This is a genomic window from Desulfosarcina widdelii (assembly GCF_009688965.1).
Taxonomy (GTDB): domain Bacteria; phylum Desulfobacterota; class Desulfobacteria; order Desulfobacterales; family Desulfosarcinaceae; genus Desulfosarcina; species Desulfosarcina widdelii.
On record NZ_AP021875.1, the window covers coordinates 4,893,748 to 4,951,418 of the forward strand.

52 protein-coding genes and 1 pseudogene (2 of these 53 only partly in view) are annotated in these 57,671 nt (G+C 55.7%); 21 read left to right on the top strand and 32 right to left on the bottom strand.

The window, feature by feature from the left end; translation table 11 throughout:
- The 5 genes and pseudogenes from GN111_RS22485 to GN111_RS34475 all read right to left on the bottom strand — a co-directional run.
- Positions 1 to 702: the start of an IS1380 family transposase gene (locus GN111_RS22485; protein ID WP_155305905.1), read on the bottom strand. The gene continues 702 nt to the left of window position 1, outside the view; 702 of the gene's 1,404 nt are visible here — the first part of the coding sequence; the start codon lies at positions 700 to 702; the stop codon falls past the left edge of the window.
- 970 nt (positions 703 to 1,672) lie between these two features.
- On the bottom strand, positions 1,673 to 2,188 hold the full coding sequence (locus GN111_RS22490) for a DUF6650 family protein (protein WP_155305906.1): 516 nt from the start codon (positions 2,186 to 2,188) through the stop codon (positions 1,673 to 1,675).
- Between the two features lie 321 nt (positions 2,189 to 2,509).
- Positions 2,510 to 2,749, bottom strand: coding sequence for a site-specific integrase (locus tag GN111_RS22495; protein ID WP_155305907.1), 240 nt, complete (start codon positions 2,747 to 2,749; stop codon positions 2,510 to 2,512).
- Positions 2,746 to 4,056, bottom strand: a complete 1,311-nt coding sequence (locus GN111_RS22500; RefSeq protein WP_155305908.1) for a site-specific integrase — start codon at positions 4,054 to 4,056, stop codon at positions 2,746 to 2,748. Before GN111_RS22500 ends, GN111_RS22495 begins: the two co-directional genes overlap by 4 nt.
- Positions 4,057 to 4,086: 30 nt before the next feature.
- Positions 4,087 to 4,275 (bottom strand): annotated as a pseudogene (locus GN111_RS34475) (DUF6538 domain-containing protein); the annotation flags it as partial.
- A 136-nt stretch (positions 4,276 to 4,411) separates the two neighbouring features.
- Here GN111_RS34475 and GN111_RS22505 point away from each other — a divergent pair.
- Positions 4,412 to 5,221 (top strand): hypothetical protein, encoded by an 810-nt coding sequence (locus GN111_RS22505; RefSeq protein WP_155305909.1) that lies wholly within the window; start codon positions 4,412 to 4,414, stop codon positions 5,219 to 5,221.
- 81 nt (positions 5,222 to 5,302) lie between these two features.
- On the opposite strand, the gene GN111_RS22510 is transcribed toward GN111_RS22505, so the two are convergent.
- Positions 5,303 to 5,497, bottom strand: coding sequence for a hypothetical protein (locus GN111_RS22510; RefSeq protein ID WP_231715533.1), 195 nt, complete (start codon positions 5,495 to 5,497; stop codon positions 5,303 to 5,305).
- A gap of 185 nt (positions 5,498 to 5,682) precedes the next feature.
- Between GN111_RS22510 and queF the strand changes: the two genes are divergently transcribed.
- The gene (gene queF, locus GN111_RS22515) at positions 5,683 to 6,087 is read left to right on the top strand and encodes a preQ(1) synthase (RefSeq protein WP_155305910.1); all 405 of its coding nucleotides are present in this window, start codon (positions 5,683 to 5,685) and stop codon (positions 6,085 to 6,087) included.
- Positions 6,084 to 7,022, top strand: a complete 939-nt coding sequence (locus GN111_RS22520) for a hypothetical protein (protein WP_155305911.1) — start codon at positions 6,084 to 6,086, stop codon at positions 7,020 to 7,022. The genes queF and GN111_RS22520 overlap by 4 nt, the downstream gene beginning before the upstream one ends.
- A gap of 22 nt (positions 7,023 to 7,044) precedes the next feature.
- Here the strand turns inward: GN111_RS22520 and dusB are convergent, their stop codons facing one another.
- The 3 genes from dusB to GN111_RS22535 form a co-directional block, all read right to left on the bottom strand.
- Complete coding sequence (gene dusB / locus GN111_RS22525; protein ID WP_155305912.1) at positions 7,045 to 8,016, bottom strand: tRNA dihydrouridine synthase DusB; 972 nt, start codon at positions 8,014 to 8,016, stop codon at positions 7,045 to 7,047.
- Complete coding sequence (locus GN111_RS22530; RefSeq protein WP_155305913.1) at positions 8,013 to 8,897, bottom strand: DUF1848 family protein; 885 nt, start codon at positions 8,895 to 8,897, stop codon at positions 8,013 to 8,015. Before GN111_RS22530 ends, dusB begins: the two co-directional genes overlap by 4 nt.
- Before the next feature lie 99 nt (positions 8,898 to 8,996).
- The gene (locus GN111_RS22535; RefSeq protein WP_155305914.1) at positions 8,997 to 9,338 is read right to left on the bottom strand and encodes a hypothetical protein; all 342 of its coding nucleotides are present in this window, start codon (positions 9,336 to 9,338) and stop codon (positions 8,997 to 8,999) included.
- A gap of 234 nt (positions 9,339 to 9,572) precedes the next feature.
- On the opposite strand from GN111_RS22535, the gene GN111_RS22540 reads away from it, so the two are divergent.
- The 4 genes from GN111_RS22540 (at position 9,573) to GN111_RS22555 (ending at position 16,045) form a co-directional block, all read left to right on the top strand.
- Complete coding sequence (locus GN111_RS22540; protein WP_155305915.1) at positions 9,573 to 10,319, top strand: N-acyl homoserine lactonase family protein; 747 nt, start codon at positions 9,573 to 9,575, stop codon at positions 10,317 to 10,319.
- A 699-nt stretch (positions 10,320 to 11,018) separates the two neighbouring features.
- The gene (locus GN111_RS22545) at positions 11,019 to 13,424 is read left to right on the top strand and encodes a 3-hydroxyacyl-CoA dehydrogenase/enoyl-CoA hydratase family protein (protein ID WP_155305916.1); all 2,406 of its coding nucleotides are present in this window, start codon (positions 11,019 to 11,021) and stop codon (positions 13,422 to 13,424) included.
- A gap of 15 nt (positions 13,425 to 13,439) precedes the next feature.
- Positions 13,440 to 14,624 carry a thiolase family protein gene (locus tag GN111_RS22550; protein ID WP_155305917.1) on the top strand — a complete coding sequence of 395 codons (1,185 nt, stop codon included), beginning with the start codon at positions 13,440 to 13,442 and terminating at the stop codon, positions 14,622 to 14,624.
- Between the two features lie 329 nt (positions 14,625 to 14,953).
- Complete coding sequence (locus GN111_RS22555; protein WP_155305918.1) at positions 14,954 to 16,045, top strand: 3-deoxy-7-phosphoheptulonate synthase; 1,092 nt, start codon at positions 14,954 to 14,956, stop codon at positions 16,043 to 16,045.
- On the opposite strand, the gene GN111_RS22560 is transcribed toward GN111_RS22555, so the two are convergent.
- The 6 genes from GN111_RS22560 to GN111_RS22585 form a co-directional block, all read right to left on the bottom strand.
- Positions 16,042 to 16,479, bottom strand: a complete 438-nt coding sequence (locus GN111_RS22560) for a hypothetical protein (RefSeq protein WP_155305919.1) — start codon at positions 16,477 to 16,479, stop codon at positions 16,042 to 16,044. The two genes, GN111_RS22555 and GN111_RS22560, sit on opposite strands and share 4 nt — an antisense overlap.
- 332 nt (positions 16,480 to 16,811) lie before the next feature.
- Positions 16,812 to 17,447 (bottom strand): LysE family transporter, encoded by a 636-nt coding sequence (locus tag GN111_RS22565; RefSeq protein WP_155305920.1) that lies wholly within the window; start codon positions 17,445 to 17,447, stop codon positions 16,812 to 16,814.
- 14 nt (positions 17,448 to 17,461) lie between these two features.
- A complete protein-coding gene (locus tag GN111_RS22570) occupies positions 17,462 to 18,091 on the bottom strand; it encodes a DUF4126 domain-containing protein (RefSeq protein WP_155305921.1) in 630 nt (209 codons plus the stop codon).
- A 49-nt stretch (positions 18,092 to 18,140) separates the two neighbouring features.
- Positions 18,141 to 19,475, bottom strand: a complete 1,335-nt coding sequence (locus GN111_RS22575) for a YihY/virulence factor BrkB family protein (protein WP_155305922.1) — start codon at positions 19,473 to 19,475, stop codon at positions 18,141 to 18,143.
- A 15-nt stretch (positions 19,476 to 19,490) separates the two neighbouring features.
- Positions 19,491 to 21,173, bottom strand: coding sequence for an energy-dependent translational throttle protein EttA (ettA, locus tag GN111_RS22580; RefSeq protein ID WP_155305923.1), 1,683 nt, complete (start codon positions 21,171 to 21,173; stop codon positions 19,491 to 19,493).
- Between the two features lie 352 nt (positions 21,174 to 21,525).
- Entirely contained in the window at positions 21,526 to 22,554 is a 1,029-nt protein-coding gene (locus tag GN111_RS22585; RefSeq protein WP_197740401.1) for a 3-oxoacyl-ACP synthase III, read from the bottom strand.
- Positions 22,555 to 22,853: 299 nt separating this feature from the next.
- Here GN111_RS22585 and GN111_RS22590 point away from each other — a divergent pair, with 299 nt between their 5' ends.
- The 3 genes from GN111_RS22590 to GN111_RS22600 are packed head-to-tail and all read left to right on the top strand — an operon-like array spanning position 22,854 to position 26,048.
- On the top strand, positions 22,854 to 23,735 hold the full coding sequence (locus GN111_RS22590) for a MaoC family dehydratase (RefSeq protein WP_155305924.1): 882 nt from the start codon (positions 22,854 to 22,856) through the stop codon (positions 23,733 to 23,735).
- 5 nt (positions 23,736 to 23,740) lie between these two features.
- A complete protein-coding gene (locus GN111_RS22595; protein WP_197740603.1) occupies positions 23,741 to 25,441 on the top strand; it encodes a class I adenylate-forming enzyme family protein in 1,701 nt (566 codons plus the stop codon).
- Positions 25,442 to 25,460: 19 nt separating this feature from the next.
- A complete protein-coding gene (locus tag GN111_RS22600) occupies positions 25,461 to 26,048 on the top strand; it encodes a TetR/AcrR family transcriptional regulator (protein WP_170302416.1) in 588 nt (195 codons plus the stop codon).
- A 96-nt stretch (positions 26,049 to 26,144) separates the two neighbouring features.
- Here the strand turns inward: GN111_RS22600 and GN111_RS22605 are convergent, their stop codons facing one another.
- The 10 genes from GN111_RS22605 to GN111_RS22650 form a co-directional block, all read right to left on the bottom strand.
- A complete protein-coding gene (locus GN111_RS22605) occupies positions 26,145 to 28,028 on the bottom strand; it encodes a GNAT family N-acetyltransferase (protein WP_155305927.1) in 1,884 nt (627 codons plus the stop codon).
- Between the two features lie 185 nt (positions 28,029 to 28,213).
- A complete protein-coding gene (locus tag GN111_RS22610; RefSeq protein WP_155305928.1) occupies positions 28,214 to 29,740 on the bottom strand; it encodes an AMP-binding protein in 1,527 nt (508 codons plus the stop codon).
- A gap of 242 nt (positions 29,741 to 29,982) precedes the next feature.
- Complete coding sequence (locus GN111_RS22615; RefSeq protein WP_155305929.1) at positions 29,983 to 30,579, bottom strand: hypothetical protein; 597 nt, start codon at positions 30,577 to 30,579, stop codon at positions 29,983 to 29,985.
- 47 nt (positions 30,580 to 30,626) lie between these two features.
- A complete protein-coding gene (locus GN111_RS22620; RefSeq protein WP_231715534.1) occupies positions 30,627 to 31,439 on the bottom strand; it encodes an ABC transporter ATP-binding protein in 813 nt (270 codons plus the stop codon).
- A 28-nt stretch (positions 31,440 to 31,467) separates the two neighbouring features.
- Positions 31,468 to 32,715, bottom strand: coding sequence for an ABC transporter substrate-binding protein (locus GN111_RS22625; RefSeq protein ID WP_155305930.1), 1,248 nt, complete (start codon positions 32,713 to 32,715; stop codon positions 31,468 to 31,470).
- 114 nt (positions 32,716 to 32,829) lie between these two features.
- The gene (locus tag GN111_RS22630; protein WP_155305931.1) at positions 32,830 to 33,930 is read right to left on the bottom strand and encodes a branched-chain amino acid ABC transporter permease; all 1,101 of its coding nucleotides are present in this window, start codon (positions 33,928 to 33,930) and stop codon (positions 32,830 to 32,832) included.
- 320 nt (positions 33,931 to 34,250) lie between these two features.
- Positions 34,251 to 35,135, bottom strand: a complete 885-nt coding sequence (locus tag GN111_RS22635) for a branched-chain amino acid ABC transporter permease (RefSeq protein ID WP_155305932.1) — start codon at positions 35,133 to 35,135, stop codon at positions 34,251 to 34,253.
- A gap of 5 nt (positions 35,136 to 35,140) precedes the next feature.
- Entirely contained in the window at positions 35,141 to 37,081 is a 1,941-nt protein-coding gene (locus GN111_RS22640; protein WP_155305933.1) for an AMP-binding protein, read from the bottom strand.
- A complete protein-coding gene (locus tag GN111_RS22645; protein ID WP_197740402.1) occupies positions 37,065 to 37,886 on the bottom strand; it encodes an ABC transporter ATP-binding protein in 822 nt (273 codons plus the stop codon). The genes GN111_RS22640 and GN111_RS22645 overlap by 17 nt, the downstream gene beginning before the upstream one ends.
- Before the next feature lie 165 nt (positions 37,887 to 38,051).
- A complete protein-coding gene (locus GN111_RS22650; protein ID WP_155305934.1) occupies positions 38,052 to 39,569 on the bottom strand; it encodes a PAS domain S-box protein in 1,518 nt (505 codons plus the stop codon).
- A 381-nt stretch (positions 39,570 to 39,950) separates the two neighbouring features.
- On the opposite strand from GN111_RS22650, the gene GN111_RS22655 reads away from it, so the two are divergent.
- The 6 genes from GN111_RS22655 (at position 39,951) to GN111_RS22680 (ending at position 44,510) form a co-directional block, all read left to right on the top strand.
- Positions 39,951 to 40,229 carry an HPr family phosphocarrier protein gene (locus GN111_RS22655; RefSeq protein ID WP_155305935.1) on the top strand — a complete coding sequence of 93 codons (279 nt, stop codon included), beginning with the start codon at positions 39,951 to 39,953 and terminating at the stop codon, positions 40,227 to 40,229.
- Positions 40,230 to 42,008, top strand: coding sequence for a phosphoenolpyruvate--protein phosphotransferase (gene ptsP, locus GN111_RS22660; protein WP_155305936.1), 1,779 nt, complete (start codon positions 40,230 to 40,232; stop codon positions 42,006 to 42,008).
- 2 nt (positions 42,009 to 42,010) lie between these two features.
- Entirely contained in the window at positions 42,011 to 42,472 is a 462-nt protein-coding gene (smpB, locus tag GN111_RS22665) for an SsrA-binding protein SmpB (protein ID WP_155305937.1), read from the top strand.
- Between the two features lie 73 nt (positions 42,473 to 42,545).
- Complete coding sequence (locus tag GN111_RS22670) at positions 42,546 to 43,070, top strand: DUF2062 domain-containing protein (protein WP_170302417.1); 525 nt, start codon at positions 42,546 to 42,548, stop codon at positions 43,068 to 43,070.
- Entirely contained in the window at positions 43,067 to 43,933 is an 867-nt protein-coding gene (gene rsmA / locus GN111_RS22675) for a 16S rRNA (adenine(1518)-N(6)/adenine(1519)-N(6))-dimethyltransferase RsmA (protein ID WP_155305939.1), read from the top strand. Before GN111_RS22670 ends, rsmA begins: the two co-directional genes overlap by 4 nt.
- 1 nt (position 43,934) lies before the next feature.
- A complete protein-coding gene (locus GN111_RS22680) occupies positions 43,935 to 44,510 on the top strand; it encodes a response regulator (protein ID WP_155305940.1) in 576 nt (191 codons plus the stop codon).
- A gap of 60 nt (positions 44,511 to 44,570) precedes the next feature.
- Here GN111_RS22680 and tsaA read toward each other — a convergent pair whose 3' ends face one another.
- Positions 44,571 to 45,290, bottom strand: a complete 720-nt coding sequence (gene tsaA / locus GN111_RS22685) for a tRNA (N6-threonylcarbamoyladenosine(37)-N6)-methyltransferase TrmO (protein WP_155305941.1) — start codon at positions 45,288 to 45,290, stop codon at positions 44,571 to 44,573.
- A gap of 250 nt (positions 45,291 to 45,540) precedes the next feature.
- Between tsaA and GN111_RS22690 the strand changes: the two genes are divergently transcribed.
- Positions 45,541 to 46,212, top strand: a complete 672-nt coding sequence (locus GN111_RS22690; protein ID WP_155305942.1) for a tellurite resistance TerB family protein — start codon at positions 45,541 to 45,543, stop codon at positions 46,210 to 46,212.
- A gap of 13 nt (positions 46,213 to 46,225) precedes the next feature.
- On the top strand, positions 46,226 to 47,236 hold the full coding sequence (locus GN111_RS22695) for a TIGR00266 family protein (protein ID WP_155305943.1): 1,011 nt from the start codon (positions 46,226 to 46,228) through the stop codon (positions 47,234 to 47,236).
- Between the two features lie 141 nt (positions 47,237 to 47,377).
- Here GN111_RS22695 and GN111_RS22700 read toward each other — a convergent pair whose 3' ends face one another.
- Genes GN111_RS22700 through GN111_RS22710 form a run of 3 tightly spaced genes read right to left on the bottom strand, consistent with a single transcriptional unit; the run spans position 47,378 to position 50,363 of the window.
- Positions 47,378 to 49,033 carry an acyl-CoA synthetase gene (locus tag GN111_RS22700; protein ID WP_155305944.1) on the bottom strand — a complete coding sequence of 552 codons (1,656 nt, stop codon included), beginning with the start codon at positions 49,031 to 49,033 and terminating at the stop codon, positions 47,378 to 47,380.
- Positions 49,034 to 49,077: 44 nt separating this feature from the next.
- The gene (locus tag GN111_RS22705; RefSeq protein WP_170302418.1) at positions 49,078 to 50,097 is read right to left on the bottom strand and encodes a YheT family hydrolase; all 1,020 of its coding nucleotides are present in this window, start codon (positions 50,095 to 50,097) and stop codon (positions 49,078 to 49,080) included.
- Positions 50,094 to 50,363 carry a TFIIB-type zinc ribbon-containing protein gene (locus GN111_RS22710; RefSeq protein WP_155305946.1) on the bottom strand — a complete coding sequence of 90 codons (270 nt, stop codon included), beginning with the start codon at positions 50,361 to 50,363 and terminating at the stop codon, positions 50,094 to 50,096. Before GN111_RS22710 ends, GN111_RS22705 begins: the two co-directional genes overlap by 4 nt.
- Before the next feature lie 235 nt (positions 50,364 to 50,598).
- On the opposite strand from GN111_RS22710, the gene GN111_RS22715 reads away from it, so the two are divergent.
- Together GN111_RS22715 and GN111_RS22720 are read left to right on the top strand one after the other, a co-directional pair.
- A complete protein-coding gene (locus GN111_RS22715; RefSeq protein WP_155305947.1) occupies positions 50,599 to 51,975 on the top strand; it encodes a TrpB-like pyridoxal phosphate-dependent enzyme in 1,377 nt (458 codons plus the stop codon).
- Positions 51,975 to 52,241, top strand: a complete 267-nt coding sequence (locus GN111_RS22720; RefSeq protein WP_155305948.1) for a hypothetical protein — start codon at positions 51,975 to 51,977, stop codon at positions 52,239 to 52,241. Before GN111_RS22715 ends, GN111_RS22720 begins: the two co-directional genes overlap by 1 nt.
- 191 nt (positions 52,242 to 52,432) lie before the next feature.
- Here the strand turns inward: GN111_RS22720 and GN111_RS22725 are convergent, their stop codons facing one another.
- Entirely contained in the window at positions 52,433 to 53,077 is a 645-nt protein-coding gene (locus GN111_RS22725; RefSeq protein WP_155305949.1) for a TetR/AcrR family transcriptional regulator, read from the bottom strand.
- 170 nt (positions 53,078 to 53,247) lie between these two features.
- Between GN111_RS22725 and GN111_RS22730 the strand changes: the two genes are divergently transcribed.
- Positions 53,248 to 54,495 carry an aldo/keto reductase gene (locus GN111_RS22730; RefSeq protein ID WP_155305950.1) on the top strand — a complete coding sequence of 416 codons (1,248 nt, stop codon included), beginning with the start codon at positions 53,248 to 53,250 and terminating at the stop codon, positions 54,493 to 54,495.
- Positions 54,496 to 54,659: 164 nt separating this feature from the next.
- On the opposite strand, the gene GN111_RS22735 is transcribed toward GN111_RS22730, so the two are convergent.
- Both GN111_RS22735 and GN111_RS22740 read right to left on the bottom strand, forming a co-directional pair.
- The gene (locus GN111_RS22735) at positions 54,660 to 56,015 is read right to left on the bottom strand and encodes a solute carrier family 23 protein (RefSeq protein ID WP_197740403.1); all 1,356 of its coding nucleotides are present in this window, start codon (positions 56,013 to 56,015) and stop codon (positions 54,660 to 54,662) included.
- A 102-nt stretch (positions 56,016 to 56,117) separates the two neighbouring features.
- Positions 56,118 to 57,671 carry the 3' portion of a long-chain-fatty-acid--CoA ligase gene (locus GN111_RS22740; RefSeq protein ID WP_155305951.1) on the bottom strand. 57 nt of this gene lie beyond the right edge of the window, so only the last 1,554 of its 1,611 coding nucleotides appear in the window; the start codon falls outside the window, past its right edge; its stop codon occupies positions 56,118 to 56,120.

Sequence of the window (57,671 nt, forward strand, 5' to 3'; positions counted from 1 at the left end):
AAAACCGCTGTCCATTCGGATGATAATCGGCACATCCCCACGGTATTCACATCTGATTTTAAGAACCATGTGCCGGATCATATTCAGGACCGTATCGCCATGATTGGAATGTTTATCCCCGCTGCGAAACACCGCATCTACAATCAAGCGCCCCCAATTCATCTGCAGGGGTTGAAAGCCCTTTTTCTTCTTGTAGGTGGGCTTCACGCCATGCCGGCATTTTGCATCGTCATTGTCCATGACCATCGTATCGATACCCAACTCGATCACATCGGGTTGCGTATTTCGCAGACGCCAGATGAAAAGGGTCTGCAAAAGGCGCCGGAACAAAAACACGCGAGTCCAGGCAAATGCTTTAAAAAAGCGTTTGATTTGATGAGAAGAGGCCATGTCTTCGATTGGCGTCTCAATGCTGCCGGCATAGCCTTCATCACGGGAAATCTGATCGAAGTATGCATGGCGCCGACTGGTTCCATCGGCAAAAAAGCAGAGCACTTGTTTGAAAAGCTCTGCGATATCAATGCCTTTTCTGCTTTTTCGGATGGTTCCAAACCATCGGTCGAACCAGCCAAAAACTTGAATGCCGTGCATATAGGCCACGAAAAGGGCCAGCCCGGCTCTTCCGGTCAACCGGTCGGCAGTCGTTTCGATGCGTCGAATTTTGAGTTCATTTTGTCTGTAGTTTTTGCTATGCTTGCTCATAGAGTCCTTTACCTATTGGGTGTGTTTACGCTTGTTGTAAACTTGGCGGTTTTTAACAAGCATTATAACACGTTATCCAATTTTAGAGGACTCTTTTTTTATGGTAATCGCGTATTTTAGGTATATATATAAGAGTCCCTATAAGGGTTCTTATAAGGGACTCCCTTATAGGCACCGGCTTTGCCGGTGAATAGCCCCGCCCAATCAATGGGCGTGTGTGGCCGGTGCCGTCATCATAAAGTTACACTGTGAGCACCGCCGCAGCCCACTCAGTGGCAAGCGAAGGCGGCGTGTATGCCAAGAGAACCCACCTGCTCTTGCCACAGCTGTTCCCTGCCCCTTTACCAGCATCACGCATACCAACACACACACCTCCAGCACCAAAGTGCTGGTGGAACATCTCCTGCAAGGATACAGACATGTGTTTGGGGGTAGGGGTGCCAAACTGAGAGAACGATGAAGCTCCCTCACCGAGTAGAGGTAGGCCATCCTATTCTCCAGACAATGAAGTCCTCACCAGAGGACTGTCAGTTTGAAACACGGATATTCCCGTGGTTGGTTATCCGTGTCGTGAGACACCACCAGATTCCCAACCCATGCACTGGTATTCACCACGGCACAAAGTGCCAGTGACGACTCTGGTAACAGGTCCAGTAGCGCATCACCCAGTAGCGCAGCTACGCTGCTGATGGGTCAGCAGGATGCTGATTGACATTCTTTCATTAGGCGGGTAAGCCAGCATCCTGTGGCATGTCGGATGGATTGAAAATTGAAGGTGGGGCGGGGTACCCCCAGTACCCCCATGGGCGTCCTGACGTATACTGGCACCCACCTCATAGAGGTGGACACACAAATTTTTCGCAAAATTTGCTGGATTGTCTACACGTAGACAGAATGGTTACCGGTGTCAATGTGGGTGGAGTTGAGGTAAGTGGGAAACCTTGGTAGTTGAGGGCTTACGGGGTCGAAATCACTCACGATTGCCATTAGGCTTTTCGTAGGACTCAAGCTGCCATGCATCCTCATAACACATGCTTTTAGGCACAGCTGGTTTTTCCATCCCTGCTATTACGGCTATTTGATTTCGGCATTGGTACATGTGCCCACGGAGCATTGTTAATGCGTCAAAGTATGGCTGAAGATCCCTACGATCCCGTCTTCCCCCTTGTCTTGACGACTGTAATCTTTCTACAAATGTAAAGAACTGACGAATACCCTCCAGCATCAATTCCAACAATAAAAACAGTCCACCATCGGCATGTCCTGAAAGTTCAACCTGCTTGTTTACAAGCATTGATCGTATTTCCATCAGCGATGCAATTGCCCGTTCAACACAATCATCACAACATTCGAAAGCAGTGAGAACTCGTTTGTCCGCAAGACGAACAATGACCTCTCTCGCCACTTTCTGTTCCAAATCCTCCGGTTCAACTGCGAAGCTGATGAAAGGGAGGTTGATCGTAGCGCCAGTAACACGTCTGTTCACGTGTTTCCGAGCTTTTTTGATGATGTTTCCGATCTTAAAAATGAATGGTGGACGAAATGAGGTCATTATCTGATCTTATGCGCTAATGGTACTCTTGGTCAATGAATTCGTAAGTGCTTCGCACAGAGCACTCAAGGATGCGTGTACGCTGAAAACGGTAGGGATACCGTTTACCGTGAATGGAAGGACGCACCGGAGAATGCAAAGGAATTGATCGACCAAGGCAACGCCTTGTTTGATCGAATAGCCAACCAGATTGTGGATCGGTAGGTGTGGTAGCCAGCGGCCCCGTGTACGATTATAGGGGCCGCTGGTAGGTTGTCATTGGTTGATCACGAACTTGCTCTCCCGCAGGAAGTCCAGCTTCAGTGTCTTGTGGAAGTCGATCACTGAAATCACTTCCTCAAAAAGTTGCCTTACTGGTAGATCCACGACATAAACCTGTGAGTCAACGCCGCTACCGAGGGTATGCCCTGTTACCATTCTACGTTTCTCAATTGGTGCATTTTTTTGGGATGCCAGATTGATGAAGTTTTTTCGAAAGCTGTGGAAATCCTTCAAGGGTGCTTTCTTTGGAGGATTAATGCCGTATGATCTCTTGTATTCCTTGAACCACCGCTCACCTTGGTTCCATAGCTTCCCTTAACGAAAGGTAGTTCAGGAAACAGCCGGTCCTCACCCTCGCTCTTCAACTGTTCGACGTATTTCATAAACTTCAGATCGTGCAGGATGAAAGGATGAATAGGTACGTGTCTCCGGCTTGTTGCATTCTTCACTCGCTTATCTTCCTCGTCCTGTACTACGCTGAATACTGGGATACCCTCCTTCATCTCAATATCAGCAATGTACAGCTGGGCAATCTCTTTTTGACGCATCCCATGGAACAGAGCAATCAAGGGAGTCCAAAACTGAAATGGCTTGTCGAAAAGGTTGTCCTTGTATTCTTTGGACTTTAACAGTGTTTCCAGTTCAGCTTTGCTGAACCGAGATCGTTTTTCAGCATCGCTTCGGCTATCAGAAAGTCTGTAGTCAGCAAACGGATTAACCTGCTTGTAATGACCACGTTTTATGGCGTACTTGAACAGGAGCTTTACCCGATTCATGTACAGATTGATGGTAGGGATCATCAGGGTGTCTTCAATGTCCATTCCCTGTATTTCCTTGAGGGTCATCTCTCTGTAAGGACTACCCAAACGAAATCGACCTGTAGGATATTCACAGAGCATGTCTTGGAACTCAAAAACATGCTGTACCTCGATTCGACGGATTGGAATATCACCATAAAACTCAACGAACAGCTTAAGCGCAGCAATATGGTTTGCCTTTGCACTTGGGTCATTCACTTTTGCCTTATCATCCTTTGGTAGCTTTTCCTGCCATGCCAGATATTTTTCGATCACCTCTGACAGCAATGGACCCTCATCTACCGGTTCAGCAACTGCCGCTGTTGGGGATGTCAAAGGCCCAGCAACTGCATCCATAGCGGCATCAAGGTCATCCCTTGGTCCCTTACCCTCAAGCCTGTCCATGTATAGGCTAATGGCCCTCTCCTTGGCACGTAGCACAGACGAGCACAGTTTGGTAAACGAGGGGTCATCCTGATCAACCTCGTCTATGTTAAGTCCATAACCCTCAAGGATCTCTGGTAATTCCCTCACAATGTCACGATAATTCCCCGTTTCCAGATCCGCACGGATACTGACCCTGTCACCTTCAAAAGTTTCGATCTGTTTCTTGAGCGCCATGTGAGCGAGGAACGGATCAACATCATCGCCAAGTGGTGTTCTTGCCGCTTCAAAAGAGTCTTTCCACTTCTGTAGGTGATCGACTGCAATTTCCTGAATCTGTGTGTCAGTAAGCTTACCCATCCGCATTTGATTCCTTGTCCACCTGAATAGCTTTTTGTATCGATTTGCCCAGACCAACGCCGATGTTCTTGCGGACAAAAAAATATCGGTACGAAGGGTAAACTTCAACACCTTTCGGCCGATACATTGATTAAGATCGTTCGGAACACGAATCCGAAAACAGTAAGTGTAGCCATTGGTGGTCAGGTAGGACGGCAGTTTGCCACTTGTGGAAATCATGCTTCCCCGTTCCTTTTTGGTCCCAGATGTGTACCAGTCTGTGACCCAGTTGGTGGAACTGGGGAGATTTACCGATCTCGACCACCAAAAAACATAATGGAAACAGAAGTTTCCCGATTAGAAAGGACGGTTCAGAATGAACCCGATTACCCATTCGCAGTCCTTTTTCCCGTTTCAATACGGAAATTTTTCGGAAAGTACAAGCTTCCAGGCGGAACAGACCCGGGCGGGGTTTATTTCTCAGAGTCAGAGCACCGATTTGACCATAACCACCGATGAGGGCGACACGGTGACCCTCAGCCTGGCATTGGCCACGGAAATCAACGCGGGCCTCCATCGCAGCGCATCCTACGAGAACGGCCGGGCCGAATCCACTCAGACGGCATTTTTAGAGTTCTCCGACAGCCAGAGCCTGTCCGTTGAAATCGACGGCAATTTGAGTGCTGAGGAGCAGGAAGACATCCGTGCGGCCATTGAGGTCATCGGTGGCATGATCGACGATTTCCTTTCCGGGGACCTTCAGGAAATGGCTGCCGGCGGTGAACTTCTGAAGGAACTGGATACCGTCGCCAGTCTGGAGGCGGCCTTTTCCTATGAACGGCAGGTGAAGTACGGCGAGCAGCAACGGGTGGAGATCAGCCAGTCCGCCCTTGAGGAAAATCGCGGCAACCATCGTCGCGGGCATGGCCGCCTCCAGCGGTTGATGCAACGGATCGATAAGGTTACGGACGATATGGCCGACCAGGTTCGGGAATTTCGCGGCCGGCGCGATCACTTGGCGGGTTCGATCCGAAACCTTTTCAACCATTATCGCAATGACGAAATGGAAAATGCTCCCGAATCCAGGCTGCGCCAGGAAGTCGTCCAGACCATGCAGTCTGCCTTCGTTCAGAAGATCCAAACGCTTACGGAATCGGCCAGTTTCGAACTCAGCTACACGGCTTGATCGCCTGCCTGACAGGCACGAAAAAATAAGTTTCCGATTTTCGGGAAAAACCTTGATCCGATTGCCGGTGGAGGCTGGCCGTCAGGCCGCCTCCCCGCTGCCTCCATCCGTTGGCGCAGGTCCTGCCGACTGCTTCACGGTTTCATTCACCGCCCGGTAGATGGCCTTGAAGGCATCCGGAAAACCCGTGGGGGAAATCCGCCCAGTTTCAATGAACTTGACCACAATTTCCTTGCTGGCCCTCAGAATCTGTTCGTCCTGATCCATCTTTCTCATCGATATCCGCCCTCTAAATCAAAAAAGTAAATATTTCGAACTGTTAACAGGAAGCACATCGGAAGTCAACCAGAGCCTTCAAGCCGGCTGCGGTCCGGATAAACGCAGCGCCAACCATAGAACGTTTGACACGCCCGTTGCCATCATTTAATAAAAAGCTCCAACAAAAAACCATTGGAGCACCGATGAAATCCTACGACCATACCATCCGCTACACCATAGACACACCGAATGTCGTCACCACCGATATGCTCGACCCCATCGACTATCATTACAGAGGCAAGCGGGATGTGGTGATTACCATCTCCCAGCCGGAATTTACATCGGTCTGCCCCATGACCGGTCTGCCCGATTTCGGCACCATCGAGATCCGATACACACCAGATCGTTTCATTGTCGAACTCAAATCGCTGAAATACTATCTCCTGCAGTTTCGCAGTGTGGGCATGTTCTACGAGCATGTATCCAACCGGATTCTCGATGACCTGGTTCAGGTACTGAAGCCCAAGATGATGGAGGTGACCGGTAAATTCACCTCCCGAGGCGGTTTGACCACCCAGGTTTGTGCAACATACGAGGCTGAACCATGATTGCCGCGAGCCGTCTGAAAACCATTCTGCCGGCCCTGTTGGCAGCGGCCCTGCTGATCGCCGGCTGCGGGATCGCTTCATCTTACAGGCCTGCGCCGCAAAAGACCATCCGTGATTTCTCCGGCAGCGGCAAGTATCTCAAAAAGGTCGGTGTCGTTGCCCTGCTCAACAATGCCACCCTTGGCGGCCAGCAGGTTCCGGTTTCCTATATGAGGGCTTTTCTGGAAAGCATCAACGCGGAAGCTTCCCATGCCGTTCTGGTTATTCCGGGCCGGAACGAAGCGTCGCCTTTTTTGATGAATCCACCACGGGCCGCCAACGGGCACCTGAATGTGTTCACGCTCTCCGGTCTGGCACGGCAGGAAGGCATGAATTTTTTGGTGAGCCCCCTGCTGATGGACGTCCGTTTGCGCACCCGCGATACGGGCTTCTGGTTTTTTAAAGATGTGGCCTACAGCCTCCAGGTCCAGACCGCCGCAGCCATTTATGACACCATCACCGGAACCCGCCTGGCGCTGGGCACGCTCATCGATGAAGTGGATATCGACGAATACGAAGCCCAAAGAATTCGCAATGGAGAGAACGTCATCGTCGATTCACTGGAAGAGGTGGTCGAAGAGATGGGACAATCGCTGGGAGAACGCATGGCCGAGGCCATCAATGAGGGCAAGTGGCTGGCCTCGGTCGTTGCCCTAAAGGATGGGGCCTGCGTTATCGGTGCCGGAAGCGACGTCGGCGTCGAAACGGGCGACCGGTTTGCCGTGCTGGACGCCAGCGAGATGCTGACAGGCCTGGATGGGCAGCGCTACGTCGTCCCGGGGGTGAAAATCGGCGAAATCGCCATTGACGGGGTAACCCCCGGCCAGGCGTCGGGATCACCGGTTTCCGGTGGAACTGTTCCTCCGGTAGGAAGCATTCTGGTCCCGCAAAGTTGACAGTGCCGTAAAAAGTTCATCTTTACAGACCCGCCCCGATTGATTCAGCGTATTGACCAATCAGATCCATCGCCTCTTGCTCCGAGGCGATGAACCGAATGCTGCTGCGAAACAGCCCGGCGTTGCGCATACCCTTCACGAACCAGCACAGTCGGCTGCGCATCATGCGGCAGGCCCGATCTTCCCCGAGATATCGGACCGAATCCCTGAGATAATCCAACATCATGCCGATTCGTTGACCATCGGTCGGCGCCTCTGCCGGACAGCCTTGGGCTGCGGCCAGAATCTGCTCGAAAATCATGGGATTGCCGATGGCCGCCCGGCCCACCATGACGCCATTGCATCCGGTTTCGGCCAACATCCGCAATGCATCGGCCGGTTCGGTTACGTCCCCGTTGCCGATCACCGGTATGGCAAGGGCTTTTTTGACCGCCGCGATGATCGACCAGTCGGCCTGCCCCCGAAATCCCTGGGTGGCCGTCCGCGGATGAACGGTAACGGCATCCACCCCGCAATCTTCGGCGAGCCCGGCAATTTCCAGGGCCTGCTGCCCGGATGGATCCCATCCTGAACGGATTTTGATGGTCAAGGGGATGTCGATGGCCTGGCGCACCGCATCCAGAATGCGTCGGGTCAGTTGCGGCTCCTTCATCAGAGCCGATCCCGAGTTGCTTTTCAGTATTTTTTTCACTGAACATCCGAAATTGATATCCAGAATGTCCGCGCCGGAGTCCTGAACAATCCGGGCTGCGTCGGCCATGATCGATGGTTTGGACCCAAAAATCTGTACAGACAGGGGTTTTTCGGCCGGTGCGCTTTCCAGAAGCTGCTCTGTCTTGCCGGATTTGTAAACCAGGCCGTGGGAACTGATCATCTCCGAGCAGACCAGACCGCAGCCGGCCCGTTTGGCCATCAATCGCAGCGGCAGATTGGTGATGCCGGCCAGTGGTGCCAGCACGGTGAAGTTGTCCGTTTCGACGGTCCCGATTTTCATCGCCCGGTCCTCCGGTCACATGCAGGGCTGGCATAGCAGAACAGGCAGTTGTGGTGGCAGGGGTGCAGGCTGTATGATCCGATGTCTACGGAAACGGTGCATTGGCATCCTGCGGTTTTGCGCTGGCCCAGATCCCTGCGAAGGGATAGGCTGCCGCCATGCACGGCCATGATCCGTTTTGCCGAAATACAGGTGGCCGGACCGATGGCACAGTCCGGAGGAAGCGCCTCCAGAATCTCATTTTCGCAGCACAGGGCAAGCCGAATGCCCAAAGGGGAGAGGGTCGCCGCCATGTCGGCAGCGATTTTCACTTTTTCGGCCATGGACGGGTTCAGGAAGGTCAGCCGCCGCCCCGTTCGCCGAGCGATTTTCCGGTAATGGTCCATGAAGCTGCTGATACAGATATCGATGCCGCATTTGCCGGCTGCTGCGGCAATTATTTGGAAATCTTGAAGATTGTCCCGGATGTCGCCGTCGTTTGTGCGGTAGTGGCAGATGGGATCGAAACGCCACTGGACCGTTGCCGCGCCGAACCGTTTGCAAAGTTGCCGAAGCTGGTCGAGCCGCTCATCCAGGCTGGGCACTGCCGGTTCGAGGAGCCTTGAGCGCGAGTTGACGGTGAAGTTGAAAAACAGGTGGTACCCCATGGCCCGAAGCTTTTCTCCGTATCCGTGTTCCAGGAACAGGCCGAAGTTTTTGGACCAGAACACCATGGTATGGATCCGCTCAGGGGAGACATCCACTGTTCGAACCTGCTGGTTGAAGGGGTTGACCACCTCGATGGCGCCCCGCTTCACCCGGTCCATGAACCAGGGCATGTAGAACGCGGGAATGTCCGTCCGCCTGGATATGGACAGGATCTGTTTCAACTCCGGTTTCATGGTCGAACCACCTGCGAGAGGTGACGTCACCCCGAAAAAAGGACAACCTTCCGGGGATGCCGTGGATATCGGACCTGTCGGCCCATTATTAGCCGAGCGCTAACGTTTGCGTTTGTCCTTCAATGAGATCACCGTGGCCTTTTCGTCGTGCGGTGGAGACGATGGCTCGACGCCGTCTTCGTCGGAATCGGCCTCTTCCGGCAGGGCGTCGGGACAGACCACTTTTTCCAGACGCATGCGTTTGCCGTTCATGGTAAATTCGTCTCCCATGATATAGCGATCCCGCAGAATCCAGGTGACCACCTGGAGGGGAAGTTGGAGCATCAGCAGCTTGACATGGTACCAGTCTGGCTTGCTGTCCGGAAGAATTTCTTCGATGCGGGCGAAACTCAGGGGCTGATCCTCGAAATAGATCAATACGATATCGTTTTCTGCGGCCATACAAGATTCCTTTGTCATTGTTATCATTGGGCTCCTGTATAGGTGGCAACGGGGATGGTGTCAACAGGGTAACGTGAAGCCGGCGAACGCATTGACGTGCAGGAGCATATGTCCTAAATTGATGAGTATCAACGGAGTACGCTCTCGATTTTAGTCGATGCCATGATCGATCCGTTTTCGTATTCGGCAACGAATCGATTTTGCCGTCTCACCTTTGAAAAAGGAACTCGAACGATGACCCAATATCGCATTCACCCCATCGTCATGGGCACCAAGCAGTTCGACAAGGGCATGATGACCTACCAGCACGATTACGGCAAGCCCTATACCATTCCGATTTACTGCTGGTATCTGGAAGGCGGCCCGCGCAACATCATCGTCGATACGGGCGAAATGAATCCGGTTTGCTCCGCGGACCGGGAACAGGCCATTGGCGGGAAAATCTTCCCCTTTGAAGAGGGGCTGGCGCAATTCGGACTGACGCCGGAGCGCATCGATACGGTGATTCACACCCATCTGCACAACGACCATTGCGAGAACGACTACAAATGCAGCAACGCGGAAATTTTTGTTCACCCCAAAGAACTGGACCATATCCACAACCCGCACCCGCTGGATTTCAGATATGTGGAAGACTATATCGAAGATGTGGAGGAGAACGGACAGATTCGACTCGTCGAGACCGATGGTGAGATCGCCGATGGAATCCGGGTGATGCACACGCCGGTCCATACCGAAGGCGGCCTGACCGTGCTGGTGGAAACGGCCGGCGGTACGGCAGCCATCACCGGCTTTTGCGTGATCAACGAAAACTTTTTTCCGCCCAAACAGATTCGGGCCATGGAAATGGAGGTGATCCCTCCCGGCACTCATGTGAATGCCTATGACGCATACGACATCATGCAAAAGGTAAAGACTTGCGCCGATATCCTGCTGCCGCTTCACGAACCTTCCTTCGCCGATGGCCGAACGATTCCCTGACTGAATATTCATTCATCATTATTCAAAAGTTGAATCTCGCGATTCGGATGACATCCGGCTGTTTTGCACCGGCTCATTTTATCCGAACAATCGTCAATCATTAATTTTTTAAAAAGCTTGTGGCCTGAGAGCAGTAGCAGGAATTTTTTTCCGGCAGACGAATGCGTTCCGAAAGATGTGAATTTAAATTCATTCAATTGCTTGGGGATCATACTTATGGGTACCCTGGATGTTCCGGATAGGGGGTTTTCCCGCATGATCCCGTTTTAAAAGGGTAATATAAATATAGGCACCGCAATACGCCGTGGCGGTCTTTTAAGGCTTGACAGGGGGGTGCTTCCTTGATAAATGAATGAGCGTTCATTCATAAAGGGTTTCATTTTCGCTCAACCTTGTCCGGTTCCATCGAGGCCTTGGTTATCAACAAAGTCCATAACTGTATCCAGAATCCAGCATTGTGTCCGGGATCTTGTGTGGGCCGGGCAGGGTAGAGCGAATCCAAATCCTTTTTCGGTTCCGGCCTCAGCGTTGGCCATCCCGGTATCGGGGAGCGCTGGAAGCGAATTGCCCGACGGAACCCGCATAGAGATGGGTTTCCGCAGGGTTCCGTATTGTGAGCGCCTATCCATCCCATGGATAAGCTATTTGTAAGCGGAAATATGGCCTGAACAAGGCAACTTCAATTTGCAGGAGGGTATTATGACCAGAAAAATCAGGAAGGCAGCGGTCATCGGAAGCGGTGTCATGGGCGGCGGCATTGCGGCGCTTCTGGCCAGTGCCGGTGTGAAAACGCTGTTGCTGGACATCGTTCCGTTCGATCTCAAGGACGAGGAGAAAAGTGACCCGGTCGCCAGGAATCGGATCGCCAAAGCCGGAATGGATACGGTTCTCATGTCCCGGCCGGCGTTGCTCATGCAGCCCAAGGATGCCGATCTGATTTCCATCGGAAACCTTGAGGATGACTTCGACAAACTGGCCGAATGCGACTGGATCGTGGAAGTGGTGGTCGAGAATCTGAAGATCAAGCAGGAATTGCTCAAACGCATCGAACCGGTGAAAAAGCCGGGCGCCATCGTTTCTTCGAACACCTCCGGCATTCCGCTGAAGAGCATGAGTGAAGGTCTCGGCGCCGAATTCAAACAGCATTTTCTGGGAACCCATTTTTTCAATCCTGTCCGCTACATGAAGCTTTTGGAAATCATCCCCGGAGAAGATACCCTTCCCGAGGTTTTGGATTTCATGGCCGACTACGGCGAGCGTGTCCTGGGCAAAGGTATCGTCTGGGCCAAGGACACCCCCAATTTCGTGGGCAACCGCATCGGCGTCCAGGGCATGGTCAAAACCATGCAGCTGATGCTGGAAGACGGCATGACGATTCCCGAGGTCGACGCCCTGTTCGGCCCTGCCATGGGCCGCCCCAAAACCGCCATGTTCAAGACAGCCGATCTGGTCGGCCTGGACACCCTGGCCCACGTGGCCAAGAATACCTATGACCTGGTTGCCGACGACGAGGCCCGGGACGATTTCGTCATGCCCGAATTCGTGGGCAAGATGATCGAAGGCAAAATGCTGGGGAAAAAGACCAAGGGCGGCTTCTATAAAACCGATCTGACCCCAGAATGGAAAAAAATCCGCAAGGTCATCGATCCGGCAACCATGGAACATGGCGAGTACGGCAAGGTGGAACTGCCCTGCCTATCCGCCGCCAAGGCCGCCAAGACCCTGCCCGAGAAGATGAAGGCCGTGGTCTACGGAGACGACAAGGGCGCCAAGTTCGCCTGGAAGGCGATCTCCGCCAACCTGATCTACGCAGCCAACCGGATTCCGGAAATCTCCGATACCATCGTCGAGATCGACAATGCCATGAAATGGGGTTTCAACCTCGAGATGGGCCCCTTCGAGACCTGGGATGCCATCGGCGTGAAAGAGTCTGTGGCCAAAATGGAAGCCGACGGACTTACCGTTCCCGAATCCGTCAAAGCCATGCTGGCCGCCGGTAACGACAATTTCTACAAAATGGAAAACGGCAAGCCCTATTTTTACGATTTTGCCGCCTCCGCCTACCAGCCGGTAAAAATCAGCGACAATATCATTTCCCTGGCCGGCCTCAAGGCCGACAGCAAAACCGTCAAGAGCTGCGACTCCGCCTCCCTGGTGGATCTCGGCGACGGTGTTTTCTGCTGTGAGTTCCACACCAAGATGAATGCGTTAAACGGCGAATTGATTACCTTCATGGGTGAGGCCTTGGAATATGTGGACGCCAACGGCGTCGGCATGGTTCTTGGCAACCAGGCCGGCGGCATGCCTGGAGCGTTTTCGGCCGGTGCCGATCTGACTCAGGTCGCCATGGCAGCGAAAGAAAACCAGCTCGATCAGGTGGAAGCCATGATCCATGAACTTCACAGGGTCGTACAGCTCGAAAAGTACTCGCCTTTCCCGGTGGTGGCCGCACCCTTCGGCCTGGCGCTGGGCGGTGGATGCGAAGTCTGCCTGGCCGCAGACCGGATCGTGGCTCATTCGGAGCTTTACATGGGGCTGGTGGAAATCGGCGTGGGACTGCTGCCCGGCGGCGGTGGCTGCCTCAACCTGTGGAAGAAAATGACCTGCGATATTCCCGCACCTGTGACGGACGTGGATCTGGCCAAGTTCTTCGTTCCGACCTTCATGGCCATTGCCATGGCCAAAGTCTCCATGTCGGCCGCCGAAGCCCGCGCCAACGGCTTCCTCGGCCCCAAGGATCGCATCGTGTTCAACCGTGACTATCTCATCGGGGAAGCCAAGAAAGAGGTCCTCAAGATGGTCGATGAAGGCTACGCACCGCCGGTACGACGCCCCATCAAGGTCTTCGGCGCCGCGGCCCAGGGCATGATCGCCGCCGAGCTGTTCAACATGCAGTCGGCCAAGTACGTCAGCGAATACGACGTGTTTTTGGCCAAACGGATCGCAACCGTGATCAGCGGCGGCGATGTGCGCACCAACAGCTTTGTGGATGAAGAGGTGATTCTCAACCTGGAAAGAGAAACGTTTATCGATTTCCTGAAAGAGGAAAAGACCCTTGCCAGGATCGAGCACATGCTGACTACCGGCAAGCCCCTGAGAAATTAAAAAGGAGGACCCACAATGAGAGATGCATATATCGTTTCGTCCGTCAGGACACCCGGATGCCGGCGCGGCAAAGGGGCTTTGAAAGATACCCGCCCCGAGGATCTGCTCTCCTTCATCATGAAGGCTGCGGTCGAAAAAGCCGGCTCCATCGAACCCAAGGATATCGACGATGTCATGATCGGCTGCTCCTTTCCCGAGGCGGAACAGGGACTCAACATCGGCCGGCTGGCTAACCAGATCGCCGGCTTTCCCATCACCGTTTCCGGCGCTACCGTCAACCGCTTCTGCTCCTCCGGCCTGGAAGCCATTGCTCTGGCCTCTCTGCGGGTCATGGCCGGCTGGTCTGAAATGACCTTGGGCGGCGGCGTGGAATCCATGACTTACGTTCCCATGGGCGGCAATCTGCCCCGCCCTCATCCCGAACATTGCAGGGCCCAGGCGGATCTGTACTGCTCCATGGGCATCACCGCGGAGAACGTGGCCAACCGTTACAACGTCACACGCGAGGACCAGGACGCCTTTGCCTACGAATCACAGATGAAGGCCACCAAGGCCCAGAAGGAAGGCCTGTTCACCGAGATCGTACCCACACCGGCGGCCAAGTTCGTCCTTCAGGAAAACGGCACCTATAAAAAGGAAACCTTCCTTCAGGATTTCGACGACGGCGTTCGCGCCACCACGACTCTGGAGGGATTGGCCAAACTGCGGGCCGTATTCGCCGCCGGAGGATCGGTCACCGCCGGCAATTCCTCCCAAACCACTGACGGAGCGGCAACCAGCATTATTGCCAGCGAAAAAGCCGTCAAGAAATTTGGTCTCAAGCCTATCGCCAAGCTGAAGATGTACACCACCGTAGGCTGCGAGCCGGATGAAATGGGCGTGGGGCCTCGTTATGCCATTCCCAAGCTGTTGGATCTGGCCGGCATGAAGACCAGCGACATCGGCCTTTGGGAAATCAACGAGGCCTTTGCTTCCCAGGCCCTCTACTGCATCCGCGAGCTGGGCCTCGAGAACAGCATGGATATCATCAACATCAACGGCGGCGCCATCGCCCTGGGCCACCCCTTGGGATGCACCGGCGCCAAACTTTGCGCCACCCTGTTGGCCAACATGCAGCGCAAGGGCGTCAAGTACGGTGTGGAGTCCATGTGCATCGGCGGCGGCATGGGAGCCGCGGCACTTTTCGAGCTTTGCGACTAAACCATTTGATATAAAAAGAAAAAAACAAATATAATCGTATAAAAATCAATCAGGCTGCCTTTTTCGGGCGGCCTGATTGATTTTTAAGGTTTGCATGTTCGGAAGACCTGTGATAGTTGCAAAATTGTTCGATCCAAAAAGGAATCTCGTAATGCTTCTCTCAGCAGGCACAAACGCATTTTATTTCGGTTATTATTTTTATTTCAGCCGAGGTGCGCCTGTGGTTCGCTGATTTTTTGATAACAAGGAAAGCGTAAAAGCCGCAGGCAAAAAAGCCTGCGGCTTTTTTATTTGTGAAACACCATTGAAAACCGGAAAGGAGCATCGGCATGCAAAAGACCTATGACATTCGCGTAGCGAAATTCGAACCGCTGATTTCACCCGCTCAACTGAAGGAAGATCTTCCCCTGACCGAAGCGTCCTATGGCACGGTGGTGGAAGGGCGCAAGGCGATTGCCGACATCCTGGAGGGAAAGGATTCCCGGATGCTGGTGATTACCGGCCCCTGCTCCATCCACGACGAGGCGGCGGCCATGGATTACGCCCGACGGCTGCGCGAATTGAGCGCAAGGGTTGCGGAAACCATGCTGCTGGTCATGCGGGTTTATTTCGAAAAACCGCGCACCAATGTGGGGTGGAAGGGTCTGATCAACGATCCCCGGTTGGACGGGAGCTACGATATCAACGCCGGGCTGAAGCGGGCGCGCCACCTTTTGCTGGACATTACCGACATGGGTCTGCCTACCGCCACCGAACTGCTGGACCCCATCGTTCCCCAGTACATTGCCGGACTGGTCTGCTGGGCCGCTATCGGCGCGCGCACCACCGAATCCCAGACCCACCGGGAGATGGCCAGCGGCCTTTCCATGCCGGTCGGCTTCAAGAACTGTACGGACGGCGACCTGTCCACAGCGGTCAATGCCATGATCGCCGCCGGATCGCCCCAGCATTTTCTGGGCATCGATCCCGACGGAAAGTCTTGCAGCGTTACCACTACCGGCAATCCTCACGCCCATCTGGTGCTGCGCGGCGGAAGCCGTCCCAATTACGATTCGGTCAGCATCGGCGAAGCCCGGGGGATACTGGAAGATAAAGGGGTGGCCCGGGCGATCATGGTCGATTGTTCCCATGGCAATTCCAGAAAAAACCACGCCCTTCAGGCCTCGGTCTGGCAGGATGTCATCAACCAGCGTCTGGACGGCAACGATGCCATTATCGGCATGATGCTGGAGAGCAATCTCGAGGCAGGCAATCAGAAAAACACGGGGGATTTGCAGGCTTTGCAATACGGGGTGTCCATTACCGATGCCTGCATCGATTGGGAAACGACCGAACGATTGATTTTATCGGCCCATGAGCAGTTGGTCGGCACGACTGAGTCCGATGGGGGCAACTTTTCCGGTCGATATAAAGTCGCCTAGCGCACGACACCGCCATGGGATTCGATCATGGTCCTCAGGCTCACGAAGTTGGCGCGGACGGTTACCATCTGCAGCCAGATACCGGCAACTTCGAATCCGTTTCTGGACTGGCGGATGTCGACCTTGAACGGGTAGGGATACTGGCGGTCGATTTCGGGAATAATGATGTCGAAGCGGATCGATCCATCCTGGCGCCCCTTGTAGGTGAAAATGCGGTTGCCGATATTCACTTGTTTGCCCAGCTCGAGGACACGCGTCTCTTTGGAAAAACCGATACTGGCGGTATCGGTTTTCGGCAAGGTCATTTTGCGGCCGAAAAAAGTGGTTGGATCCACATTGCCGGTGGTCAGATAGATTAACGAGGCGCTGAACATGATGCCCACGACGCCAAAGAAAAGAATGACAACCCACTTATATGCTTGTGTGCTTTCCATGGCAACTCCTGAGGAAAAGCGGTCTTGCCTGCTCCCGGGGGTGGTTTGGCGCCAACACCCCTCGGCGACAATTTTTAGAAGGTTTGTACAAATGTACTTATTAATGTATAATTTGTCAAATAGAAGTTTTTTATGAAAAGGTATTCATTTGATATTTTAAAAATTAAATAATTCTTGGGTGAACCTTAATGTACGGAATGTTCTTTTGACCGAAGAGGCGAACGCATCAATCCCATATTGCATTATTCGGCCATTCGGGGCTGAATATGAAGAAAAAACGAAGCGAGTGATCACTCTATGCCGTTTGGCCGGGCATCGACACAATCAACGGTTCAGGAGATGAGCTTCCGGACTCCGGAAAATGCGAAGAGGAATGAGAAGGCGATAAGAAAGAGGGCACAGGTGCCGATGAGAATGCGGTAGCTGCGGTCGGACAGCAATTTGCGGCCTTTCCAGACCGCCGTGCTTACGGCGGCATACCAGAACAGGTCCCCCAAAATGTGGCCGCTGAAAAAGGCCACCACCCCCATAATGCCGGCATCCATGCTGTGCAGAATGTATCCCAACCCGATGGTGGCCCACCAGATGCTCCAGTAGGGGTTGGCCAGGCTCATCAAAATGCCGGAAAGAATCAGGTTTTTGCCCTCGGCGTTATCTCCGGCTGTGGTCAGAACCATGGTCGGCAGGGATTTTAGCATGCCGACGCCCATCCAGAGCAATACAGCCGAACCGGCCAGGGCGATGACGATAAAGACCGGCTTCATCTTCAGCACAGGAGCCAGGCCCATGAGCAGGGCCAGCACCAGTGCAAGTTCCAAAACACCATGGCCGACAATTAAAAGCGGGCCGGTCATCATTCCCCGCCGGGGGCTTTCGCTGATAGTGATTGTCAGCAGCGGTCCCGGCATGACGGCGCCGGAGAGTGCGACGATAAAAGAGGTTACAAACAGGGTGATAAACAGGGACATGGTGTCTGCTTCAATCAGGTCAACGGCGGCGGTGCCTGCCGGGGAGAAAATAGCTGTTTGATTTTAGCGGCCAGCATTTTTATCCCCATCCACAGTTTGGGGAGCAGCCAGATCAACAGCAGGATGAACAGGACCAGCAGGACGATGAAAAACCAGGGATGGTTCACCGCCGTCCAGATGCCGCCGATGACCATGATGTCTTCCACGATGGAAGCGGTCCAGTTGGTGAACGGTTCCGGGGAGGCGTTGATCAGCAGCCGGGAGCCGGCTTTGGCGCCGTGGGTACCGGCGGCCAGCGTGCCGCCGAGCAGCGCAGCGGCCAGACTGACTGCTGGGTTGATGTCCCCGACGGCGCCGGCGGCCAGAAGGGCGCCTGCGGGGATGCGGATGAAAGTGTGAATCGTGTCCCAGCCCGTGTCCACGCCGGGCATTTTGTCGGCAACGAACTCCACGGCAAACATCAGGCAGGCGGCGCCAATGACCAGCGGGTTGGCCAGAATCTGCAAATCCGGCGGCAGGGTCATGTTGCCGGTGGCGCCCAGGATGCCCAAGGTGGCGATGGCCGCGTAGAGGTTGATGCCGGCGGCCCAGGCCGCCCCCATGGTCAGGGCGATGATGTCGGTGATTTCGTTGACTTGTTCCATCGTCGATCTTCTCCGGAGAAAAGGGCTTGCAACGGATTTTTGCGATCCATCACAAGTTTTTAATCAAACGGTTGGCGTCGGAACACTCCGACACGGATCGTAACTCCGTCAGGGTCGCGGACAGGGCCTCCATTTCCTGAAGGCGGGGCAACGGCCCGTTGTTCTGCCCCACATCGTCCAGGGCCGCCACCACATCGTTGACGGTGAGACTGCCAATATCCCGGGCCGGCTGCAACGCCGGGTCTCCGTTGGACGGGTCTTCGATTCGCACCAGGATGTTTCCTTTTACCAGAAGATCGGACAGGCTGTCCACCAGGGCTGGAGAAAGGGCCAGCGAATCGGCAATCTGATCGGTGGTCTGGGCCGGCTTGCCTTTTTGAAACAAGCTCACGACATGGCGGCAGATGGCCAGGGCCAAAAGCCGGGTCCGGGCCATGCTCATTTTTCGTCCGCCATCGGAGCCGTCCATGTGATCTGCATTCTGGTAACCATGGGAAATTTCCGCACCCACCAGGACGATGATCCAGCTTATCTGCAGCCACAGCAGGAACATGGGCAGGGCGGCGAAGCTCCCGTAAATGGCGTTGTACTTGGACACCAGAAACTGAAAATAAATGTAGGCCCCCTGAACGATCTGGTAGGCGCTGCCGGCGATGAAGCCGGCTAAAAGTGCGCCGTCAAAGCGCACCCGGGTATTGGGCATGATGATATAGACCAGGGTAAATAAAATCCAGATGAGGGCGTAGGGCAGCAGTTTAAGGCCAACGGTAATGGCCGTGCCCGCCACCTCCGTCATTCCGAAGCGGCCGGACATGGCCGTGACCTGATGCGTGATAAAAACGGTAACGCTGCCGGACATGATCACCAGCACCGGACAGATCAGCGTGATGGTGACATAGTCGCTCAGTTTTCGGATAAACGGGCGTGAACGAACGTTCCAGATATGGTTGAATGAACTTTCGATATTGCCCAGCACTTTGATGACGGACCAGATGAGAACCACGATGCCGATGCCGGCGATCATGCCGCCTTTCGTGTTTTCCAGCATGTTCTGGGCAAAACCGATGATTCTCTGGACCACCTCCTGCTGGGCGGCGAATTGCTCAAGCAGTTCCTGCTGAAGCCTTTTTTCGAACCCGAAGCCTTTGGCGATGCCGAAGGCCATGGCGGCGACAGGGACAATCGAGAGCAGCGTGAAAAAGGTCAGGGCTGAAGCGCGCAGGGTCCCTTGATGGCGTGCAAAGCCCCGAACCGAAAGAACCATTGTGCGCACCAGCCGGATCGGCAGCCACTTGAGGGCTGAATAGTCCCGGCGCTCTGCCTGCCAGAGGGTCGTGGTGAAAAATGCTGTCAGCCGGTTCAATGGCGTCCTGGTTTTTTCCATGTCCGTTTCCAGGGGTTAACGGGTCAACTGCCTGTACTTGATGCGATGCGGCTGGTCGGCGGCGGTGCCAAGCCGCTTTTTTCGGTCTTTTTCGTAGTCGGAATAGTTGCCTTCGAACCAGACCGCCCGGCTGTCGCCTTCAAAGGCCAGGATGTGGGTGGCGATGCGGTCCAGAAACCAGCGGTCGTGGCTGATCACCACGGCGCAGCCGCCGAAATTCTCCAGGGCCTCTTCCAGGGCGCGCATGGTGTTGACGTCCAGATCGTTGGTCGGTTCGTCCAGCAGCAGTACATTGGCGCCGGATTTGAGCATGCGGGCCAGATGCACCCGGTTGCGCTCGCCACCGGAAAGCACGCCGACCTTTTTCTGCTGGTCGCTGCCGGAGAAGTTAAAGCGGGCCACGTAAGCCCGGGAGTTGACCTGGCGGTCGCCCAGTTGGATGGTATCGTTGCCGTCGGAAATCATCTCCCAGATATTTTTCTCCGGGTCGAGTACGTCCCGGCTCTGGTCCACGTAGGCCATGCGGACCGTTTCGCCGGTGGCGATGGCCCCTTTGTCCGGTTGCTCCTGGCCGGTAATCATTCGAAACAACGTCGTTTTTCCGGCGCCGTTCGGTCCGATGACGCCCACGATGCCGCCGGGAGGCAGACGAAAGCTCATGTCTTCCACCAGCAGCTTCTCCCCGTACGCCTTGGACACTCCCTCGGCTTCGATGACGACATTGCCCAGCCGGGGACCGGGAGGAATATAGATCTCCAGTTCCTTGGCCAGCCGCTCGCTCTCCTGCCCCAGCAATTTTTCGTAGGCCGAGATGCGCGCCTTGGACTTGGCCCGACGTCCCTTGGGCGCCATGCGAATCCACTCCAGTTCCCGTTGAAGGGTTTTCTGGCGATCGGATTCGGATTTCTCCTCTTTGGCCAGGCGGTTTTGTTTCTGCTCCAGCCAGGAACTGTAGTTGCCTTTCCAGGGAATGCCATGGCCCCGGTCCAGCTCCAGAATCCAGCCGGCCACGTTGTCTAAGAAATAGCGGTCGTGGGTAACGGCGATGATGGTGCCGGCATACTGCTGCAGATGCTGCTCCAGCCAGGCCACGGATTCGGCGTCCAAATGGTTGGTAGGCTCGTCCAGCAAAAGGATGTCCGGCTTTTTCAGCAGCAGGCGGCACAGGGCCACCCGGCGCCGCTCGCCGCCGGAGACCACGTTGACCGGCGTATCGGCCGGCGGACAGCGCAGGGCGTCCATGGCCATTTCCAGGCGGGCGTCCAGATCCCAGGCATCCAGGGCGTCGAGTTTGTCCTGGACCTCGCCCTGGCGCTGGATCAGCTTGTCCATCTCGTCGTCGGACATGGGCTCGGCGAACCGCTCGTTGATCCGGTTGAATTCTTCCATCAGATCCACGGTTTCCTGAACGCCTTCCTGAACGATTTCGCGAACGGTTTTGGTTTCGTCCACCAGCGGTTCCTGTTCCAGATAACCGATGGTGTATCCCTTGGACAGGATGGTTTCGCCGTTGAACTCGGTGTCCACGCCGGCCATGATTTTCAGCAGGGTGCTCTTCCCGCTTCCGTTGAGCCCCAGCACGCCGATTTTCGCGCCGTAAAAGTAGCTCAGGGAGATGTCCTTGATGACCGGTTTTTTATCGTAGAACTTGCTGACACGGATCATGGAATAGATGACTTTATTGGGATCGGTACTCATGGTTCGTTTTTCCTGTTTATAGAAATGGTTAGGGAGATAGCAGAACGGTGTTGGCCCCGGTGTCCGCAGGCCCGGCAAATCCAGGTAGCCGACTAACTGGTCGATTATTCAACGATAATCCGAAGAAAGTCAAATGCGGATTTCGTTTGGCGCAGCTTTGGATTTGGGCAGGAAATTGGATTTTTTAGAACCGGGGTATCCGGCTCAAAAACTACTCTGCTACACTTGATAAATTCGTAATAAGTGTCCGGCTCGTCATGCCGGACTTGGTCCGGCATCCAGAACATATTGAAATCACAATATTTAGACGCAAGAAAACCAACACGTGCCGGCCGACCTGGTGCGGCATTCGCTACCAGGCTACGCTCATCATGGAGCAGTTGAGCCCGCTGCCGATGCCCATCAACGCAACGTGATGGCCCGCTTGAATGCGGCCGGAATCGGCGGCCTGGCTCAAGGTAATGGGCACCGCCGCAGGTCCGATGTTGCCCAGGGTCGGAAAATTGAGATGATGCTTTTCCGGCGTCAATCCCAGTTTTTCGTTGAGTACGTCCATGTTGCGCTGGCTGACCTGATGGGGCATGTAGGCGTCGATTTCGGCATCGCTCCAATTGGACAGGGTGCTGCAGGCCAGTTCCCAGGTTTTTTTTGCCAATTCAACGCCGAAGATCAGAACCTTGGAGGCATCGGCGGTCATGTAGGTCCGCTGGCCCAGGCAAAGCCGGCTGTGCCGGGTGGCCGCCCGGGTCACCGATCCTTTGACCGCATGGCCCGATGTGGCCAGGTCCTTGCGGCAGACGATCATGGCCACCGCTCCCGATCCCAGGGTCAGGGTGGCGAACTGCTCTCGAAAAGATTCGGCCGTGGCGTCTGGTTTCTGCAAACGATCGATGGTGGACTCGACCACTTCCCGTGAATTCTCGCCGTCCACGATAAGGCCATAGTCCAACACGCCGGCGTCGATCATCAATCCTACACTGGAAATGGCATTTACGAATCCCAAACAGGCGTTGCCCACGTCGTAGTTGATGCAGTGGTCGGCCAGCCCCAGGTTGCCGTGCACCAGGCTGGCCACGGAAGGCTCGATGTAATCCTTGGATACCGAGGTGCTGATCAAACAGCCGATGGCATCCCGCGAAATACCGGATTTGGCCAGGACTTTCTCGGCGGCCAGGGTGGCCACGTCGCTGGCCTGCTGATCGGCATCCCAGAAGCGTCGTTCGCGAATACCGGAGAGTCCTTCGATCAGTCCGGGCTTGATTCCGATTCGCTCCATGGTTCCGGCCAACTGGGATTCGATTTCAGCGGAGGTGACAATGGTGGACGGCAGTGCGCATTCCACGGCTTCTATGGCGACATTTTGAAAAAAGATGGGTTTCATGCTTTTCCTTTCAATCCATCCAAAACCATCGGTATCGTAAAAAGGCACCGTTTCTACCGTCCCGGTTCATAGCATGGTTGTACAAGGGAAACAAACAATCCGCGTTGAATGGGAAGGATCGAAAATCGTTTTTCGGCAGGCCTTCCACCTATGGGACATTCCGGATCGCTTAAATAATAAAACAATGTTTTAATAATTGACATCCAAATAAAACATTGTTTTATAGATATGAAGATCGTGCCTTGCCCGGATCGGCCGGATGGATTCAATGACCCCCTTCAAAGAATAGTGAACCGCTCATGAAGATCGATTCTAGCTACGTCGGCACGCCATTGAAAATGTACGAAACAGCTGTCTTTCCTCGTGACACGATGAATTTCGCCGCCGCCATCGCGGACCACAACCCGCTCTATTTCGACGACGAACGCGACGGGGGGCCCGTCGCCCACTCCATGCACAGCGTTGCCGTGACCTGGCCCATATTGGAGCATATCGACGCATACATCGATCTGAATTCGTTTCCTCGGGAAATCCTGTTGACCCAGGTTCATTACAGCGAGCACCTGATCCTGCATCGGCTGATGGTTCCCGGGGACCAACTGAAGATAGACGGGCAAATCGCTGCTATCGTTCCCCACCGGGCAGGCACCCACATGATCATTCGCCTTTCGGCGCGCGACGCCTGCGACGAACCGGTCTTCACGGAATATATCGGTGCCCTGATGCGCGGCGTCACCTGCACGGACCCGGGCCGCGGCGCGGACACGATTCCGGAGTTGCCGGCGGAAGCGGCCGGACCGCCCTTTTCATGGGAATCGTCCATGACCATCGACCCCCTGCTGCCCTATGTCTACGACGGCTGTACCCGCATCCATTTTCCCATTCATACCTCCCGCAAGTTCGCCCGGCAGGTGGGCCTGCCGGATATCATTCTCCAGGGTACGGCCACCCTGTCACTGGCCGTCAAAGAGATCGTCAACCGGGAAGCGGCCTCCGACCCGCGGCAGCTCCGATCCATCTCCTGCCGTTTTACCGGAATGGTGATGCCGGGCGAAACCATCGTCCTGCAGGTGAACAGTAGCGACCACCACGGAAATGTTCGTTTTCAGGTACGAAACAGCCAGGGCCGGTTGGCGATCAGCAACGGCCATATCCAACTCAACCGACAGGAGGCCCCGTGAACGCCATGAAAGAGCTGCCGCTGTTGAACGACTATATCGACTACTGGGCTGAGCGGAAACCGGACCAGGCGGCCATGATCCAGCACGAAGACGGCAAGACCGTATCTTACAGGCAATTCCGGACCTTCATCGACTACTTCGCCCTTCGCCTGCTGGACATGGGCATCCAAAAAGGCGACCGGGTGGCGACGCAGCTGGTACTGGTTCCGGAGCACGTCATGTTGATGTACGCCTGCTTCAAAATCGGCGCGATCATCGCCCCCCTGGACTTGAGACTGAAGAAGGAGGAGGTTGTCCGCGACATCAACAAGATCGCGCCCAAGGCCTTCTTCTTCCTCGGCAACACGCCGGTCACCGATTTTCGTGAAATCGGCCGGGCGGTCAAAGCCTCCTGTCCCGGCGTCGACCACCTGGTACAATTCACCCCCGATCCGAAGCCAGGAGATATCATCGAGGGCGCCATCGGCATAACAGAGATGATGAGAAAAGGACGCCTGATCCGGCTGAAACTCGCCGACCTGTTCCTCGGGCGCCTGAAGAAAGCCTGCGCGCATATCGATGCCCGCACCCCGGCCCTGATCATTTACACCACCGGCACCACCGGGGAGCCGAAGCCGGCCGTGCTCTGTCACAAAAACATCATCGTCCAGAACCGGATCCTCGAACGGGGCGTCGGCCTGGCCGATCCCGACGACGGCCCGGCCTACGTCACCCTCATCAATCTTCCCCCAAGCCATGTCGGCTGTGTGACCGAAACGATGATGACCACTTTCTTCAAGGGCGGTACGGCGGTCCTGCTGCGAATCTTCGACGTGGAAGCCACCCTGGCGGCGATCGAGAAGCACAACGTGACACTCCTGGGCCAGATCCCCACCCAGTTTCGCATGCTGTGGAACCACCCCGACTATTCATCCTACGACCTCTCCAGCCTGAAATATGTTGCCTATGCCGGTTCAGCCGGCGATACGGCCTTCCTTACACGGCTGTCGGTCATGGCCCCCGCCTTCGGCACTGGCCTCGGTATGACTGAAAATGCCGGTTTTGCCACATTTACGCCGCCGGGCATCTCCGTCGAGGAGATGGCGGGTCAGGTAGGGAGGGCCTTTCCCGATCTGGCCGACGTCACCATCCGCCGGCCCATGACCCCGGATGGCCGTGCCGGTGAGGAAATGCCCATCGGAGAGACCGGTGAGATCTGCTACCATCCGCCCATTGTCTTCCTGGGATATTTCAACCAACCGGAGGAAACGGCCAGGGCAATTTCAAAAGAGGGGATTCTCTACACCGGCGACCTGGGATACTTCAAGGATATGGGCAGCTACCAGGCGCTCTACCTTTCGGGCCGGCGCAAGTTCGTCATCAAGCAGAAAGGCTACAATGTCTTCCCCAATGAAGTGGAAGAACACATCGCACGGCTCGACGGGGTGAGCATGGTGGATGTCATCGGCGTCAAACACGCCCTGTTCGATGAGGGGATTTTCGCTTTCGTTCGCCTGCAACCGGGGGCGGAGCTGACGGCCGATCAACTCATGGACCACTGCAAAGCGATTGCCGCCTATAAACGGCCGCAGCACATTGAAATATGGCCCCACGACAAGGAGTTTCCGTTGACCCGCAGCGCCAAAATCGACAAACTGCAACTGGCCGACATGGCGGCAGATGTCGTCGAACGCCTTAGACAAGCGGGAAGATGGGACGCCGCATAAAAAGGGAAGGATTTCCCCAGTGAAAGACAACATCGCAAGTATCCCCGGCAAACTGAAAGAGAGGCTTTACCCCGCCGTCCTGGCGCTCTTCTTTGATAACGACTTCCACCGGGTCAACATTCGGGAGATATCCAAGCAGACAGGCGTCAGTTCGGGAACGATCTATAAATATTTTTCCTCCAAAGAAGATCTCATCTTTACCATCCTCGATGAAAAAATCGCCGAAATCGGAAAAGCCATCACGCTTCACATCGCCGGTCTCGAAGAGATTAAAGAGGTGCTTCGCAAAGTGTTCTGGGTCACCATGGATTTCTACGACAAGAACCCGGGCGTGGCGGTCACCGCCTTCATCACCGTTCCCACGCGCAGCTGGATGAAAGAGAAAAGCTACCGCGGCGTAGAGCATGCGGCCCTGCGGGAGTTGCTCGACAAGGCCCGGCAAACGGGCGCCATCGACCCTGCAATCTCAAACCGGCAAATTGTCGACCTCTATTACATGTTCTGCTACCGGCAGATCCATCAATGGTATTACTTCGGCATGAAGCGGAAACTGGTCGACACCATCCCCGAGTTCTTCGAGTTGTTCTGGAAAGCGGTCCAGCCCTGAATGATAAAAACCTGGCCCTGCTGGTTCGGGAAAACGGATCATTGAAACGGATGGCCGCTACCGGTGGAAGTGAACCCGGCTGTTGCAAGGGGCGACTCAGGCATGAACGGCGGGCTCGTCGAATCGACACCGGAGGACAAGCATTTCATCTTCCTTACCGGTTTCGATTTGATACGGCAGCTTTTCGAAAAGACGGATCATGCCCTGGTTTTCGGGTGCGGTATAGGCATAAAGACCGGCGATTCCATTGCTTCGAGCGCCTTCGGCGAGCTTTTCCTGAATCAGGCCCCCCAACCCTTTGTGCTGCCATTTTCCGGAGATCGAATAGGCGACTTCGGCCATGTTGACAGCCGGATCGAGAAGGTATTCTCCGATGCCGATCACACGGCCAAAACCGGATTCGCCCACCACGGCAACGATGGTCAGGTTGTTGATGTAATCCACCTGGGACACCTTCTCCGCCTCCTGGCCGTTGAAGCGCTCTTTGCGATGAAAAAAACGGGCGACGACATCATCGGGGTCCAGGTTGTAGAAGTGCTCCTGGATGCGGCGGGCATCCACCGGTTTGGCCGGCCGGATGGTGACCGCTTCTCCGTCGATTTCGAGCATTTTTTCCAGGCGTAGCGGATAGACGCCGGTAATGGTCCCTTTTTGAAGCTGCTCAATGGCCAAAAGGCCCATGCGCCGGGCATGGCTGAAGAGTTCATCGCGAAAATCGGGATGGGCGATGCTGATCAAGGCCAGGGCGCGCTCCTGAAGGCTCTTTCCGAAAAGATTGACAACGCCGTACTCGGTGCAGATGTAATTGACGTCGCTACGGGGAACGACCACGGCCGTGTCGTCCAACATCGGTACGATGCGGCTTTTTTTGCCCTGCATGGTGGTGGCCGGAAGGAGCAGAAGCGATTTGCCGCCTTCGCTCATGGCCGCGCCGCGGATGAAGTCGACCATTCCGGTGATTCCGGAAAAGTGATTGTAGGGCAGGGCATCGGCCGCTACCTGGCCGGTCAGATCGACGGCCATGGCTACGTTGATCGCCACCATCTTGTTGTGCCGGGAGATGATGGCCCCGTCGTTGACATAATCCGACGGGTGAAACTCGATCACGGGATTGTCGTTGATGAATTCGTACAGGTTTTCGGAGCCCACGGCGCTGCTGGCCACGATTTTGCCGTCATTGAATCCCTTGCGGCGATTGGTGATTACGCCCCGCGAGAAAAGGTGCATGACGGGGTCGGTAATATATTGGGTATGAACGCCCAGATCGTTCTTGTCCTTCATGGCCGCCAGGGTAGCTTTGGGCGTCGTGCCGGGTCCGATCTGGATCGTCGATCCGTCGTCGATGAGGCGGGCGATCAATTGCGCGATGGTGTCGGCGGCGTTGGAATCGGGGGTGGTGCCCAGGGTGATCAGGGGTTCCTCATACTCCACGAACAGGTCGACATCGTCCACATGAAGGAAGCTGCGGCCCAATACACGCGGCATGCGCGGGTTGACCTGGGCAATCACCAGGTCGGCGGACAAAGCGGCGGCAAGGGTGATGTCCACCGCAACCCCCAGGCTCAGGCAGCCGAAATCGTCCGGCGGTGTGGTCTGGATCAGGGCCACATGGATGGGCATCCGTCGGCTCTTAAACAGCTTGGGTACCGCCGAAAGGTTCATGGGCGTGATGAAGCGGCTGTGGCGGGCAATGGCTTTGGGTTTGGCCGAACCGGAATAGAATTGGCGAATATTGAGGCTGCTGCCCCTGCTCTTGTTGGCGATCAGGGTCAGGGGCGTCGTTTCCAGGGACATGAGGCGAACGATCTCCAGGTCGGCCAGGTCGGCCGATGCATTGGAGAGCACCCGCACCAGATGTTGGGGCTCGCCGCACGACGAACCGATGAACACGCGTTGGCCCGGCCGGATCCGTCCGATAGCCTCGGTCGCCTTGCAGGTTTTCTTGACGTAATCGTCGGCCCAGTATGAAGGTTCGCCCATGGATTTATTTTTGACGGCTTCGTAAAAAGCCCGATATCGGCGTTACGCTTCGTCCCTCGTCAGTGCGGAGTACGTTTTGGTACGCCTCTTTCCTCGGGACTCGCAAGCCTTGATCTCGACCTTTTTACAAAGCCGTCTATGAAAAACGACTTTTTACGCGCAACATTGTTTGGCCTCAAAAAAAATCAGGAGTTGCCGGGCTGCTTGCCCCCATAACGCTGTTTGACCGCTTCGCGATCAATGGCACCGTCTTTTTCCGGAAGCGATTCCACGAAATCGACATATTGCGGTTTCTTGTACCGGGCAATGCGCTGGCCTACAAATTCGATCAACTCCCCGGCCGTGACCGACTGGCCCGGTGCGCATACACAGACCGCCTTAATGGCCTCTTTCCATTTGGGATCGGGTATTCCGAACACCACGGTCTGCGACACCGCCGGATGTTCCAGGATGACCTTCTCCACCTCGGCCGGGTAAACGTTCTCGCCGCCGGGTTTGATCAACTCCTTTTCCGGCTTGCGACCAGCATACCATAAAAAGCCCTTTTCGTCGAAGCGGCCCAAATCGCCGGTGTGGTGCCTGCCGTTGCGAAAGGTCTGGTCGTTGTCTTTGTCCAGATTCCAATATCCCTTGAACACCATGGGGCCCTGCAGGGTGATTTCACCCGCCTGGCCAGGCGGCACCGGGTTGTCCGCATCGTCCACGAGTTCCACTCGCCCCAGCGGGATGGCGCGTCCGGCCGAACCGGGGCAGTCGTCGTAGCGGCCCATGGTGGTCAGGCAGGACGTCTCCGTCTGGCCGTACATCACATAAAAACAGCCGCCGGTGGTTTTCCGGTAGCGTTCGATGGTTTCGGGCGTATCCAGGCCCATGACCGCCCGCAACGACGAGATATCGGCCCCGTTTTTCTCGCCGGCGTCAAGAATGGATCCAAGGATGGGTGAGAAGTCGAAAAGAAGGGATGCCTTGTGTGCGGCGATCAGGTCGACGGCCTTGTCCGCATCGAATTTGGCCATATTGATATTCAACGCCCCGGCATGGAAGGCACAGACCGCCATGAACAGCCCGGCAACATGGAAAAGCGGCAGCAGATTCAGGTGCACGTCGTCCGGAGATAGATTGAAGCAATGGTTCAGGTGCAGACTGGCACACAGCAAATTGGCATGGCTGAGCAAGGCGCCGCGCGGCCTTCCGGCTACGGCGGCCGTGTGGATGATCACCAGGCCGTCGTTTGCCGACACCGGTTCTCCGGAAAAGGGAGCGTCATCCAGTAAATCGTCGAAGGCGTCCAGAGGGCCGTTATCGGTCAGGTTGATGAATCGATCAACCGAGGGGAGTCGATCGCGCAGGCTTGTGATCGTCTCCCCGAATTCGTTGTCTGCGAACACCATTTTCGGTGTGCAGTCGTCGAGGTTGAAGGCCACCTCGTTTTCGGACAGACGCCAGTTGACTGCGACCACAATGGCCCCCAAAGCAGCGGCGGCCCCATACAGCGTGAAGAAGGCGAGACTGTTTTTCCCCACCACACCGATGCGATCTCCGGAACGGATGCCTGCCTTTTGCAAACCGGCGGCCAGACAGTCCACCTGGGTTTTGAACGCTGAGAAATCAGTGGTGGCGCCGGTTTCCGCCTCGAACCATGCCGGTTTGCCGTCATAACAAACTGCGTTGCGATGGATCAGATCATAAAAGGTAAAGTCGTAAAGCCCCATGTGCTACTCCGGAAATGCTGCTTTTTACGAGTTCGTCAACGTTGTATTGTTTTAATGGATTACAGCAGGAACGCTTTCGTGAGAACGATATCCACCCTTCTTTCGAAACCGGCACGTTGAACAACAAACGGGCGCATTCGAAAATTAACCGTTGCGTATGAATGGATTCTGGCTGTCCCGATGCATCGGCGCTCCCATTTAAACGTTCTCGATGGGTTTGCCGATGCATCATTGAAACGGTCTCAGGGAAAGGTCGCCTCGAACGTGGACACCTTGACCAGACTGTCGGCCTTGAAGACGGCAGCACCGCCGCTGACGGTAACCGGGACTTCGTAATTCGGTATGCCGGTCCACCATTTCTCCAGGGCCGCCCAGGCGTTGGTCCCTTTTTCCTTGAGCTTGAAGCCGCCGGTCACCAGCAGGCTCAACAGCGACTGCCGGACGTCGAAGTGGGCATGAACAAGCACCTGGTTGGTCATTCCCGGCGGGATCCACTGGGTCGCATGGGTGCTGACCGTATTGAGTTCGAACTCTTCGAACAGAACGGAAAATTTCAGGCTTTCCATCTGCACGGGAAACGGATTGGGGTTTTCCACGTTAAAGGTGAAGGCCAGGTCCAGGGGGGCGCCGACATTGTCCGGCTTGCCCTTGGTGGGTTCGACCTTGTTTGAAAAATACCAGTATCCGAAGGCATGGGCCACTTCCATATTGTCCAGGGTGACCACCGGCGCCTGGAAATTGCTCTCGGTCGGTTTGGCCGCCATCCCGGCACATCCCGAAAAAAAGGCCACGACAAACAGGATGCTCAAGAATCTCAACAGTACTCTCTTTTTACACATGTTCTCCCCCTTTATATATGAGAGTGAGATGTTTTTTAAATTGGTTTTTAGGCAAGCCACCTCTTTCTGCGCTTATAGTGTTTGACGTCTCGAAAACTCTTCCTGCCTCCAAAATCGGTCATACCGAGGTAGAAATCCTTGATGTCCGGATTTTCGCGCAGTTTTTCGGCCGAATCGTCCATGACGATGCGTCCGGTTTCCATGACGTAGGCATGGGGTGCCACATTGAGGGCCAGCTTGGCGTTCTGCTCAACCAGCAGGATGGAGATTTTCTCGTCACGATTGAGCTGTTGGATGATGTTGAAAATCTCATGAATCAGCAACGGCGCCAGGCCCATGGAGGGTTCATCCAGCAGGATCAGCTTTGGGCTGGTCATCAGCGCCCGGCCGACGACGGTCATCTGCTGCTCACCGCCGCTGATGAATCCGGCTGTCTCGTTGCGTTTTTCCTTCAGGCGCGGGAAATAGTGGTAGACCATTTCCAGCCCCTCCTTGATGGAGCGGCCGTGCTTTTTCATGTGGGCGCCGACCTTGAGATTTTGTTCGACGGTCAGGTGCTCGAACACCCGGCGGCCTTCGATCACCTGCACGATCCCCATCTTGGCGATCTTCTCGGCCCCCAACTTGTCGATGCGCTGGCCCATGAACTCGATGGAGCCGTCGGTAACCGCTCCGTCCTCGTGCTTCAGCAGGCCCGAAATCGCCTTCAAAGTCGTGCTTTTTCCGGCACCGTTGGCGCCCAGAAGGGCGACGATGCCGCCCTCGGGAACCTCGATGGAGACGCCTTTCACCACAAGGATCACTTCGTGGTATTTGACTTCAATGTTGTTAATCTTCAGGATCGTATTCTCTTCGGACAAAATGGTACCCTCCCGTAGGATGCCGGTTTTACCAACCCAGCCACTCTTTTTCCCACTTTTCCGGCCATCTTTTTTTCAAGTCGACCGCATCGATGAGCGTGAACGCGCCGTTTTTGTATTCGTAGATCTTGGCTTCGCTCTGGGAGCGATGATCCGTGGGGGTGAAAGTCGCCGGTGCGACGCCCAGTCCGACCTCGAATCCTTTCATGGTTTCGAAACCCTTTTTCAGGATGCCTTCGCCGCTCAGATCGCCGGCCTTGTCGGCCCGTTTCAAGGCCTCGGCCAGTCCGAGAGCGTTGGCCCACGCCTGGACGGTGTGAATGGTTCTCTTTTCCTGGGGAATTCCCGGGTTGTACTTCTTGGCGTATTCGACCACTTTGTCCATCAGCTTCACATCCAGCCCGTAAAATGCCCAGGGAGCACACCCGATGGCGCCTTCGGCTGCCTTGCCGGCCAGTCTGGGAAGGTTTTCGTCAAACCCCCAGCATTTGATCAGGTTGTCCGCACCAAGTCCAAGTGCGTAGGCATCGCGCAGGGTGGCCGCGACCGACATCACCGTATTGGTGTGCAGCACCACGTCCGGCTTGAACTCTTTCAGGGATAGAATCTGGCTCTTGGTGTCGATGGCGAACAGGGAAACGTCCTGATCGGGTCCGATGTCAAAGCCGAGGATGGTGGCCTGGTCCTTGGCGGCCTTGATGGAAGAACTGGAAAACGGCGAAGCGAACATGTAGCACATGGCGATGCGGGGTTTCCGTTTGCCGTAGTCCGGGTTGTTGGGCCACTTTTTGTCGAACCAGGATGTAATCAGTCCCCGGGACTGGGTCGAATAGTCGGTGGAGAAGAACAGGTTGTAGGGGGTTTTCGTGGGATCGCACAGGTGGCCGGAATAAGAGGCCGACACATAAGGGATCTTGTCCTTGGCTACCGTCGGCGCCAGCGCCTCGGTATCTCCGGTGCCCCAGCCCAGGATCGCCGCGCATTTCAACCGTTTGAACAGGTTATATTTGGTCAGCGCTTCGGGAATGCGGTATCCGTAATCAAACTGATACAGTTTGATTTTTTTGCCGTTGATGCCTCCCGTATCGTTGATGTAGTGAATCGCCTCGGCGATTCCCAGGGCATAGTCCTTGCCGACATCGGACGTGGCACCTGTCATGTCGTTGAGCGCCCCGATCTTGATATCCGCTGCCCCCGCAAAGGGTGAAAAACCCAAAAACAGCACCGTAATCGTTGCCAAGATAAAAACTTTGGCCCAAACATGTTTCGTGTTCATCGTCCTCCCCTTTCATTCAAAGCTTGGCTGTAAAGAAACCCCGATCCTCCTGCCTGCTGAATCACCTCCTCGTTTGCTTCGGTTTGCCGATTTGCAGCCGGTTCTTGCAAGCGGCTAATAGGAAAACGGCCACAGGTTGAAATAGTTTTTGCTCTGCCACCAGCGGTAGGCCAACCCGTTGGGTTCGAAAATCATGAATATACAGATGGCCAGACCGAAGGCGGCTTCCTTGATGAACAGAAAGTCCATCAGCAGTTTCGGAAAAGTGTCCGCCAGCGGCATGACGGCCAGCTGGAGGGCCTCCATGATCACCACCATGAATATGGAGCCGAAGATCGCCCCATGCACGGAACCGACCCCGCCGATGAGGATCACACCCACCAGCCACAGGGACCAGAACCATGGAAAATGCTCGGGGCTGATGGCGGCCAGGTTGCTGATCCAGAACGCACCGGCGATACCGCCGATGGCGCCGGCCACGAAAAACGCCAGCAGCTTGTACTTGATGACATTGATGCCCATCACTTCAGCGGAGATGTCGTTGTCCCGGATGGCCACCCAGGCCCTGCCGGCCCGCGAACGGAGAAGATTCACCACCGCGACGACGCAGGCGATCACCAGAACGAGCATCATGAAATAGACTTTCAGGTCGCTGTCGATCACCCAGGGACCGACCTTGATGGTTCCCGGAGGCAGGGAAAATGCCTGGCCCCGGCCGCCGATCTGGCTGATGTACTGGGTGATGATAAAATCGACGGTAATGAACTGGGCTGCCATGGTGGTCAGAATCAGGTAAAAGCCTTTGACCCGGGCCGACGGCAGGCCGAACAGGACGCTCCAGATCCCTGCGACGAAGGCTGCGATAACGATACTTGCGGGATAGGCCAGTCCCCACTGCATCATCCAGGCCGGCCATGGAAACTCCAGGATCAGCAGCGTGCTGGTGTAGGCGCCCACCGCCAGAAAAGCGGCGTGCCCCAGGGTGACCTGACCGCAGAACCCGATGAGCAGTTGGACGCCCAGCGCCCCCAAAATGGTGTATCCGATCTGATTGCAGACGCTGAGACCATAGGAATCCGCGAAAAAAGGAATCACGAAGAACAGGATGACGGCCAGCAGGACCATTTTGCCGCGGATGAATTTGGTCTGCCACCAAGCATGATCCTGTGCATAGGTTTCATGATACACTCCGCAGGGAAGCCAGGTTGTCGACATAAAGGACTCCTATTTAATGAATTTGGTCTTGGACTCGTTTAACTTTGCAGAGGCGTCATGTCGGACTTGATCCGGAATCCAGAACCTGTCGCATTGGCTGGATTCCGGCTTTCGCCGGAATGACGGGAAAAGGAAAATTTGTCGATTCCCAAACCCCTAAAAATTGGTTTATTGTAATTGGCGTCTGTCCGAAAATAGGCCAATTGGTTCGAGATCAAGGCTTTCGAAAAATTTTACCGGAGACATATAGTTGATATTTCGAGGATAAAATTTTTCGTATAACGCAGATATCGGGGCAATTGGACATTTTTGGATGATCACTACACTCTTTCGATCCGCTCCCATCCCCATAGCCCATAAGGCTTGAAAAGCAGAAAGATTGCCATGAAGACAAACGGTGCGATTTCCTTGACGGCCCCCGGAAAATAGCGGTCCAGATAGGCACCGCACAGATTCTGCAGCACGCCGATAATGATGCCGCCGACAATGGCGCCGGGCACGGAATTGAGGCCGCCCAGCACTACGGCGGGCAGCACCAGCAGACCGAGATAGCCGACGGAGATGTTCAGGCCGTTGATATTGCCAAGCAGTGTGCCGCCTACACCGGCAGCCATGAAAGCGATGGCCCAGGCCGTCGCATAGACGAAGCGGGCGCTGACCCCCACGGAAAGCGCGGCCATCTCATCGTCCGCCGTGGCCTGCATGGCCAGGCCCCAGCGGGTGTATTTAAAGAAGCAGACGAAAACGACCAGCAGGATCATGGCGGCGATAAAACTCCACAGGTAAACCTGCCCGATGATCAAAGGGCCGACGTGGATCGGCTCGATGGAGAAGACCGGCGGGTCAAAGACCCGCGTATCGGTGCCCCAGATGAATTCGACGGTGCCCTTGAAGAAAAAGGAGAGTCCCACGGTCACCATGATGACCGTCAGCACCGGTTCGCCGATCAGTTTGTCCAGAAAAATGCGTTCGGTCAGGATGCCCAGAACAAACCCGATGATCAGCGAAAAGGCCAGGGCCAGCAAAAAGGGCACGCCCATGGAATAAAAGCTGAGCGACACATAGGCGCCGATGAGCGTCATCTCCCCCATGGCAAGGTTCAGCACCCCGGAGCATTTGTAAATCAGCACCCATCCCAGGGCCACCAGGGCGTAAATCCCGCCCACCATGATGCCTGTCGTGATCGTCATGAAAAACAGTTCCATTGATCTTATTCCTCAAGGTGAATGATTGTCATATCGGTTTTGATGTGGGCCTCGCGGCCGTCTTCGTATTTGATCGTGGTGTCGATATGCACGCTGTCGCTATCCGCATAGAGGGCCTCGACGATTTCCTGGTAGCGCTTCTCCACGAAGGCGCGGCGAAGTTTGCGGGTGCGGGTCAACTCGTCGTCGTCCGCATCGAATTCTTTATAAAGATTGGTAAATTTGGCCACTTTGGCCGCATCGGGAAGATCCTTGTTGGCCTGGCGGATCTGGTTTTCCACCAACTGGTAAACTTCCGGCTTCTGGGACAGTTCCTGGTAGCTGGTGTAATTGAGCTTTTTCTCGTCGGCCCATTTGCCGACCACATTGTAGTCGATGCACAGTACCGCAGTGATGTAGTCTTTTTTATCGCCGATCACCCAGGAATCCCGGATGTAGGGGCTGAACTTCAAACGGGTTTCCAGGTATTGGGGAGAAAAGGGCTTTCCGTCCCTCAAGGTGAAGACGTCCTTGGTACGGTCGAAGACCACCAGATGGCCGTCGTCGTCGATAAACCCCTTGTCGTCGGAGTGGAGCCACCCGTCCACCAGGGCTTCTTCCGTGGCCTCCGGGTTCTTGTAGTAGCCGAGGAAGACGGACGAACTGCGGGTGATGATCTCCCCGTCCTCGGTGATCTTGATCTCGGTGCCGGGGATGGGATGCCCGACGGTATCGAACTTGATGTCTCCGTCCCGATGAACCACCGAGATGCCGGCCACTTCGGTCTGACCGTAGATTTGCTTGAGGTTGACCCCCAGGGCGTGAAAAAAGCGAAAATGATCGGGCCCCATGGCCGCCCCGCCGGTATAGGCATGCCGTACCCGGGAGAGCCCCAGGTGATCCTTGAGTTTCTTCTGAACGGTCACATAGGCGAGCCATTCGAGGGCTTTCCAGTAGAAGGGTACCGGCTTTTTCTTGAATTTCAGATCGGCTACGTAATAGCCGATCTTGGCGGAGAGATTGAAAAGATGACGCTTGGTCCAACTGGCGTCCAGGTGCTTGACCTGAACCGACCGGGTCATCTGTTCGTACATGCGCGGGGGGGCGAACATCACGTGGGGGCCGATTTCACGGATGTTCTCCTGGGCGGTTTCCGGCTCCTCGGGAAAATTGAGGGTATAGCCGATCTGCAGTCCGCAGGAGATGGACATCATCTGCTCGCCGATCCAGGCAAAAGGCAGGTAGGAAACGTAGTCGTCCGTGTCGTAGCAGGGGTCCACGGCCATCAGGTGCTGACCCATGGTGAGCATGTTGTTGTGGGAGAGAAGTGCGCCCTTGGGCAGCGAAGTGGTTCCCGAGGTGTAAAAAAGCAGGGCGACATCATCCCCGTGTCCCCGGTCGATCATTTTTTCGAAAAGGTCGGGCTGTTCTTTTTCGAGTTGCCGGCCCCTGTCCATGACCGCCTTGAAGCTGGTCAGATAATCCTGGTGATAGTTGCGCATCCCCTTGGGATCGTCCCAGATGACATTTTTCAGCTTGGGGCACTCGTTGATGATGGAGATGGCTTTGTCCACCTCCTCCTGCCCCTCTCCGAACAGGAATTTGGTATCCGAATGGTCGAGGATATATTTGACTTCGTCGATGAGACAATCCTGGAACAGCCATACCGCCACTCCGCCGGCGCAAAGGGTGGCCATTTCGGCCCAAAGGCCCTCGGGGCGGTTGTCGCCGATCATGGCGACCTTGTCGCCCGGCTCCAGTCCCATGTGAATCAGGCCCAGGCTGAGGTACTTGACGTTGTCGAAATAGTCCTGCCAGGTGATGGGCCGCCAGAGGCCGAACTCTTTTTCCCGCATGGCCACCCGGTTTTCGCCGTATCGCTGGGCCTGTTGGTAGAACAGCTTCTGAATGGTCAATTCCCTGGTAATTTCCACACTACCGGTCTCCGTATTATGCGCGTGTTGCATACAGATCCTCTTCACCCAGATAGGCTTTGATCACTTCCGGATTGTTCTGAACTTCCTCCGGGGTGCCATCCATGATCATATTTCCGAAATTCAGAACGAACACCCGATTGGACAGGTCCATCACGACGCCCATGTCGTGCTCGACCAGCAGGCAGGTCACCCGCCACCGTTTTTCTTCGTTCACATCGAGGATAAAGCGGGCCATATCCTCGACCTCTTCAAGGTTGAGACCGGCCAGCGGTTCGTCCAGAATGAGCAATTCTGGTTCCAACGCCAGGGCCCGGCCCAGTTCGACACGTTTTTGCAGGCCATAGGGGAGCATGCCGACCGGTTTGTGGCGGATCTGTTCGATCTCCAGCAGGTCGATGATTTCCTCCTCGATGAAGGTCCGGTGTTCGATCTCCTCTTTCTTGGTTTTGCCCAGATAGAGGGCGCCGTTCAAAATACCCGAGCGATAGTGGACATGCCGGCCCAGCCGGATGTTGTCCAGCACGGTCATGCCGCCGAAAACCTCAACCTTCTGAAACGTGCGGGCCATGCCCAGCTTGGCCCGCTCATAGGGCTTGAGCGAATTGATGGAACGGCCCCTGTAGCGGATAGCGCCCTTTTGGGGGCGGTAAAGGCCGCTGATAATGTTCATCATTACCGTCTTGCCGGCCCCGTTTGGCCCGATAACAGAATGAATCTCACCTTTTCGGATGGTCAGATCGATCCCGGACAGGGCCGCCACTTTTCCAAAATGCATGTGGATGCCTTCAAGCTCGAGAAGGGCCTCCCCTTCTTTGATCTCATCTGCGTTTCCCAACAGCGCGCCTCCATTTTCAAAGGTCTGACAGGATTAAACTTGCGGTGGAATAAGAAATTGAATTCTGTTCATAAGATGATTGCGTCTTCCATGATTGTGTTAAACACCGGTTTGCGGCGTTCTGTCAAGTTGATAAAATAGCGGGTAAGTAGTGGGGAAAAACCACTACTCCTCGTAGGACAAGAGATGGGTCCTGAGATTGATTTTTTTGTTTTTCAGCCCGAGCTTGGTTCGGATATGGTGCCGGTGGAACAGAACAGTATTCTTTGAAATCAATAACAATTCGGCAATTTCTTTATTGGTCTTGCCTTCTTTGATGAGATTGGCCACGCGGATCTCCGCAGGCGTGAAATTCAGGTATCGGGAAGAGAGCTTGCTGATAAACGGCGAAATGATATTGTCGAGATTGGACTGCATAATTTCGATCAATGTCTGCTGATGGGGCTCCAGACGCCCCCGCTTCAAGCGCATCAGGTAGGGCGTGACCAGTTCCTTGACACTGGAAAGAACGTTTTCCTGCATTTCGCGTTTGTCTTCTTCCCGTTTTTTCAGCAGCACCCGCAGTGCCGTGTTCACCTCTTCGAGATGGTCGGACTGGGCTCGCAAGGCCGCTTCCGCCCGCTTGCGCTCCTCGATCTGCTGTTTCAGGCGGCGGTTCGCGTCGGCCAGTTCCGCCGTTCGCTCCTGAACGAGTTCTTCCAGCTGGTCATGGTACTGCTGGAGGGCCTCTTCCGCCTTTTTACGGTCGCTGATATCGCGAAGGGTGACGATGTTGCCCGTCGGCCGGCCGTTTTGATCCTGAAACAGGGTGGAGCTGATCTGGACGTCCAGCACCTGGCCGTTTTTGGCCAGGCGTTTGGTTTCGAACATGGTGATCTTACCGCCGCTGAGCATGCGGTCGATGGCGGCCTTGGTTTCCGGCCAGCACTCTTCCGGAACGAAATCGATCTGTTTGCCCAGCAATTCGTGCCGAGAGCGACCGAAGGTCTGTTCGAAGGCGGGGTTGATATAGGTCGCGATGCCCTGCATGTTGTAAACCACGATGGGATCCGGGGAGGACTCGAGAAAAGACCGGTACATCTGTTCGCTCTCACGGATGCGGGCTTCCGCTTTTTTCCGTTCGGCCAGTTCCCGGGTGACCGTGCTGTAGAGAGTGGCTTTTTCCAGTGCCAGCAGGGCCAGGGCGGCAAAGCGTTCCAGGGCTGTGACGTCTTCTTCGTCGAACTGCCGACCGGGTTCGACATGGGCCAGACCGATGACCCCCTGAACCTGACGATCGGATTTCAGCGGAATGCCGACGATGCACCGCAAGCGATCCAGAGACGGATCGTGCAGGCGTCCCGGCCAGTTGCGGTAGTCGCTGACCAGTTGGGGGCTTTCCGTCTTCCAGACCGTCCCGCCCATCCCCTGGCCCTTGCGCACGGCCAACCCCAGTTGCCCGGCGAAAAGTCCCTTGCCCACGCGCATTTCCATCACCTGGGCCTCGGGTGAAAGCAGGTAGATATAACCATGGGCCGTACCGGTGAGATCGGCCGCCCTTTCGATGATCGTTTCGAGCAGTTCTTCGGTGTCGATCTTGTCGAGAAGCCCCAGAGCGGTTTCATGCAGCGCCCGCAAAGACGCATTTTGGCGCTCGACGGCAGGGTCTGCGGAATTTGGAGTGAAACCGGGCTGAAGTGGCATTGGGCCTCCGGGTGAACCGAACGGCACGTTCAGACAAGGATTGAATGGACAGGGGTGATCCGTTGGCACAACGTCGAACGATCACCGCCTTTTCGGTCAAACGGCGATCCTTTTCCAATAACATTGCAACGGGAACGCGTACCCTGTCGGCTGAAGTTTGTATATCCTGCTTGAATTTAAAAATAATCAGCGTATCCACAAGGCCGGGTGTTGTCAATGTTTACGCGTTGACATCGTCCTTGCAGGTTGGTAAATAAATACGTTTCAGTAAAGGGAGAGTTCCCTTTTTTTGTTTTTTGGAACGCCGGCAGAACGATTCGACCGTCGCTCTTTCGAATTCGTTGCGGCGCGGGGGTCGGTTTTCCACAACGGTTGTACATCATGGATGACATTAAATCCAGAACCTTGATCATTGTCAATGACCTGGGACTGCATGCCAGGTCGGCGGCCAAACTGGCCAAACTGGCCGAAGGGGCCGGCAAAGGGGTTTGGATCCAGAAAAACGGTGAAACGGCGGATGCCACGTCCATGCTGGACATCATGACACTGGCCTGCCCCAAAGGAACTGAAATTACCGTCCGTATTGAAGACGAAGCGGATATGGACACACTGGACCGCATCGCCGCGTTGATTCGTTCCGGGTTTGGAGAAGATTCATAAATGAAAGATCAGGACGCCACCGAAGTCATCCTCAGAGGTATCGGCGGATCCCCGGGGATCTGCATCGGCAAAGCATATCTCGTGGACAAAGAGGGCGTGGACGTCGTTAAACAATACGTGCTCCGGGAGGAAGCCGTGCCCGCCGAAGTGGGGCGCTTTAAGACAGCGGTCAAAAAAGCCCAGGAGGCGCTGCGCCGGATTATCGACGAAACGCCCGAAGAGTTTCGCCAGCATGCCCAGATTCTGGAAACCCACACGGTCCTGCTGGAAGACAAATTGCTGTACGACCGAACCATCGAAGTGATCGAAAAAGAAAAGGTCAATGCCGAATGGGCGCTCAAGAAGGTGGTCTCCCTGGTCAAGCCCATGTTCGAGAACATGTCCGACGACTACCTCAAGCAGCGGGCCGAAGACATCACCCATGTGTCGGATCGCATCATGGAAAATCTGGTGGGTGCGGATCAGGTGAATATCGCCCACATCGACAAGCGGGTGATCCTGGTGGCGCGGGACCTGAGCCCGGCGGAAACCAGCCAGATTCAGCTCGAGCGGATCAAGGGATTCGTCACCAATCGCGGCGGGCGGGCGTCCCACACCAGCATCATTGCCCAGACCCTCCAGATTCCTGCTGTTTTGGGTGTTGGCAATGCCACCATGGAAATAAAAAACGACGATATTATCATTGTGGACGGCAAGGCCGGCATCGTCGTGGTCAACCCGACCGAGCAGACCTTGCTGGAAACCGAGGAGCGCCGGGAACGTTACGAAATTCAGAAGGCGTTGATGGTCCGTAAAAGCCACCTGCCCGCCCAGACCGAGGACGGCATACGCATCCCGGTGATGGGCAACATCGAGCTTCCCGAAGAGGTCGTCTCGGTGCTGGACCACGGCGGTGACGGCATCGGGTTGTACCGGACGGAGTTTCAATATCTCAGTCGGCCGGATTTTCCCGGTGAAGATGTCCTTTTCGAAAATTACAAAGACGTGATCGACGTGATGGGGGATCGCCCGGTAACCATCCGGACCCTGGACATCAACGGCGACAAGGCGGTGAATTATATCCGCGACACCCGGGAACTCAACCCGGCGCTGGGGCTCAGGGCGATCCGGTATTGTCTGAAAAAACCCGAAATTTTCAAAACCCAGTTGCGCGCCATCTTAAGAGCTGCCGCCTATGGCAACGTCCGGATCCTCATCCCCATGATTTCGGGGATAGCGGAGGTCGAGCAGGCCATGGCGATGCTGGACGAGGCGGCCGACAGCCTGATACGGCAGGGGTTTGCTTACAAGCGGGACGTCCCCGTCGGAATCATGATCGAAGTCCCTTCAGCCGTGATCACCGCAGACATCCTGGCGGAAAAGGTCGATTTTTTCAGCATCGGCACCAACGACCTGATCCAGTATACCCTGGCCATCGACCGCAACAACCGGCATGTGGCCCACCTACACCAGCCGCTGCACCCGGCCATCTTGTGGATGATCAAGCGAACCTGCGATGCGGCCAGGGCCAAGGGCATCCAGACATACATGTGCGGTGAGATGGCCGCAGAACCTCTCTTTGCACCCATTTTGCTGGGGCTGGGCGTGGATGAACTGAGCATGAACCCCCAGGCCATCCCCATGGTAAAAGACGCCATTCGGTCGATCAATACCGAAAATGTCGCACCTTTCATCGAAAAGGCAATGACCATGACCACCTGCGCAGCGGTCCAGGAACTGTTGGAACGTTCCTTCGGTGAAGCGGTCGGGAGGCTCGAACCCGACCTTGAGGAGCTATAGCCGTGGGCAATCATCGCATCAAGCTGGTGGCCGAAAACCGCAAGGCCCGTCACGATTACATTATCGAGGACCGCTATGAAGCCGGGATCGTGCTGGTGGGCACCGAGGTGAAATCCCTGAGAATGGGCAAGGCCAACCTCAAGGATTCCTACGCCCGGATCAAAAACGGAGAGGTCTTCGTCTACCAGATGCATATCGGCGCCTACCCGTTTGCCTATTACAACAACCACGATCCACTGCGTCCGCGAAAACTTCTGCTGCACCGGCACGAAATCAAAAAGCTCTACGGCAAGGTCAATGAAAAGGGATACGCGCTCATTCCGTTGAAACTCTATTTCAAAGAAGGCAAGGCCAAGCTCGATCTGGCACTGGCCAGGGGCAAGCAGAGCCATGACAAACGGGAAACCATTCGGCGACGCGACCAGAAGCGGGAACTGGATCGGGAACGCAAAAACAATCGTTAACGCCGAAATGAAGGGTATTTCCGGTATTCGTAAATCGTACCGGGATTTTCCGGCAGGAGCGCCCCTGGCGACCATGAAATCAACGCGTATCCCTTACAAGAAAAAACCCCCGGTGTTCACGGGCCCCAGGGCGCGGTTCGCCCAGATGCTGGTTCGGCTTCGCCAGTTGGAGGGCAACCCGCATCACCTTGCCCTGGGAATGGCGGTGGGCATTTTTGTTTCCATCATGCCCATCATTCCGTTTCAAACCCTTATCGCCGTTGGCCTGGCTTTTATCGTTCGGGGAAGCAAATCGGCGGCGTTTCTGGGCACCTGGTTGAGCAACCCATTGACCATACCGTTGGTCTATTATGTCAATTACAAATTGGGGTGTTTTTTGCTGGGCTACCAGGCCACCTTGAACAACATCGCTTTCGACTCGTTATCCCAGCTGATGGAACTGGGGGTCGAGGTATTCATGGCCATGATGGTCGGCGGTGCTGTGATCGGCGCGTTGTTGGGTGTGGTGACCTATTTTCTGACCTTACGCGGTTTTATTATTCTCCGGCGCCAGTCTCGTCACACGAGAAAAGCGGCAGGACCGGGAGTCGGGTCGTGACTTCTCCGCGGGCCCTGCTCACCGCCTGGAACATCCGGGCGAAAAAGCAGTTGGGCCAGAATTTTCTCAACGATCCCAACCTGGCCCGAGCCATTGTCGAAAAGGCCGGCTTGAACAGCGACGACGTGGTGCTGGAGATCGGCCCCGGCCTGGGGGCCATCACCGTTCCGGCGGCCAAGGCTGCCCGCCGGGTCATCGCCGTGGACAAAGATGGCCGTATCATCGATCTGCTGCACACGGAGTTGATGGCCGCCGGCATCCACAACGTCGAAATCCGGGAGGCGGACATTCTGCGGGTGGACCTGGCCTCTATCCATCGGGATGCCAGCCGGCAGCTGGTGGTGATGGGCAACCTGCCCTACAATATTTCATCTCAGGTCGTTGTGCAGTTGATCCACGCCAGACGCTGCGTGGACAGGGCGGTACTCATGCTCCAGAAAGAGATGGCCCAGCGTATCTGTGCGGAGCCGGGATCGAGGGACTATGGCCGCCTGTCCGTGATGCTGGGATATTGCGCCCAAACGCAAGTTTTGATGCCGGTGCGGGCATCCCTCTTTTTCCCGGCCCCCAAGATCGACTCCACGGTTATCGGCATCCGGTTTGCCGACCCGCCGCCCGTTCGTGCCGACGATGAGGGGCTGTTGTTTCGGGTGATCAAAGCCGCCTTTGGCAAACGGAGAAAAACGCTGCGCAACGCATTGTCCCAAAGCGAGCTGAAGCTGGATGCCGCCACCTGCCAGCGGCTCCTGACCGAAGCGCAAATCGATCCCATGCGACGGGCGGAAACCCTTAGCGTGCCAGGATTTGTCCGCTTGAGCAATACCATCGGCAACCATTGCCGCCTAACGGAAAAGGGCCCTTAATATGCGCAAGTACAGAATCTTATTGGTCGACGACGATCCATTCATTCTGACCGGCATCGGCAAGGATCTCGAAAGCAGCGGCTACGACGTTACACCGGCAAAGAGCGGGGAGCGAGCCATCGAACTGATGGAAAGCGGTCATTTCGATATGGTGATAACGGATCTGGTGATGGGCCGCATCGACGGCATCGAGGTGCTCAAGACGGCCAAGGCCAAAAATCCGCAAACCATGGTTCTCATTCTCACCGGCTATGGGGACATGGCGTCGGCCATTGATGCCCTCAGGCTGGACGCCGACGATTACCTCCTCAAACCCTGCGAACCCGACGAGTTGAAGCTGCGGGTGGCCAGCTATTTCGAACGCCTCGAGTTGAAGCGCAAGCTCAAGCTTTACGAAACGATACTGCCCGTCTGCTGTGTCTGTAAAAAAATCCGTGATGACGGCGGTCGCGAGCCGGGCACCGGAAAGTGGATGACCGTAGAAAATTACATCTGGCGGAAGGCAGGGATCGCCCCTACCTCAACCTATTGTCCCGAATGTGCCGCCGCCACCAAGAAAGAGATCGGCATCGCATAGATCCGAAGGACGGCTCCGGTAGTTTTGCTCCAACCCTTGATTCCACCCGTATCTTATATTTCAATCCTTAGTGTCGATTTCGATTGCCTGCACGATGATTTCTCTGTCGTCGATCCGCCAGCGAACGTTGACGTTGTATAGCCGAAGACCGAATTCTTCGCGGTCGGTGTGCTGGTCCACATAAGCGGGCCGGGGATCGGCCCCCAGCACCTGCTCGAGCAGTTCTTCGAAACCGGGATGCGTCTTTTCCAGTTCCGTGAGGGCTTTTTTTGCCGTCGGGCACCAGGCGACCGGGAGATCGTTTTTTGGCGGCCGGTCGGCGAATCCGCCGCAGGCCCGGGGAATGGCATCGGCATAGGGCAGGTACGGTTTGATGTCCAGCACCGGCGTCTGGTCCAGCAGATCGATGCCGGACAGTTCCAGCAGCAGCTTGCCGTTTTGCCGGCGGATGCCCTCCAGAGACACGGCGGACATGCCGATGGGATTGGGGCGGAACCCGGAACGGGTGGCAAAGACGCCGGTCCGCCGGTTGCCCCCCAGGCGGGGCGGACGAACGGTCGGTCGCCATTTTCCTGCGGGAATACCGTGGAAGACAAAAAGAACCCACAGATGAGAGAATTCATCCAGATCCCTGAAGGCTTCGTCATGGTCATAGGGTGAGAAGACCTCCAGCATGGCCCGGGCAGCGGTCACCAGCCCCGGCTGCCGGGGAATGCCGAATTTTTCGGTGAAGCATGAACGGATCACGCCGATGGGATGATAAGTAAAATCCGGTTCCATGGGCCTCCTTTACGATTTTTCCGATTTCATACTGTCAGGAATAAGCGCCGGCGTTCCCGGCGGTCTTGCCGGTGATGTTTTTTGGGACGATATCACACCTTACGATTCAAAAACAGCGGTCCGGCAGGCAGCCAAAATCTCCTTGACAGTCCGTCGCCCCTCATTCAGAATTTGGATGAAAACGTTCTTATCGGTATTCGCCAACGGTTGTCATAAAAATATCGAAACAATATGAAAAGGGAGAACCATTATGTTTAATGCGGAAAGACTTCTCGGCGGCCTGATTCGCAGCAGCACACGAGGCAGCCGCGGCGGGCTCGGCGGTCTGGTGTCAAGTGGCGCGGCCCTTGGCGCTTTGGGGGTCGCCATGGAAGCGTTTGAGCATTTCGTGAGCAAACCCAAGAATGTCGGGACCCCGCCAGCGGTGCCCGGCTCTCCACCGTCCATGCCCGGCGCCCCACAGCCGCCCCCGCCGACACCGGGCGGTCCGTCGTCGTCGCCTCCGCCGCCTCCCATGCCGGGCCAGGCCGCCGCGCCGCCCCCACTTTCGCCATCTTCCGGCAAAGCGCCCGACAACGCGGATGCGGTGCTTCTGATTCGGGCCATGATCGCCGCCGCCAACGCCGATGGCACCATCGACGAAACGGAGCGCAACGCGATTCTAGAGCGACTGAGAACCGTCGACCTGTCACCCGAGGAGCAGGCCTTTGTCACCCAAGAACTGTTCTCACCGGCGGATCTGGACACCATTGTCGCCGGCGTCCATTCTTCGGAACTGGCCCGCCAGGTGTATGCCGTTTCGCTGATGGCCATCGAGGTAGATACGGATCGGGAGCGGCAATACATGCAAAACCTGGCCAACCGGATGAATCTCGACGGCCAGACGGTGGAGCAAATCGAGCGCAGCCTGGAACTAGAATAAGGAGGACTCCAACATGACCCAATGGTATCTGAGTGTTGACGGCAATCAGGTGGGCCCCATGGACCTTGCTCAGGCCGTGGCCCAGGCCCGACAGAATCCCAACGGCCATGCCTGGCGGGAGGGGTTTGCCGACTGGCAGCCCATTGCCAGCATCGACGAACTCAATCCGTTACCCGGTGCTCCGGTACCGGCGCCACCGCCGGCCGCCGTCCGATCGGGAGCCGATGAAATCGATTATAAAATTTTCGGGGCAGAGATGCAATTCGTAGAAGTGGAACTGGATCCCGGCGAGAGTGCCGTGGCGGAAGCCGGTGCCATGATGTACAAGGGTAGTCAGGTGGACATGCAGACGGTCTTCGGAGACGGGTCGGCACCTTCCGGAGGTGGTGGGGGGGGGTTCATGGACAAGCTGGTGGGCGCCGGCAAACGGCTGATTACCGGTGAAAGCCTCTTCATGACGGTATTCACCCACACGGGGCAGGGTAAGGCCCACGTGGCCTTCGGAGCCCCCTATCCGGGCAATATCATTCCCGTGCCCCTGACCAGCGTCAACGGCTGCCTGATCTGCCAGAAAGACAGCTTTCTTTGCGCGGCCAAGGGCGTTTCCATCGGAATCCACATGCAGAAGAAAATTCTCACCGGCTTGTTCGGCGGCGAGGGATTCATCATGCAGAAGCTGGAAGGCGACGGCATGGTTTTCGTGCACGCCGGCGGTACCGTAGTGGAGCGCCAGCTTCAGCAAGGCGAGGTGCTGGATGTGGACACCGGATGCATCGTGGCTCTGGAACAGAGCGTGCATTTCGACATCCGCCAGGCGGGCAACATCAAGACGGCCCTGTTCGGAGGGGAAGGTCTCTTTTTTGCCACACTCCACGGACCGGGCAAGATATGGCTTCAGTCTCTGCCGTTCTCGCGTTTGGCCGGGCGCATGCTTCAGGCGGCACCGCAAAAGGGCGGCAGCCGCGGTGAAGGCTCGCTGCTGGGCTCCCTCGGCGGATTGCTCGACGGGGACAACCGTTTCTAGTATTGCCACCCGGCGGCTTGACTCCCCAAAGAGTGCCATTTTGGTAGAGATCGGATTGACGTCGATAGAAGATTAATAAAGGGCCGGGCACAGTGCGCTGTGCCCGGCCCTAATATTGTTCTGCCCATAATGGGATGTTGCCTATTTCGAAAACAACCCTTTGTAGGTCTGCCGCATATCCCGTTTCAAGATTTTTCCAGTGGGCGTTTTGGGAAGTGCATCGATGAACACCACCTTTTTGGGTACCTTGAAAGCCGCCAGGTTCTCCCGGCATAAGGCAACGATTTCATCTTCGGTGATCGTTTCGCCGGCCCGGCAAACCACAACGGCCGTCACCGCCTCCACCCACTTGGCGTGGTCCAAGCCGATTACGGCCACTTCTTCCACCCGCTGGTCCTGGTAGATCACTTCTTCCACTTCCCGGGTGGAGACATTCTCGCCGCCGGTTTTGATCATGTCCTTTTTGCGGTCCACCACCGAAATATAGCGATCCTCGTCCAGAACGCCAATATCTCCGGAGTGAAACCATCCGCCTTTCATGGCCTCTTCGGTCTTCTCAGGGTCCTTGAAATACATGATCATGGCGTGGGGGCCCTTGCCGCAGATTTCACCGGGCGTTCCGACGGTTTCAATGGGATTGCCCGTTTCGTCTTCCAGTCGGGTTTCCATGTTCAGGCCGCCCATACCGGCGGAGCCCAGCTTGGTCATGGCGTCTTCGGCCTTGAGGATGGTGTGGTACGGCGCCAGTTCGGTCTGGCCATAGTAATTGTAAATCTTGGCTCCCGGCAGCCGCTTGAGCATCTCCTTGAGAACTTCCACCGGCATGATGGATGCGCCGTAATAGCATTTTTTAAGCCTCGAAAGGTCAAATTTGTCAAAATCCGGATGGCGCAGCATGCCGATCCAGACCGTGGGCGGGGCAAAAAACATGGTGGCCCGGTTTTCGGCGATGGATTTCAGGATCTCGCCGATATCCGGTGCGATCAGGATGTTGGTCCCACCCACCCAGAAAATTGGATTCATGAACACGTCCCGCTGGGCGCAGTGGTAGATGGGAAGGGCATTGACACTGATGTCGTCCGAATCGTATCGGCCGTCGATGATGGCGCCCATGTACTGGGCCATAAGGGCCTGGTTGCTGATGATGACGCCCTTGGGGAGCGATTCCGTGCCGCTGGTGTAGGTCATCTGGCAGGGATCCTCGATGTGAAGCAGAACACCGGGCTCATCGTCGGGAAAGGCCTTGTACCAGGTCTCGAAATCCTTGAATCGGTCGTCGGGCGGGGCCTGGCCGGCCATGTCGTCGGACCAGATCAGGGTGTCGACGGATTTCATCTCGTCCAGCACGTCGACGACCAGTTCGTACAGGGCGTCTTCCACGATAAAGACCCGGCTTTCGGAATGATCGATGCAGTAGGAAATGTCTTTGCCTCTCAACAGATAGTTGATGGCCAGGTAGACCGCACCGATTTTGCAGCAGCCCAGCCAGGTGAGAACATGGTGGCGGGTGTTGTGGGCTAAAATGGCCACCCGGTCGTATTTTTTGACGCCCAGATCCAGCAGGGCGTTGGCCACCCGGTTGCTTTCCGATTCCAGTTCCCGGTAGGTCAGGGATGTTTTACCGAAAATGAGCGCCTTTTTATCCGGGTAGTGATAAGCACTCCTGCGGATCATGTCTGCGATGACCCACCGGTTCACCCGGTTGTAGCGATCCATGAGAAAATCGAGATTCTCTTCGTTCAGAACGTTGAATCTCGATTTGTCCGCCGCCGATAAGGATGGTGCGTTTCCAGACATGGAACCCTCTCTTTCTCCTAAAAAGATTGAAAACGGAACGCGCTTCAGGCGACCTTTAGGAAGGCCTCCATCATTACCTTCTCGTACCAGCCGTTCAACCGCCATCCCTCCAGAAAACCGTTGTGTCCGCCATAGGGCTGGACCAACAGGCGGGTAGCGTCGCTGGTGTGCAGATCGTAAAAATCCTCTACGGGAATGATGGGGTCGTCTTTGGCGGTGATGATGATGGTGGGTACGTTTATTGTGGCAAGATCGCCGTCGAGCAGGGTGTAGCCTTTAAAGTACTCCCGGGCACTGCCGTATTCGCTGTAGCGGGCCAGCAGTCGCTCGGTCATTTCGCGAATGTTGTCGACATCCATCAGGGAAGAAAAGTCGTAGCGGCCCGGATAGAGCCCCTGTTTGACAGACAAGGATCGGCGCCACTTCTTGAGGAAATATTTCAGGATCAGCCGGGTGTCGTCGATGCGGTCGGTGGCTTTGTCCGGATCGATAACCGGACTGACGCTGACCACCTGTTTCAGGTTTTCGATGGGCTCCTGCGCGCATTTGCGGGCGATGCGCAACGCAAAGTTGCCTCCCAGGGAGAAGCCGGCCAGAAAAACCGGTTTGCCTTCCTCCGCAGCGCAGATCTGGCGCACGGCGTCGAATACTTCGTCCAGCAGCACCGCGTAGAAGAGGCCGGTGTTGAGGTGATGGCTGGGGCCGTGGTCGCGCAGGTTCAACCGGAAAACGTCAAATCCCTGATTGTAAAGAAAACGGCCCGTGGTGCGGATGTAGGTTGAATTCGAACTGCCTTCCCAACCGTGGATGAGAATTGCCAGACCCTTATTGTGGGGGCGGGGCTGCCGGCTGACATAACCCAGCAGGCGCACCCCTTCTGCGGTGGTGAGAACGACCTCATGGGCCACATCGACCATGGGGTTTTTCCCCAGGGCCCGCAGCTTGGCACTGGCCAGAACGGTCTGGATGCCGGTCGGCTTGAGAAAAAACGGCGGATTCAGGTCGGCGCAGGTCGGGAAAAGGGGCTCCTTTGTCGATTGCTCTGATCGGTTCACAGGGATCATGCGTTCAGCTTCTTTAAGGCCTGGGCCATTTCTTCTTCTGTAATTTTTTTCAGCATCCGCTGGGTGCAGCGCGGGCATCGGGTTCCGGAAAGATCCTCCTTGGTGCGGGTGAGATGGCCGCAATTCATACACTGCCAGGGATCGCCGGCACTTTTGTCCCGGGCCGTGGCGCTGATCAGTGGTGCCATGCAGCCGGTTGCCGTTACCATGGCGCCCACTGCCAGGATGGCGGTCATCAGGTATTTGAAAAATCCCCGTCGGTCCATTGCGTCCTCCATTTTTGTTTTAAAGTGTAGAACAATACCAGTACGGAAATTTAACAGTCAAGGTCATTTTGACTGTCTTTTCGATAGATTTGGCTTCAGCATTTCTATTGACAGAAACATACGATGCGGCGTAAAACCGAGGTCGTTTTCGTACCGGCACCCATTTCGGCAGCAACGACCTGCTTTTCCCGGCATGGCGCCGGACCTTTCTATCGATCACCAAGGAGGAACGTGTATGCAAACCAAGAGCTTTGTTTTGCCCAAGAACGAGATCCCCAGAAAATGGTACAATATTTTGGCCGACATCAAGATGAATCCACCTTTGGGACCCGACGGAAAGCCCGTGAGCCCCGATATGCTGGCGCCGGTTTTTCCCATGAACCTGATCGAACAGGAGGTCAGCTCCGAGCGCTGGATCGACATTCCCGAAGCGGTTCTGGACGTTCTTTCCATCTGGCGGCCGGCGCCCCTGACCCGGGCCACGGCCTTCGAGAAGGCCCTGGGTACACCGGCAAAGATTTATTTCAAAAACGAGGGCATGAGCCCGCCGGGCAGCCACAAGCCCAACACTGCCGTACCCCAGGCCTATTACAACAAGGTTTTCGGCATCGATAACATTACCACCGAGACCGGTGCCGGACAGTGGGGCAGCGCGCTGTCCTTTGCCTGCGCCCAGTACGGATTGACCTGCAAGGTGTTCATGGTGCGCATCAGCTTCGATCAGAAGCCTTACCGCAAAGCCATGATGCAGACCTGGGGCGGCCATTGCATTGCCTCGCCCAGCAGCGAGACCAAGGCCGGCCGCGAGGCCCTGGAAAAAGATCCTGACACGCCCGGCAGCCTGGGCATCGCCATCTCCGAAGCCGTGGAAGCGGCGGTGGGCGACACCAGCGGCAAGACGCGCTATTCGCTGGGCAGCGTGCTCAACCACGTGATGCTGCACCAGACCATCATCGGACTCGAAGCCAAAAAACAGTTCGAAATGGCCGGCGACTATCCGGACATCATCATCGGCTGTGCCGGCGGGGGCAGCAACTTCGCCGGACTGGCCTTCCCCTTTGTCCTGGATAAAATGAACGGCAAACCCATCGAGATCTATCCCGTGGAGCCCAAAGCCTGCCCCACCATGACCCGGGCCCCCTTTGCCTATGACCACGGCGACACGGCCGGGTACACGCCGCTTTTGCCCATGCACAGTCTGGGGCACAATTTCGTGCCCGCGCCCATCCACGCCGGCGGCCTGCGCTACCACGGCATGGCGCCCACCGTCAGCCAACTGGTCAACGAAGGACTGCTGACGCCCAAATCCGTCGGCCAGATGGCGGCATACGAGGCCGGCGTTTTGTGGGCCAGGACCGAGGGATTCATTCCGGCGCCCGAAACCACCAGCGCCATCGCCCAGGTGGTGAAAGAAGCCCGCAAGGCCAAGGAAGAGGGAAAAGAGAAGACCATCGTGTTCAGCTTCAGCGGCCACGGCCTGCTGGATCTGGGCGCCTATGAAAAGTACCTTGCCGGTGAGTTGTCCGACTTCACGCTGGAGGATGCCGAAATCGAAAAGTCTACTGAAATTCTCAAGAATTACCCCACGCCCGAGACGATCAGGAGCCGGTGATGGATGCAGATGCGCTGGAGCGGCGCTGCCCGCGGCTGGGCGGCGACGTCTCATTCGGTTATTGCAAGATCTGTGAAGAGGGAAAATCTCCCTGCTTCAAGGTGTTCGACTGTTGGTGGGAGCGTTTCGATGTGGTGGCCCATATGCAGGCCTGCCTGTCGCCGGAGGCCTTCGAGGCGCTGTCCACCCATCGATCCCCGCCCGCCAAGGTCGCCAGTCTGGTGGATTTGATCCGCCAGGCCCAGGAGCGGGCTGCGCAGGACTGATCAGTGCCCAACCAGAAATGGCCAATTTGCCCGATATCTTTGTTGCGCGAAAAATTTTATCCTCGAAATATCAACCATATGTCTGCGGTAAAATTTTTCGTGCGCCTTGATCTCGACCAAATTTGCCTATTTCTTGATGGGCACAAGTTAACCGTAAAGTCTGGTTTAAGCTGAAAATTGAAAAATAATGGTTAAATGCTCCCCCGAATTAGAGCAGCAACTGCAGCCGTGACCGATTCGGCAAAGTCGGGTTCAAGGACCGTCAGGTTTTGCTTTTTGATGATCTTGCTGATGTGTGGAGGATGGCTTGCAAACTGCCAGAGACCGGTGATCAGAGAGATGATCCACAGGGTAATTTCCGCGCCTTTTTCTTTTGACGTGCCGGGAAAGCTCGCAGAAAATATTTCGCCGGACGCTTTCAGCAGTCCGGCGCTGGCTATTTTCGCCCGGATTAGGGCCTCATCGCCGATGTTTTCCTCTATCACGCTTTTTGCGATGCTGCTCATCATCAGGACATCGGGATTTTTAATCACATGGTTGGTAAAAACCCGGGCAATCTCTTCAGCAGTAAGCTGGCCCTTCCTTTCTTTTACCGGAGCGATGCTGGATTCGAACCACTCCGCAACTTTCTGAAGGTACAGCACCAGAAAGATCTCTTCCTTGGTTTTAAAATAGAGGTACACCGTGCCCTTGGACATTCCGGCCTTGCCGGCGATGCCTGAGACCGTGGGCAACAGACCGCCCTTTTGCTTGAACAGCCGCCATGCCGTATTAAGGATTTTGGTCCTTCTCTTCAGCTTATCTTCTTCGCTTATGGCTCTTTTTTTAATGACCATGGTGTTCTCCCATAGTTGTATTAGCCCTTACCAGAAGCATTTTCAACAAAAACATTAACTGACCAATGGTCATTTAATTCTTTACAACTGACCTTTGGTCAGTTAAATATATTGCTGACCAGCGGTCAGTTGTTTTGCCGTCCCGACGATTATTCAAAAAGGAGGTTGCAATGCTTTACCGAAAAATTCCCAAGACAGGCGACCGTTTGTCCATATTGGGCTTTGGCTGCATGCGCCTGCCCCAGAAGAAGGGGAGGCCGGGCGAAGGAAAGATCGACGAAGAACGCGCTACCCAACAGGTGCGACACGCCATTGACCGGGGTGTGAATTACCTGGACACGGCCATGCCTTATCATGTGGGTGGAAGCGAAGCATTTCTGGGCCGTGCGTTGGCGGACGGATACCGGCAAAAAGTGAAGCTGGCAACCAAGCAGCCCCACTGGCTGGTGAAAAACCGGCAGGACATGGACAAAATTTTAAACACGCAGTTGAAGAATCTGCGTACCGAAACCATCGATTACTACCTGATCCACAACATGTGGGCGGAGAACTGGGAACGGCTTCTTAAACTGGATGTTATCGATTTTTTGGATAAAGCCAAAGCCGACGGACGGATTGGCAATGCCGGGTTTTCATGCCACGCGCCGCTTGAAGAATTCAAAGTGATTGTGGACGGATATGACTGGACCTTCTGCCAGATCCAGTACAATTTTATGGACGAAAATCACCAGGCGGGAACCGAAGGGCTGAAGTACGCCGCGGCCAGGAATCTGGGCCTTATCATCATGGAGCCCCTGCGCGGGGGCAACCTTGTGGGCAAAGTCCCCGGCCGGGTGCAGGAGATATGGGATGAAGCGCAGGTTAAACGCTCACCGGCGGAGTGGGCCCTGCGATGGGTTTGGGACCATCCGGAGGTAACGGTCGTGTTGTCGGGAATGAACGAGGAGGATCATATTGAGGAAAACCTCGCTATTGCGGAAGACGCCCGGCCCGACACCCTGACGGCAGACGAGCTTGCGCTGTACGCGCGGGTGGAAAAGACTTACAGGGAACTGATGAAGGCCCCCAGCACCGGCTGCCATTACTGCATGCCCTGTCCAAAGGGGGTGGATATTCCCGGCTGTTTCGACTGCTACAACCGATACAGCATGTATAACGATCCATCGGCATTGCTGCTTTATATCATGCACATGACGGATATCAAAAACGAAAAACCCTCTCTGGCGTCTCAGTGCGTGGCGTGCGGGAAATGCATGGAGAAATGCCCCCAGGCGCTGCCGATACCCGACTTGCTCGATGAGGTGGCCGACTCTCTTGAAGGCCGTCAGTTTCAGATCATGAAACGCCTGATTGCCGTCTTTTTCACCTTTCAGCGGTGGGGATCGCTGATGAAATCGTGGCGGGTCCGGCGGAGGTGACTGGAGGCAGCATGAACCATTCATGCGTAAAAGATGACGATATGAAAGAAAGAAACAGCAACCGAACCGGGTTTAAACTCCGTATTTGAAGAGCTGAATAAAAAAGGATGGCGTCCGCAACTGGATGCCATCCTTTTTTATCGCTTTATTGTCTAAAACACGGTTCAGGAAGATGTCTCATCGGCGAACGAGAAGAGTTTTCTCTCCATGAGGATATGCAGCAGGATGCCGATACCCAGCCCCCAAGCGGCGCCGTGCATGGCCAGGACAATGGCCATGGTGCCGGCAACGCCCAGTTCCGCCGGATTCTCGATCTGTTTGAACGCGGTAATGATGCACAGGTAGCCGGTGACCACCAGGGTCAAAGACAAACCGATGGGAAGGAAGGGTTTGAAGAAGCTGACCAGCGGCAGGATAAACAGCGCCAGGAATCCGGCGATCCAGAAGGTTCCGCTGCCGCTGAAAATGGAGTCCATTGCCTGCCGGCCCTGGCGGTAGCGGTCCGCCACCGTGGCGGTTACCGCCGTCCAGATGGGTCCCGCCAAACCCGGATAAGGAGCCAGGAACGCGTGCAACACGTTGCGCACGCCGGTTACCAGATGGATGCGGTCGACATCCGTATCCACCTTCTCGTCAGCACGCGTTTCGGCCGAGGCGCTGTTTACCAGCACCGTGCCGACAATGACGTCGCCGAAGGCAATGATATAGGCAATGATGGCGGTGGGCAAGGCCTTGGCAAAAAGATCCGGGCCCGGGAACCCGACAGTAAAGGGAAGGTAGTGCCACATTTCCTTGAAGGCCGGAACCGTAATGCCGAATTGAATATCGGGGACCGGATACTCCTTGACCAGCATTCCGATGCCGATGGCCAGGATCATGGCGGGGACCATGCCGTATTTTCCTAAAAGCTTGGCAAATCCGTTTTTCTGTCGCAGCTTTAAAAATGAGACCGAGAAGAGCATGTAGAAGCAGATCAGCGAGCCCAGTCCGATGGCGATGGGGGTGTTGGGGATGCGTCCACCCATCTTCAGTTCTCCCATGAACGCCGCAACCCCTGCTCCCAGCAGGATGCCCGCTTTTATGGAGGGCGGTACGTTTTTGACCACTTTACTGCTCAGTTTGGTGACGCCAAGCAGAAGAAAGATCGTGGCAACCAGCAACTGGAGAGCAACCAGCGCCTGGATGGCCTCGGGGCCGGGTTCGAACTGAGACAGATACAGCAGCACCACGGGAATGGCCGGCGTGATCCAACCGGGAACCATGGGTACGCCCAAAAACGCCGGCAGCATGAACCCGACGCCGCAGACAAACACATAGGCCAGGGCCACTTCATAGGGCAGTCCCAGATGCTTTTCGAGCAGGGGAATCATGGCCAGGCTCACCACAAAGAGGATCATGGCCTGAACGAACTCCACCCATTCCCAACTGTAGTGGATCAGGGGCAGTCTTATTTTGAAAGGACCCAGCGGCCAGTACGGTTGTTCTTCTCCTTCGTTTCGTTGGTACATGGAAAACGCCATTTTCAGCCTCCTGAAAGTTAGGTGTTAATGAGCCTAAACTCCGGTAGTCGGTACTGTTATTCGATCCGGGTGAGAAAAAAACCTGCCGGTTGTCCGAGGCGGTCAGTTCACCATGCGATCCCTGCCGGCCCATTCTTTTTCCCGCAATTTGAACTTTTGGATCTTGCCGGTGGCGGTTTTCGGCAGTTCGCCGAATTCGACGTATTTGGGGGCCTTGAAGCGCGCCAGGTTTTCCTTGCAGAAGGCGATGATATCCTCGGCCGTCGGAGAGCTGTTGGATTTGGCGACCACGAAGGCCTTGGGAACCTCTCCCCATTTGGTGTCGGGAACCGGAACGACGGCGACTTCGAGAATATCGGGATGGCGGTAGAGAACGTTTTCCACCTCGACGGTGGAGATGTTCTCACCGCCGCTGATAATGATGTCTTTTTTGCGATCCATGATCTGGATGTAATTGTCCGGATGCATCACGGCCAGGTCTCCACTGTGGAACCAGCCGCCCTTGAAGGCGGTTTCGGTGGCCTCCGGATCATTGTAATAGCCAAGCATGACGTTGTTGCCGCGCATGACGATTTCTCCCATGGTCCGGCCGTCGCGGGGAACCGGCTGCATGGTTTCCGGGTTGACGACATCCATGTACTGGGCGACGATATAGGGTACACCCTGGCGGGACTTGAGCTGGGACCGCTCATCAGCCGAAAGGTTGTCCCATTGGGTTTGCCACTGGCATACGCTGTGGGGACCGAAGACCTCGGTCAATCCGTAGGTCTGGGTGATGTTGGCGCCGATGCTTTCCATGTTCTGGATGACCGTGGGCGCAGGAGGCGCACCGGCCGTCATGATTTCGAGCTTTTTCTTCAGTTGGATGCTGTTCTCGGTGGCGTAGGTCGACATGCCGATGAGGATGGTGGGGGCGGCGCAAAGGTGGGTCACCCCTTCCTCGCCCACAATTTTGAAGATCTCTTCCGGAACGACTTTGCGCAGGCAGACGTGGGTGGCCCCCAGGGCCGTGATGCCCCAGGTGAAGCACCAACCGTTGCAGTGAAACATGGGCAGGGTCCACAGGTAAACGGAATTGGCGCTGGTTCCGAACTCGAGCTGTTCTCCAATGGCGTTGAGATAGGCGCCGCGGTGATGGTACATGACGCCTTTGGGCAGTCCGGTCGTGCCGCTGGTGTAGTTGATGGTGGCGATCTGGCGTTCGTTGTCCACCTCTATCGCCACCGGCGAGGGATCGCCCCCGGCCAGAAATTCTTCGTATTCCGGTCCGTCCAGCGGCATTTCGTCACTGACGTCGCAGATATTCACCACGGTATGGACTTTTTTCAGTTGGGACAGAACAGGCCCGATCAATCCGGCGAACTCGTTGTCCACAAACAATGCCTTGGCATCCGAATGGTTGACGATGTATGCGATTTCGTTGGCCGACAGGCGAATGTTGATGCTCACCAGGGCCGCGCCGATCATGGGGACCGCGTAGTGGGCTTCCAGCATGGGGGGCGTATTGGGGCAGATAAACGCCACCTTGTCGCCCTTGCCGATTCCTTTGGCTTTCAGGGCGCTGGCCAACCGGTTGACCCGCTCGTAAAACTGGCGGTAGGTGCGCCGCGTGTCCCCGTAAATCACGGCCTCCTTTTGAGGAAACACCTCGGCGCT

What these genes read in the sequence shown, in the direction of transcription:
- GN111_RS22500 (WP_155305908.1), bottom strand. Translation starts at nt 4,056, where the DNA reads ATGGGTAAGCTTACTGACACACAGATTCAGGAAATTGCAGTCGATCAC.
- GN111_RS22505 (WP_155305909.1), top strand. Translation starts at nt 4,412, where the DNA reads ATGAACCCGATTACCCATTCGCAGTCCTTTTTCCCGTTTCAATACGGA.
- GN111_RS22510 (WP_231715533.1), bottom strand. Translation starts at nt 5,497, where the DNA reads ATGAGAAAGATGGATCAGGACGAACAGATTCTGAGGGCCAGCAAGGAA.
- queF (WP_155305910.1), top strand. Translation starts at nt 5,683, where the DNA reads ATGAAATCCTACGACCATACCATCCGCTACACCATAGACACACCGAAT.
- GN111_RS22520 (WP_155305911.1), top strand. Translation starts at nt 6,084, where the DNA reads ATGATTGCCGCGAGCCGTCTGAAAACCATTCTGCCGGCCCTGTTGGCA.
- dusB (WP_155305912.1), bottom strand. Translation starts at nt 8,016, where the DNA reads ATGAAAATCGGGACCGTCGAAACGGACAACTTCACCGTGCTGGCACCA.
- GN111_RS22530 (WP_155305913.1), bottom strand. Translation starts at nt 8,897, where the DNA reads ATGAAACCGGAGTTGAAACAGATCCTGTCCATATCCAGGCGGACGGAC.
- GN111_RS22535 (WP_155305914.1), bottom strand. Translation starts at nt 9,338, where the DNA reads ATGGCCGCAGAAAACGATATCGTATTGATCTATTTCGAGGATCAGCCC.
- GN111_RS22540 (WP_155305915.1), top strand. Translation starts at nt 9,573, where the DNA reads ATGACCCAATATCGCATTCACCCCATCGTCATGGGCACCAAGCAGTTC.
- GN111_RS22545 (WP_155305916.1), top strand. Translation starts at nt 11,019, where the DNA reads ATGACCAGAAAAATCAGGAAGGCAGCGGTCATCGGAAGCGGTGTCATG.
- GN111_RS22550 (WP_155305917.1), top strand. Translation starts at nt 13,440, where the DNA reads ATGAGAGATGCATATATCGTTTCGTCCGTCAGGACACCCGGATGCCGG.
- GN111_RS22555 (WP_155305918.1), top strand. Translation starts at nt 14,954, where the DNA reads ATGCAAAAGACCTATGACATTCGCGTAGCGAAATTCGAACCGCTGATT.
- GN111_RS22560 (WP_155305919.1), bottom strand. Translation starts at nt 16,479, where the DNA reads ATGGAAAGCACACAAGCATATAAGTGGGTTGTCATTCTTTTCTTTGGC.
- GN111_RS22565 (WP_155305920.1), bottom strand. Translation starts at nt 17,447, where the DNA reads ATGTCCCTGTTTATCACCCTGTTTGTAACCTCTTTTATCGTCGCACTC.
- GN111_RS22570 (WP_155305921.1), bottom strand. Translation starts at nt 18,091, where the DNA reads ATGGAACAAGTCAACGAAATCACCGACATCATCGCCCTGACCATGGGG.
- GN111_RS22575 (WP_155305922.1), bottom strand. Translation starts at nt 19,475, where the DNA reads ATGGAAAAAACCAGGACGCCATTGAACCGGCTGACAGCATTTTTCACC.
- ettA (WP_155305923.1), bottom strand. Translation starts at nt 21,173, where the DNA reads ATGAGTACCGATCCCAATAAAGTCATCTATTCCATGATCCGTGTCAGC.
- GN111_RS22585 (WP_197740401.1), bottom strand. Translation starts at nt 22,554, where the DNA reads ATGAAACCCATCTTTTTTCAAAATGTCGCCATAGAAGCCGTGGAATGC.
- GN111_RS22590 (WP_155305924.1), top strand. Translation starts at nt 22,854, where the DNA reads ATGAAGATCGATTCTAGCTACGTCGGCACGCCATTGAAAATGTACGAA.
- GN111_RS22595 (WP_197740603.1), top strand. Translation starts at nt 23,741, where the DNA reads ATGAAAGAGCTGCCGCTGTTGAACGACTATATCGACTACTGGGCTGAG.
- GN111_RS22605 (WP_155305927.1), bottom strand. Translation starts at nt 28,028, where the DNA reads ATGGGCGAACCTTCATACTGGGCCGACGATTACGTCAAGAAAACCTGC.
- GN111_RS22610 (WP_155305928.1), bottom strand. Translation starts at nt 29,740, where the DNA reads ATGGGGCTTTACGACTTTACCTTTTATGATCTGATCCATCGCAACGCA.
- GN111_RS22615 (WP_155305929.1), bottom strand. Translation starts at nt 30,579, where the DNA reads ATGTGTAAAAAGAGAGTACTGTTGAGATTCTTGAGCATCCTGTTTGTC.
- GN111_RS22625 (WP_155305930.1), bottom strand. Translation starts at nt 32,715, where the DNA reads ATGAACACGAAACATGTTTGGGCCAAAGTTTTTATCTTGGCAACGATT.
- GN111_RS22630 (WP_155305931.1), bottom strand. Translation starts at nt 33,930, where the DNA reads ATGTCGACAACCTGGCTTCCCTGCGGAGTGTATCATGAAACCTATGCA.
- GN111_RS22635 (WP_155305932.1), bottom strand. Translation starts at nt 35,135, where the DNA reads ATGGAACTGTTTTTCATGACGATCACGACAGGCATCATGGTGGGCGGG.
- GN111_RS22640 (WP_155305933.1), bottom strand. Translation starts at nt 37,081, where the DNA reads ATGCAACACGCGCATAATACGGAGACCGGTAGTGTGGAAATTACCAGG.
- GN111_RS22650 (WP_155305934.1), bottom strand. Translation starts at nt 39,569, where the DNA reads ATGCCACTTCAGCCCGGTTTCACTCCAAATTCCGCAGACCCTGCCGTC.
- GN111_RS22655 (WP_155305935.1), top strand. Translation starts at nt 39,951, where the DNA reads ATGGATGACATTAAATCCAGAACCTTGATCATTGTCAATGACCTGGGA.
- ptsP (WP_155305936.1), top strand. Translation starts at nt 40,230, where the DNA reads ATGAAAGATCAGGACGCCACCGAAGTCATCCTCAGAGGTATCGGCGGA.
- GN111_RS22670 (WP_170302417.1), top strand. Translation starts at nt 42,546, where the DNA reads ATGAAATCAACGCGTATCCCTTACAAGAAAAAACCCCCGGTGTTCACG.
- GN111_RS22680 (WP_155305940.1), top strand. Translation starts at nt 43,935, where the DNA reads ATGCGCAAGTACAGAATCTTATTGGTCGACGACGATCCATTCATTCTG.
- tsaA (WP_155305941.1), bottom strand. Translation starts at nt 45,290, where the DNA reads ATGGAACCGGATTTTACTTATCATCCCATCGGCGTGATCCGTTCATGC.
- GN111_RS22690 (WP_155305942.1), top strand. Translation starts at nt 45,541, where the DNA reads ATGTTTAATGCGGAAAGACTTCTCGGCGGCCTGATTCGCAGCAGCACA.
- GN111_RS22695 (WP_155305943.1), top strand. Translation starts at nt 46,226, where the DNA reads ATGACCCAATGGTATCTGAGTGTTGACGGCAATCAGGTGGGCCCCATG.
- GN111_RS22700 (WP_155305944.1), bottom strand. Translation starts at nt 49,033, where the DNA reads ATGTCTGGAAACGCACCATCCTTATCGGCGGCGGACAAATCGAGATTC.
- GN111_RS22705 (WP_170302418.1), bottom strand. Translation starts at nt 50,097, where the DNA reads ATGATCCCTGTGAACCGATCAGAGCAATCGACAAAGGAGCCCCTTTTC.
- GN111_RS22710 (WP_155305946.1), bottom strand. Translation starts at nt 50,363, where the DNA reads ATGGACCGACGGGGATTTTTCAAATACCTGATGACCGCCATCCTGGCA.
- GN111_RS22715 (WP_155305947.1), top strand. Translation starts at nt 50,599, where the DNA reads ATGCAAACCAAGAGCTTTGTTTTGCCCAAGAACGAGATCCCCAGAAAA.
- GN111_RS22720 (WP_155305948.1), top strand. Translation starts at nt 51,975, where the DNA reads ATGGATGCAGATGCGCTGGAGCGGCGCTGCCCGCGGCTGGGCGGCGAC.
- GN111_RS22725 (WP_155305949.1), bottom strand. Translation starts at nt 53,077, where the DNA reads ATGGTCATTAAAAAAAGAGCCATAAGCGAAGAAGATAAGCTGAAGAGA.
- GN111_RS22730 (WP_155305950.1), top strand. Translation starts at nt 53,248, where the DNA reads ATGCTTTACCGAAAAATTCCCAAGACAGGCGACCGTTTGTCCATATTG.
- GN111_RS22735 (WP_197740403.1), bottom strand. Translation starts at nt 56,015, where the DNA reads ATGGCGTTTTCCATGTACCAACGAAACGAAGGAGAAGAACAACCGTAC.